Raw genomic sequence first — 57671 nt, 5'->3', positions numbered from 1 at the left:
CGCAAGTGTATGCAACAGGGGGAGCGTCATTTTGCCTTCCGCGAAATCGTTACCGGTCTTTTTGCCGGTGTTGGCCGGATCGCCCTGGAAATCGAGGAGATCGTCCACGACCTGGAAGGCGGCGCCGATCAGGTCGCCATAGGCCGACAGAGCCCGCAGCCGCACCTCGTCCGCACCGGCGAAGAGCGCCCCCAGCGCACAGGTGGAAGCGATGAGGTTGCCGGTCTTCTGGCGGATCACATCGAAATACTGCTGCTCCTTGGTGACGGCGTCGCCGATCAGGCGGAGCTGTACGAATTCGCCGTTGACCATCGAAAGGGTGGCGGCGCAGAAAATCTCCAGCCCCTGCGGACCGGCAAGCCGGCCGATCAGGTGCATGCTGCGGGCATGCAGCCAATCGCCCGCCAGGATGGCAGCGGTCAGCCCGAAACGGGCAACTACCGTGGCATTGCCCCGGCGTTGACTGGCCCGATCGATGACGTCGTCGTGCACCAGGGTGGCCACGTGGAGATATTCGAAGGCCGCGGCCAACAGGTAGAGATCGTTGTCGTCCCGGCCGCAGCAGCGCGAGCAGAGGACGGTCAGTAGGGGGCGGATTCGCTTGCCGCCGGAGAACAGGGAGTACTGGACGACCTCGACCAGCAGGGGATCGCACCCGGCCAGGGCCGTTTCCAGGTCGGCGCGCATCGCGCTTTCGACCCGGCCGGCGACGGCGGCGGCCGCGGCGCGCAAATCCATGGTCGGGTCGGTGGTTGGCGAACTCATGCCGGTTGTCCGTGGGGCGCGGGCTGCTGGCCGAAAAAAACGGCCACATCATCCATGTCCCGTGAGACGGGGCTGGGCGGAAGGCTGCGGAGAAACTGCCGCCCGTAGCCCTTGCCGAACAGCCGGGTGTCGAGGATGGCGATGACGCCGCGGTCGTCCGCGGTGCGCATCAGCCTGCCCACCCCCTGGCGCAGGGTCAGGATGGCGCGCGGAACCTGATAGTCGTTGAAGGGATTGCCGCCCAAGGCCTTGATTCGATTCATGCGGGCCATAATAACAGGGTCGCTCGGGACTTCAAACGGTAATTTGTCGATGACCACCAGGCTGAGCGACTCGCCGGGCACGTCGACCCCTTCCCAGAAGCTGGATACGGCCAGAAGCACCGAATCGGTTTCCCGGCAGAATCGCTGCAGCAGCACGCGGCGGGGTGCCTCGCCCTGGACGAGCAAGGGGTAGGGCAGTTGCTCGCGGAGCGCGGCATAGGCCTTGTCCATGGCGGCCAGCGAGGTGAAGAGGGCCAGGGTCCGTCCGCCCGCCAGCTTGATCAGACTGGCCATGCAGTGGTGCAGGGCCTGCGGATACCCCGGCGCGGTCGGTTCGGGAAAGGGGGCGTTTGGAACGTAGAGCATCGTCCTGCCCTGGTAGTCGAAAGGCGAGGCCAGGGACATGGTGGGGGTATCGGCCGGCAGGCCGAGGCGTTCGAGGGCGTAGCGGAAGTTGCCGCCGGTTGTCAGGGTCGCCGAGGTAAAAACGCAGTGGCACACCTGGGCGTACAGGGCCTCGTGCAATTCCGCGGCCACGTCCACCGGCGTGGCGTACAAGGCCAGGTTGCGCTCGGTTCGCTCGTACCAGTAGGTATGGCTGACCTCCTCGTCGGCCAGATCGTCGAATTGCTCGCAGGCGATTTTTTCGAGGCGCCCGGACAGCTCCCAGGCCCGGCTTGCGTATTGGGGCCAGGGGGAGGCCTCGCCCGGCTTGCCGTCCAGGCACTGGGCAAATCCTTGCAGGGCAGCGGCCAATTCGGCCCTCAGTGCCGACGGACCGGGGTGGTTGGCGAGCACTTCCTGGAGCGGGAAACGGCCCTTTTGCTCGGGGAAGGCGGCCGCGAACCGTTCGATGTTGCCCTTGAGGCGGCTGACGGCGGCAAGGATTTCCTCGCGTTGGGATTCCTGGCAGTCGACGGCGACGCGCTCCACATCCCCGCACAGATCGAGCACCTGAAAACGGGAAAAGGTAAAGCCGAAAAAGGTGGTGGCCACGTTCTCGACATGGTGTGCTTCGTCGAACAGCACGGTTTCGTAGCGGGGCAGCACCTCGCCGTACCCGGTTTTGCGCACGGCCAGGTCGGAAAAAAGCAGGTGGTGGTTGACGATCAACAGTTGGCTGGCAGCGGCATCGCGGCGCAGCCGGTTGAGGAAACAGCCCGTGGCCTCCGGACACTGGCTGCCCAGACAAAAATGGGACTGGCAGCAGATCTTCTGCCACAACGACGAACCGGACCCGAGCCAATGGAGTTCGGAGCGGTCGCCATGCACGGTTTCGTCGATCCAGGACTCGATGGCCCGCTCCTCGCCTCCGGCCTGAATGTCGGCCTGGCCCGCGGCCTGTAGCTGCCGCCAACGGTAGAGACAGAGGTAGTTCTGGCGGCCCTTGACGCACAGCGCCTTGAGGTCCGGCGCTATCCATTCGCGGATGAACGGGATCTCGCGTTGGAGGATCTGGTCCTGCAGATTGCGGGTGTTGGTGGACACCACCACCCGTTGGCCGCTGAGCACGGCGGGGATCAGGTAGGCCAGCGTTTTGCCCAGGCCGGTTTCCGCCTCGATCATCAGGCAAGAGGCCTGGTCGGCGCAGTATTCCTCCGGCGTTTCGAGCAATCGGGCCACTGCCCGAGCCATTTCCAACTGGCCGGGCCGGTATTGGTAGGGCGACAGGTGCGTGGCCAGCAGGCCGTCGGGGCCGAAAATGTCATCCATTTTCGGACAACCCCAGGATATCCCGTACGATTTCGACCACCTGGGGCGAGGGATCGTCCAACAGCCGGGGCAGGGCGGCCAGGGCCTCGTCGGTGGCGATGGTGCCGAGCACGCTTGCCGCTTCGCCCCGCACCCAGGCGAGCGGGTTGGCCAGCTGCTCGACCAGGCCGGGCACGGCCAGGGACAGCGACTCGGGACAACTGGCGACCAGCTCTTCGAAAAGCACTGCCACCCCGAGCCGAACCGCGTAACGACCGTCCTCGATCAACTGGCCGGTCCAGGCCAGATAGCGCGGCTCCTGGCGGACCATGGCCTCGATGTTGTCCACATGGCCCAGGGCAAGAAAATCGGCAATGACCTGTCGCAAGGTCTCGTCGCTGACTTCGGGTGCAGGGCGGGATGGTGTCGGGGAGGGCGGATCGATCATGCGGGAGCGTTCTTGTTGGATATGACGATTCCTGTCCATACCACGGCCAACCTGGAGGGGCAATCCGAGAGTGGCCACAAGCCTACTTGACACGTTTTTTTTTCATGGGTAGAAAAGGCGAAAGAAACGAGCAAATACCGATGAATTCAATACGGCCAGTCCATGATTGAACCGCAGCTTCCCCCGCCTCCTTCGGCCGTAGCCGAGGACGAATTGCTCGATGGCGACGAATGCATCGTCATTGTCGACGATTTTCCGGATCTCGTCATTCTGGTGCAGGATTTTTTGGGGCAACGGGGGTTGACCACCGTCATCGCCGACTCAGCCGATTCGTTGCGCCGCAGGCTGGCCGAGCACAAGGTCGCCCTGGTTCTGCTGGATATCGGCCTGCCCGATGCCGACGGCACCACGCTTCTGCCGGAATTGAAACGCGACGATCCGGACCTGGCGGTGATCATGCTGACGGCGGTCACCGACCTGCAGACCGCGCTGGCTTGCCTCCGCTACGGTGCCGACGATTATCTGACCAAGCCGGTCGGCTTTACCGACCTATTGGCCACCGTGCACCGCGTTCTCGAAAAACGGCGGTTGACCATCCGCAACCGCTGGTACCAGCGCCAGATCGAGCAGGCCACCTTCCGCATCCAACTGGCGCACGCGCTGGCCATGAAGATGAATACCGCCTACCTGAGCACCATGGAGCTCGACGAGATTCTCCATGCCATTCTGGTCGGCATCACCGCGGAAGAAGGGTTGCAATTCGACCGGGCATTTCTTGCTCTGTTCGACGAATCCGGGGTCATTCTCGAAGGCCGTCTGGCGATCGGGCCCGGTAGCCGCGAAGAGGGCTTGCCAGCCTGGTCCGGCCTGGAACGGCCAGCGGGCCGGCCGCTCAATTTCGATTTCCATGCCAGGCGCGAGGCCCAATCCGCCCATGTCGAAATCAACCGCATTGTCCGTGCCCTGCGAATCGAGGCCCGGGACAGCGAGCATATCTTGATCCGCGCGGTGCGGAACCGCAAATCGATCAACGTGGCGAGAGGGCAATGCGCCCACGCGGTGCCCCTGGAATTACTGGGATTGCTGCAGGAAGACAGTTTCGTGATCGTGCCGCTCTTTTCTCCCAGCAGGGCGCTGGGCGTGCTCATCGCCGATCATTTTGTCAGTCGCGCGCCGATCGGCGAAGAACAGATCCAGGCCTTGGAAAGCTTTGCCAGCCAGGCTAGCCTGGCCATCGAGCATTGCCGGCTGTATGTGACCATGGAGCGCAAGATCAAAGAGTTGGAAGAGGTGACCACCGAACTGCAGAAGAACAAGGACCTGCTGGTGGAAACCGAGCGCTACTCGGCCCTGGGACACATGGCGGCCCAGTTGGCCCACTCCATCCGCAACCCGATCACGGCCATCGGCGGTACCGCTCGCCTGCTGGCCCGGAAAATCGAAAACCCCGAGTGGCTGCAGTTTCTGTCTATGATGGCGGCGGAAGCGGGCAAAATCGAAAAGATCTTGGAAGATCTGTTTAATTTTGTCGAGCAGAGTAAGCCGGTGCTGGAACGGACCCATTTGCTGCCCCTGGTCCGCAAGGCGCTTCTTCTGCACTTCAATGCGCTCAATAACCGGAATATAACGAAAACCTTCGTCTTTCCCGAGCGCGATCCCCTGGTCAAGGTCGATCCCCGCCAGATACAGCAGGCGCTGGTTCACCTGATCCGCAACAGCATCGAAGCCATGCCCCAGGGCGGCGAACTTACGGTGAGCGTTGCCGAGGAAAACGAGCGGGTGGTCATCGCCCTGAGCGACACCGGTCAGGGCATGAGCCGGGAAGACCTGGGACATGCGACCGATCCCTTCTATACCACCAAGATGGTCGGGGCTGGCATGGGCTTGGCGCTGGTGCGCCGGATCATCCAGGACCACGAGGGCGAGTTGATTCTGGCGAGCGACGCCCACCTGGGCATGCGGGCAACGATCATATTGCCCGCGGCTCCGCGCTAGCGCTCAGAGCCCGCCGCGACCAGCCGGCAAAGCAACATCCGATTGCCGCTGCCGGCCGGTATTGAATTGAAATTTCTTGATATTTTTTCCGTTGCGTTCGTCGAAATGACTACGACTCGCTTCTCCCCACCCAAGTTTACCTGACCGTCTACCTGGCTCTTTTATAAGATAAGCAAAGAACGTTCTGTGCACCATGACAAGGCAAAACTATTGACAGCGCGGGGCAAATGGTCATTTCCCACGCGGTGAGAAATCACGTACTCTCAACCGGCTTCCACGCGTAAGAACCAGCCAATTTCCGGGAAAGGCAGCCTGGCTGAGACGCGAGGGGCCATCGGAAAGAAAAAAGGGGTGGAAGGTAGCAACCTTCCACCCCTCTCTTGCTGGGGTTCGAGAACCTAGGCTGACGCGAAGGCCTTAGAACTTGAGCTCGAGTCTGGAGGCGGCGGCGAAGATACCGTCGTCATCGAGACCGGCTATGTTGTACGCATTGTCGAACTCAGGCTTCAGATAACCGGCCGACAAGAAGAGATTCAGGTTCTTCTGGATGGTGTACTGCATGATGCCGGAAATGGTCCATGCACTCTCAAGGCCCAGATCAAGATTGTAACCGTTACGATTTGTTGGATTCAGAGAACGAAAAGTGGTGTAGGGCCCGTCGCCATCCGGTCCTTTCGTACCCCAGGAATCAATGTCGGCATAAAAGAAGTTACCGGTCAACTTGAGGTCTTCCTTGACTTGATAGGAAACCACCAAGCCGCCCCACAGCCAGTCGCCATAGTCGCCGATGCGGATGGCGGAGATGACGCTGTTGTCGATGGTGCCGAGCATGACCCCGTCGCCGAAGGCGCCGTCAGGCTGGAAGCCGTTGGCGGTGAAACCGAGGTTCAAACCGATGTTCAACTTGTTGATCTGATAGTTGGGGAAAATATAGCCGCCGTAGCCGGTGTCTTTCGATCCAATGGTATCCACGCCACCAGCAAGCGTCGTCGCCCCAGGAGCTGAACTATATCCTTGGGCATCTTCTTCCCACGAGTTGAAGTTGTTCAAACTGTTGTCGGTCACGGCGATTTCGCCGATCAGACCGAAGTTGCCGCTCTTGCCGTTGACGTACAGGGAGCCGAAGAAGCCTTCGTTCTCCTGCCAACCGAGATCTTGGTAACCTTTTTGGGTAGCCGTAGGAAGAGTTGTAAGTACACCTGCACGGCGTTCATTACGGTTATCCATCTGGTAGCCGATCATACCGCCGATCAGCCAGTCCTTGTTCAACTGGGCCTTGGCATGGACACCGAAACGGATCTCGTCGTTGTCTTGCAGCTTATCAAGGGAGGAACTGGTCACATCGTCGCCGTTCTGGGCTTCTTCCATCCACTCGATAAAGGGGTTGATCTCCACTTTATCCAGCTTGATGATACCTTTCGCACCGGTCAGGTTGACATCGTCGTAGAAGAAGTTGTAGCTGGACGGCTGCGGCCCGTAAGTGGAACGATAGCGGCCGAGTTCCAAGGTGAACTGGTCGTTGAACGGAATGCCGACATAGGCCAGGTCGGCCACGACGTTGCTTCTACCGTTACTACGAAATGTATTGCCATTGGAATATTCCGTGTCGAAGTCGCCCATGTTCGACTCGGCGATGCGCAGGCGAACCTTGGCATAGGCGCCGCCGGCAGCGGTGCCGGTCAGGTTGACTCGGACCCGGGAATCCATGTTGGTTTGGGAATCCTGCGCAGAAGCCGTGCCATAGGTTCTGAATTGGTCGTCAGCATAGTACAAACGAACCCGGGCATCACCGGTAATCTTGACCCCAGGCTCGACGGCCGCAGCCGACGCGGTGGAGGCTACGCCGCTTGCCAGCATCAGGGCTGCGCCTGTAAGAAGTACTTTTTTCATGTTCCTCTCCTTTGTCTGTTGTTCATTGCATGTTCCCCGAAAAACGAGAAACCTTCCCCGCAATTCTATATGACTGCAACGTATAGTAAGTCCAAGTGACCGTCAAGTTTTTTTTACCAAAAGTTAAAAAAATTTTACCGGCATTTCTGATTGAAATGTCGAATATCTTTGCATGGATACTACAAATTCCAGGGTCACGGTATGTCCGTGCACTGCGCTCCGCAAAACGGTCGCCGCAAGATCATTCCACCGGTTCGCCGAGCAGCGAGGGCTGATCCTTGAGATACACCCGATCATGCGGCTTGACCTTGATGGTGTAGCAATTGAGATAAGAGGACGATGTGTGCCAGAAAACAAAGGGATAGCTGGTTTCCGCCTCGACAAAGTACACGCGGTACTCGGTGCTGCCCTTCTCGGCCCCTGCCACCTGGTAGTTGGTGATATAACCGGTAATTTTTCTACTCTCCCAGAGGCGGACCAGACTGTTGCTCTCCCAGGTCAGGGCCGAGAGCGAACCGCCGTCGAAGTAGCGGAGGTTGGGCATGAAGGGTACGGTTTCCAGGCGGTTGCGGCCGACCATGATATCGTTGATGCCGTCGCCGTCGAAATCGGCCACCACAATGCGGGTTCTCAGCCAGGTGGTCTCCTTATCCGACATGACCGCATTGTTGGGACTGGTCAGGGTACCGAAAAAGTTGTCGCTGGCGCCAAAGGTGTCGGGGCTGCTCCAGCGCAGGGTGCCGGCGACATCGTAGAGTTGCAGGCGATTGCGATTGTTGATGGCAATGGTGACCTTGGATTTGCCGCCTTCGATGTCGGCCTGGACGAAATCGAAGATGTTCAGGCCCTTGGGCAGGTTCAGCCTTTGGCCTTCGGTCAGGGTGTTGTTGGGGTTGAGCGTCATGTAATGCACATTGCTGTCGCCCAGCTCGCCGGTCAGGCTGCTTTGGCCGAGCAGGACGGGCTCTTCGCCCGGGGCGCCCATGGTGCGGAGATACCAGGGCACATGGTCGAACAGAAACGACACCTTTTTGCCGTTCCATTCCAAGGCGGAAGAGTCGGGCCGGTCCTGGTTGCTGCCGCTGATGTAGATTTCCTTCAGGCCGTTTTTGTTCAGGTCGCCCAGGGTCACCGAGTGGTAGCGGAGATAGTTGGGCAGATTGACGGTCGCCAGCATGCGGAATTGGCCGTCGTCGTTGCGGTAGAGGATCAGGCTCGATTTGGTCAGCAGCACGATCTCTTCCTTGCCATCCCCGTCCAGGTCGCCCACGTTCATGTCCATGGTCTCGACCGGGATGCTCTTGCTGCGGGAAGTGTTGATCAATTCGAACGGACCGCCGACCTCGAGCCCGGTGGTCATGCCCGCATACCGGCCCTCGCGGTAGGCCCGGTCGGGGTGGGCACTGTGCAGGGCGTCCATTCCCCCCGGGTGTGCGGGGCCGGATTTCATTTCCGGGCGGGGCTTGCCGAACACGGCGCCGCTGATATCCCAGGCCAACTCGTCGATGGCCGTCATGGCGTCATCGACCGCGTTGAAATGTTGCATGAACCGCTTCGGTGTCTGGCCCGAGGTCTGGGTGAAGACATAGGCGGTAAGTTCGAATTGGCTGCTCTTTGGCGCCAGCGAACCGATGATGAGATAGTCGGCGCCGGATTGGCGGAGTTGTTGGGCAAAGGCGGTGTGATCGCCGGCCTTGAGCGATTGGGCCATGCGTTCGGATGCCGCTCCCTGGGCGACGGCCGCCACCTGAGCCCGGGTGGCCAGCCTGCTGGCCAGGGTGCTGGCCAATCCGTTGCGCAGGTAGGCGTAGGAGCCGGGGATTTCGACGTCAAAGGGTAAAACGACCACCTGCGACTTGGACGAAGCCGAGGGCTTGGCGGAGGCGGCCGGTTTGGCCGGTGCCGCATGCGCCGCCGAGGCGAGGAGCATGAAGCCGCACAGCAGGAAAATGGGCAGAAAGAGATGGCGGTTGGCGGCGACCAGAGGGACGCGCAAAGAAAAAACATTCACGATAACGGCTCCTTTTTTCAATGAAAAGAAGAGGATGGCGACAGGCGCATACGGCGCGCGAACGCGCCGATGATAGCACAGATTTTTCAAACTTTCTGTTTTTTAGGCAAAAAGGGAAGGAAAAATTGAGCGCGCGGCGGAAAAATACCGCGATCGAGCCGATCCGCAACCTGCCGGGGAAAGGCGGTTTGCTCCCGGTGCGCGCCAATCAATACAGTCGATCGGCGATCAGGCCGTAAAACAGGCCGTCGCCGGTGAACAGCCAGCCGAGATGGGTGTGGCAGGTCGCGCAGAGCACCACGCGCCAGCGATATCCGGCAAACCAGGTGAACTCGGCGGAGGCGGCGCCGCGGAACGTGGTCCCATGGGCCGCGTGAAAACAGCGGATTTCAAAGGCGATGCCGGCGGGATTGAAAAAGGCGTGTTCGTGGCGGCCATTGACCGCCATGGCGTGCCGCTGGTGGGTGATTTCGGAGTCGCACACGGCGCACAGGATGGCTCCTCCGGCCAGGTCCTCCGACGCATCGCCCGGCTTGGCGGCCGGGGGCCGGTCCACACCGGAACGCGGTCGGCGGACGCGACAATGGCGCGGCTCAGCCGGCTTGCGGGGCCAGGTTGCGGTAATGGGCCACAATCGCTTGCACCATATCGCCGATGGTGTACCGTTCGGGCTGGATGTCGACCGGCAGCCCGTGTTCGCGGATGGTTTCGGCGGTGATCGGACCGATGGCGGCGATGGCCGCCCGGTCGAGCAGGCGGTGCAACTCGCCGTCATCCGCGGCGTCGATCAGGGCGAGGAAATTGGTCACGGTCGAGGAACTGGTGAATGTGACCAAGTCGATCGAGCCTTCCAGCAGTTGGTCGCGCAATTCTTCCTTGGGGCCCGGAGGGGGCACGTTGCGGTAGACCGGCGCGATGGTTACCTGGGCACCCGCGTCGGTGAGCATTTCCGGCAACAGTTCGCTGGCCCGCAGGGCTCGGGGCAAAAGGATGCGGCTGCCCTGCACTCCGGTTTGGAGCAACGCTTCGGCCAAGCCCTCGCCGGTGAATTTCTCCGGCAAAAGGTCCGGTTTGACGCCGTATTTGCCCACTTCGTCGGCCGTGGCCCGGCCGACCACGGCGATTTTGATTCCGGCCAGCAGGCGGCTGTCGTGGCCAAGGGCGAAAAGCCGCCGGAAGAAATGGGTGACCGCGTTGATGCTGGTGAACAGCAGCCATTGATAGCTGCCGATTTCCGCGATGGCGGCGTCGACGACGCGGCAATCGTCCATGGGTTCGATGTGGATGGTGGAGTATTCGAGCACCTCGGCCCCTTGCTCCTCCAATTGCGCCACCAGGTCGCTCGCCTGCTCGCGGGTCCGGGTGACCACGATCCGCCGGCCGAACAGCGGCCGTTTCTCGAACCAGTCGATGGTGGAGCGGAGCTTGACCACCTCGCCGACAATGATCAGGGCCGGCGGCTTGATGTCGGCCTGCTGCACCACCTCGCAAATGGTTGCCAGGGTTCCGACCACCGAGCGCTGCTGCGGGGTCGAGGCCCAACGGACCACCGCCACCGGCGTGTCCGGCGAGCGGCCGTGGTCGATCAGCTTGCGGGTGATGCTGGGCAGGGTCTTGATTCCCATGTAGACGACAATGGTGCCGGCGGCGGTCGCCAGTTTATCCCAGGAAATGTTGGAAAATTTCTTGGTCGGATCCTCGTGGCCGGTGACAAAGGCCACCGAGGCGGTGTATTCGCGGTGGGTGATGGGAATGCCGGCATAGGTGGCGGCGGCGGTGGCGGACGTCACGCCCGGAACCACCTCGAAATCGATGCCCTCGGCCACCAGTTCCTCAATTTCCTCGGCACCCCGGCCGAAAATGAAGGGATCGCCCCCCTTGAGCCGCACCACCATCTGGCCCCGCTTGGCATGGTCGACCAGCAGCCGGTTGATCCCTTCCTGGGTAAAGGCGTGCAGGCCGCCGCCCTTCTTGCCGGCATAGATCAGCTGGGCGTCTTTCGGGACATAACCGAGCAATTTGGGGTTGGCGAGGTAGTCGTAGACCACCACTTCGGCGTGTTCGAGCAGGTATTTGCCGCGCAGGGTGATCAGGCCGGGGTCGCCGGGGCCGGCGCCCACAAGATAGACTTTGCCGGTTTTGGCGGGAAGGGAAGAGGCGTTTGTCGTCACGGGATTGTCGTCTGCTAAGGGATTCAGCCGCCGGAGGATCCGGCGCAATAGACTGCATCGAGGATGGCCTTGCCCCCCCTGTTCAGCAGGGTTTCCGCCAGGTCGCCGCCGAGCTTGGCGGCTTGCCCGGCCAAAGCGGTGGCCGTATCCTTGATCAGTTCGCGGCCGTCGACGCTGGCGATCAGGCCGGTCAGGCTCAGGATGTCGCCCGCCAAGGTGGCGTGGGCTCCGATCGGCACCTGGCAGCCCCCCTCGAGACGGAGCAAAAAGGCCCGTTCCGCGGCCACGGCCACGGCGGTGGCCGGGTGGTGCAGGAACTGCATCCCAGCCAGCAACTCGGCGTCGTCGCGGCGCAGTTCGATGCCCAAGGCGCCCTGGCCAATGGCCGGGAGCATCAGGGGCGGTTCCAGCAGGGTGGTGATGCGGGCTTCCAGGCCCAGGCGGTGGAGACCGGCGCCGGCCAGGATGATGGCATCAAAGACACCTTCGTCGAGCTTGCGCAGCCGGGTGTCGATGTTGCCGCGCAGGTCGACGATGCTCAGATCGGGCCGCATCGCCGCCAACTGCGACCTGCGGCGCAGGCTGGAAGTACCCACGGTGGCGCCGGTGGGCAGGGCGGCGATCGAGCCGTATTTGACCGACAAAAAGGCGTCGTAAGGGGTTTCGCGCTGGGGAACGATGCCGACATGCAGGCCTGCCGGCAGTTCGGTGGGCACGTCCTTCATCGAATGGACCGCCAGGTCGACCTCGCCCGCCAGGAGCGCGTCCTCGATTTCCTTGACGAAAAGGCCCTTGCCGCCGACCTTGGCCAGCGGCACGTCCAGGATTCGGTCGCCCTTGGTGGTGATCTTGACCAGCTCCACCCGGACGCCCGGATGGGCCTGTTCGATCCGGTCCTTGACCCAGGTGGATTGGGTCACGGCCAGGAGACTGGCGCGGGTCCCTATGCGCAACGATGTTCTCATGCCCCGGTCCTGTTGCGGAAAAAACGATCCTTGAAAAGCAGTAGCGGCGATATACCGCCTGCACGGTTATTTGTCAATTTCGTCGACAAGGGCAGCGGCCAACAGCGGCAGCATCAGCTCGTGATGGCCGGTGAAATGAAACCCCTTGCCGCCTTCCAGAGTGGGACGGTGGACCACGTTGGTCGCCGGCCGGTAATGGCGGATGAAGTCGAAGTTGGCGGTGGTGAAGCGCTTGACCTGGTGCCCGAGGTTGCGGACCACGGTGAGCGCCTTGAGAAAGACCTCGGGCAGCAGGACCGCCGAGCCGACATTGAGATAGACGCCGCCTTCCAAGTCGCTGACCAGGCGGCAGAACACCCGGAAATCGTGGTGCCCGGCCCGGCCGATGGCCGCCCCGTCCGCCGAGGGGTGGATGTGGATGATGTCGGTGCCCATGGCCACATGCACGGTCACCGGTACCCCCAATTGGGCGGCCATGGCCAGCAGGCTCCGGTCGTTGTGGGGGAACCGGCCCTTCAGCAGGGCCTCGCCCACGGCCCGACCGATGCCGATGCCGCGATCCGCCCCGTCGACGATGGCGCCGTTGAGCACCTCGCCGGTTTCCCTGGCGGCGCCGAAGGCTCCGGCCCCGAGCACGTCGGCCACCTCTTCCGAGGTCTGGCCGGCCATGGCGATCTCGGCATCGTGGATGATGCCCGCGCCGTTAAGGGCGATCGCGGTGAGCAGGCCGCGCCGCATCAGATCGATCAGGATCGGATTGAGCCCCACCTTGATGACATGGGCGCCCATGCCGAGAATCACCGGCCGGCCTTGGCGGCGGGCCGTGGCGATCCGCCGGACCAGTTCGGGAAAATCGGCGCCGGCCAATTGGGCGGGCAGGGTGTCCAGCAGCTGGCGCACGGTCATGCCCGGTTGAACCGGAGTCGCGAAATCGTCGATGCTGACCTTGGAGTGGCGGCCGTGGACGGAATAGGTGTGCAGACCGCTGAAGTCGAGGGGGGCGGGATAGGAATCGGCCATGGTTGGATCGGGTGTGTCGGGGAAAAACGGAAAAAACGATCAGGAGGCGCCGAACATCCGGCGCTCGACGATCTCGCAGACCACATGCTCCAGCCACAGATGCGCTTCCTGGATATGGGGGGTCGCATCCGAGGGCACGTTGAGCACCAGGTCGCAGATGGCGGCGAGATCGCCGCCCGGACGGGCCGTACCGCCGGTCAGGGCCACGGTTTTCATGCCGATGTCCCGCGCCGCCTGCATGGCCTTGACCACATTGGCCGAGGTGCCGGAGGTGGAGATGCCCAGAGCCAGATCTTCCGGTTTACCCAAGGCCTGGATCTGCTTGACGAAAATCAGCTCGTAGGAAAAGTCGTTGGCGATCGAGGTGAGCACCGAGGTGTCGGTGGTCAGGGCCAGGGCCGGCAGGGGGCGGCGATTGATCAGGAAACGGTTGACGAATTCGGCGGCCAGATGCTGGGCGTCGGCCGCGCTGCCGCCGTTGCCGAAGATGAGCAGTTTGCCGCCGTCCTCGAAGACCTCGCAGATCCATTCGGTCAGGCGGATGATGTCTGCCGCGGCCTCTTTGACAAAGGCTTCCTTGGCCATGATGGATTGGACCAGATTGGTCGAAAGCAGTGTATTCATGTTTCCCACCATAAAGGAAAACCCGGTGCTGTCAAACAAAAAACGTTTCCGCGCCACCAGGGCACGGAAACGTTTTGAGGGGCGATTTGAGGCAGGTTCGCTTACGGCAGTTGCTGCATGATCAGGGCGGAGACATCCTTGATGGACTTGGAGCCGTCCACGGAGATCATTTTGGTGTCCGCCTGTTTTTTGAAATAGTTGACCGCTGCCATGGTGCCGGTCTTGTCGTCGTAGTAAATGTCGTGGCGCTTGTTGATGGCGCCCTCGTCCTGGTCGTCGGCGCGGGCGGACAGGTCGCCGCCGCACACGCGGCAGACCAGCTTGCCATCCTTCTCCACCGGCTTGATGGCGTCGAAGGCGATATGGTTGGGATGGTTGTTGTCGTTGGCGCAGAGGCGGCGTCCCATGATGCGGTCCTTGGCGATCTGGCGGTCCAGCATGATCTCGACCACGAAATCCAGCTTCATGCCCGCTTCCTTCAGAGCCTTGTCCAATGCCTCGGCCTGGGCCAGCGAACGGGGGAAGCCGTCGAGCAGCCAGCCTTTCTCCTTCGATTTGGCAAGGGTCTCCAGCACCATCGGGATGGTGATCTCGTCGGGCACCAGGTCGCCGCGATCGATGTATGCCTTGGCCTTCTTGCCCAATTCGGTCCCACCCTTGATGTGCTCGCGGAAAATGGCGCCGGACTCGATGTGGTCGATGCCGTATTTTTCCTTGATGATGGCGCCCTGGGTGCCTTTGCCGCTGCCGTTCGGACCGAAAGTCAGGATGTTCATGCCGGATTCCTCCATGTCTTGTTCGAAAAATTGTTGGGTAACACCTTTATTTTGCGCGAAAAAGGCAGGGTGAAAAAATGAATGCCTTCTCATCGGCCCACGAATATACCGCACCTCGGGTGAATGCGCCATGAAAAATGATGAGACCGATCAGGCGAAGTGATGAGCACGGCAAAGCGCGGGACTGCGCCGCGATAGCACGCGGCATGTGGCCGGGTTCCGGCGGCCGGCGACCAATGGCGGCCGGTCCGTTTCCGTCCGGCGGCGACGGGAGCCGGAGCATACTTTTTGACAAGGCGTCGCAAAGAGGGTAGAAAACGGCCCAGATTCGTCTCTTCTTTCAATTTTTCCAGGTGATGACAGCTATGAGGGAAATCAAGGTCGGGTTGATCGGGTTTGGCACCGTGGGCAAGGGATTGGCGGAAGTGCTGCTGTCGCAGCGGGAGCGGCTGGCCAGGCGGACCGGGATGTCCATTCGCTTGGCGGGCATTGCCGATCACAGCGCGACCGCGCTGCCGGAGCGGTTTGCCGGCATCCCGCTGAGCAAGGACGGGATGGACCTGATCAACAATCCGGAACTCGATATCATCGTCGAACTGATCGGCGGCATCGAGCCGGCCAAAACCTTTGTCATGCGCGCCATCGAGGCGGGCAAGCACGTGGTCACCGCCAACAAGGCCCTGCTGTCGCAGGAGGGCGCCGACATCTTCGCCGCCGCGACCAGGAAGGGGGTCGAGGTGGGATTCGAGGCCAGCGTCGGCGGCGGCATCCCGGTGATCAAGGCGCTGAAGGAAGGGCTGGTGGCCAACAAGATTCTCTCGATCATGGGGATCATGAACGGCACCGCCAACTATATCCTCACCCGGATGACCGACGAGGGCATCCCCTTTGCCGAGGTGCTCAAGGAGGCGCAGAAGCTGGGGTTCGCCGAGGCCGACCCGACCTACGACGTCGAGGGCATCGACACCGCCCACAAACTGGCGATCCTGATGACCATCGCCTACGGCACCCCAATCACCCACAAGCAGATCGCCACCGAGGGCATTTCCCAGATCGAGCCGATCGACATCGAACTGGCGCGTGAATTCGGCTGCCGGATCAAGCTGCTGGCCATCAGCCGCAACCACGGCGACCATGTCGAGGCCCGGGTGCATGCCACCATGGTGCCGCAGCAGCACCTGCTGGCCTCGATCAACGGCGCCTACAACGCCATCCATTTTCAGGGCGACACCGTGGGCAACATCCTGCTGTACGGGCTCGGCGCGGGCATGGTCCCCACCGGCAGCGCCGTGGCCGCCGACGTGGTCGACATCGCCCGCAACATCGCCAGCGGCTCGGTCGGCCGGGTGCCGGCGCTGTCCTACCTGCCCGAGCAGATGCGGCCGCGGCGCATCACCCCCATGGACGAGCTGTGCGGCCCTTACTACTTCCGCTGCACCGTGCTCGACCAGCCCGGCGTGCTGGCGCTGGTGGCCGGCATCCTCGCCAAGCACGAGATCAGCATCGAATCGGTGATCCAGAAGGGGCGCAAGGAAATCGGCGCCGTGCCGCTGGTGGTCGTCACCCACAGCGCCAAGGAGTCGGCGATCCGCGCTGCCCTGGACGAAATCGGCAAGCTCGACTGCGTCACCGGCCCGGTGGTCAAGATCCGCATTCTGGAGGAGGAGTGAACCGCTGGGGTTTGCTCGCATGAAGCGATGAAATACATTCTTCTGATTGGCGACGGCATGGGCGACGTGCCGGTTCCGTCTCTGGATGGCCGCACGCCCCTGGAAGCGGCCGAGACTCCGGCCATGGACCGCCTGGCGCGGCAGGCCGAGATGCTGCTGGTGCGGACCGTGCCCGATGGCTATCCGCCGGGGAGCGACGTTGCCAACCTGTCGCTGATGGGCTATGAGCCGGAGCGCTATTACACCGGCCGGGCGCCGCTGGAGGCGGCCAGCCTGGGGGTGGAGCTGGGCCCGGAGGAAATCGCCTTCCGCTGCAATCTGGTCCATGTCGAGCGGCCGGGCGACGGCCGCTTAATTATGGTCGACTACAGCAGCGGCCACATCACCACCGACGAGAGCCGGCAGTTGATCGAGGCGTTGCAGGCCGCCTGCGGCAACGATCGTCTGCGCCTCTATCCCGGAGTGAGCTACCGCCATCTCCTGGTGTATCGCGGCGAGTTGCCGGCCGGCTTCGTCACCGTGCCGCCCCACGACCATTCCGACCGGGACGTGGCGGGCTTTTTCCAGGCCTATCGGCAGATCGAGGCCTTTCCTCCCTTGCTGGCCAAGGCCGAAAACATCCTGGCCGACCATCCGGTCAACCGGGAGCGACAGCGGCAGGGCAAGCGGACCGCCAATGCCATCTGGCTTTGGGGCGAGGGCAAGCGCCCGGCCATGTCGACCCTGGAGGCTCGGTTCGGCATCCGCGGCGGCTTGATTTCCGCGGTTGACCTGCTCAAGGGGCTTGGCGTGCTCGGCGGCCTGAGCGTGGTCGACGTGCCCGGCGCCACCGGCTACCTCGACACCAATTACGAGGGCAAGGCCCGGGCGGCGCTGGATGTGCTGGCCAAGGACGATTTCGTACTGGTGCATGTCGAGGCCCCGGACGAGACCGGTCATCAGGGGTTGGCGCAGGAGAAGGTGCGGGCCGTGGCCGATTTCGACCGCCGCATCGTCGCCCCGATTGTCGAGGCCATGGAACGACGGGGCGAGCCTTTCCGCCTGGTGGTGACCATGGACCATTACACCCCGGTTCACCGCCGCACCCACGAGGATTGGCCGGTGCCGATGTTTCTCTACGATTCCAGGGGGATCGCCGCACCCTCCGGTCGAACCTACACCGAGGCCAACGTGCAGGCGGCGGTGCGGGCAAGCGGCCAGGCCACGCTGTCCGGCGCCGCCTTTTTCCAGCGCTTTGTCGAGCGGGAGGCGCGCGGATGAGCAAGTTGACGGTCAATTTGGTGGAACCGGTGTTCACCACCACCTACCGGGTGATCTATGGCGACACCGATGCGGCGGGCGTGGTCTACAACGCCAACTACCTGCGCTATTTCGAGATCGGCCGCACCGAGATGATGCGCGCCTGGGCCATGCCCTACAGCGCCATCGAGGAATTGGGCTGCGTTTTGCCGGTGGCCGAGAGCTATCTTCGGTTCAAGGCCCCGGCCGCCTACGACGACCTGCTCACCATCGCCACCTCGCTGGTCGAGGTGAGCAGGGTCAGCTGCCGCTTCCATTACGCCATCTCCCGGAGCGGGGAGGGCGAGCGCTCGATTTTGCTGGCCAAGGGCTTCACCGTGCACGCCTGTGTCAACCGCCAGGGAAAATTAACGCCTTTTCCCGAGGTTGTGTTGGCGAAGATCGAGGCGATCCTAGAAAAGGGGGCGGCAAGCCAACAGAACGGTTGACTTTGCCGCCCAATCGGGTATTATCGCCCGATCGTGACGCGGGGTGGAGCAGTCTGGTAGCTCGTCGGGCTCATAACCCGAAGGTCATAGGTTCAAATCCTATCCCCGCTACCAAAAAATAATTCAAGGGGTTGAGTCGAATAGGCTTAACCCCTTTTTTTCTTTGCGTGCTCTTTTCTAAGCATTTTGCCTGATCTTGAACATTTCACACAAGGAGGCCACACATGATCCACGGTGTCAGTCCGGCCGAGGCGAAACGCCTGGTTGAGGAAGAAAATGCCCTGCTGGTGGATATCCGCGAGTCAGAGGAATTCGGGCGCGAACATATAGAAGGGGCGCGTCTGGAGCCGCTGTCGGTGTTGCCCCTCTTGGCCCCTGATCCGGACAGAGAGCGGCCGGCGGTTTTTTATTGCCGTTCCGGCAGTCGCACCAAGGACAACACCGCATCCCTGGAAGGGCGAGGCTTTGCCGCGACATACCTCGTTGAAGGCGGCTTGGAAGAGTGGAAAAAAGCCGGATTGCCTGTCGTCCGGCGGGTCGTGCCGATACCCGTGCCGCGTCAGATACAGATGATCGCTGGAAGCTTGGTGTTCGTGTTCTCCCTGTTCAGCTTCTTCATTCCAGCCTTCACCTGGTTGACGCTTTTTGTAGGGGTGGGCCTTGTGTTCGCGGGTTACACCGGCATCTGTCTCATGGCCAAATTGCTGACGCGTGTCTCCAGAAACAGGCACAAGTCCTGCGGATGCCCGGACGAGGGAAGTTGAAAAAAACGATGTCTTTCATCCCCGGCCATTCCTTCTGAAAGGCAGCGTCTTCATGCCCTGCATTGGGCCGAACTTTCCACCTTTCACCGCCTTCTTGGCCGCTTCGGCCTGATCTTCTTTCTCTCACCGGCTTGCCCCGAGGCCTGCCCTCGCCTGATGGGGGAGCAGAGCTTCTTTTTTGGCCGCTCGGCTCGGTATCCGCTTCTGCACTGTTCGCCAGCTTGCCCGGATCGCCCGCGCGGCCCTGGTCTCATCCTTTCGGGTCTTGGCACGGGACAAGGTGCGGTCCTTCCGCTTCACGAACGCAAAACAGGTCCTCGAGCCGTTCGGGAAAAAACCGCTTTCGCTCATGTCCACCCCGCAACAGACGCCTGTTTTCTGGTCCATCTTCCCCTTACCCGCTCTATCAGTCATGGGGTGAAAAATGAAATGTTTCCCACGCGTGGGGAGTGCGGCGGCCTCTGCCGGGAAAAAGCCGCGGGGATTTACCTTACCTTTCCTCGGTGATTTTAGAGTCGGCAATGCAATTGTGATAACAGCGTAACAACTGCATTACGAGATTTCGTTATATATAAAAATGCTGATATCCATATCCGCGCCTTACATCATCGTGACTGCGATGCGCATAAAATGTCGGAGACCTCTTTTTTTCTGCTTCTGACCATTGGAAAAGGATTACCTCCCCTGTACAATGTTGGCATGCCTGCTCTCGTTGCAGTCACTGTTCGTTTTTTTTTGTTTTATGAGTAATATATATTACGAAAGGGCAATGCATGCCCCTTGCAGCATCCGGAAAAAACAATGTCAAATCAACAGATAGGGATTCCCGATTCGGTACTGGTCAATCAAGACTCAAAATATCGCGTGGCGTACGACCTGATGCTCACAATCGATCGGTTCAGCACCACTGCCAACGACAAGAAGGACAAAAAATATTGGCTCAATCTTTATGGTGATTGTCTGATGCTGATCGGACGAGGCATTCTGCCAAAATAATTTCAAAACAGCCGCCCTTGCTCAAGTCCGCCTGGGGCCAAACCACTGCGTTCATCTCGTTCTCTCCGCTATTGCTTGTTTTGGGCCCCAATACCTGCCGCCCCTTTATGCCAACGCCTCTTATCCTGCCGTAATCTCGAGTTCCAGGCGAAGCCGCTGCACAGTGTTCTTGTCGGTGCCGCTGGGACTGTCGTGCCCGGTTGCGGCTGGACGGTGCTCTCTGAATGCGCCATCCGTACATCGGTGGCAGACGCTCTCGCCAAACGACAAAGTTCTGCCAGCCACCGACAGGGTCTGCCTGCCTGATGCTCATCCAGGCCATCTGCCACAAATTTCCGCATAACTCCAAAACATCGGGACAAAGATAACGCTGGCCACATGGTCATCTCGAACGCAGTGAGAGGTCTCGTTTGATCGACCGGCTTTCCGGAGCGCCAAGAACGCCGCCGATTGCCGGCGAACGAGCCTGGATGAAGTTCGATGGCAATCAAAACTCCAAAAGACGTCGCTCTTACAGAGAGTGGCGCGGATTGCCATCCCTTTCCTCAAAAGACCCCGAGCCTCTTGCTCGCCGCTATATCCGGTTCTCCCGCGCGCCCCCGCACTTGGCGGGTAACAGGAAAAATACCAATGCGTCCGCCGGTGCCGCCTTCACCCGGTACGCACCGTTTCCTGCCTTGCTGTGGTATGTGCGGATTCTTCCCGCACGCATCCAAACAACATCCCTTCAGAACATAGGATCTGCGTAAGACGCGGATAGCCCTCTCTGCTCGACGCCTCAGTTCCGCAAAACCCCATCCTTTGCTTGGTTATTCTGCTGTTATTACAGGATTTATTGAATTTCCATCTTGCGTACAACTCCTGAATAGGAAGTGGAAGTTGAAAAAAATAATACACAATCCCGATTCTACTTGAATGGGATCGGCGAGCCGCTATCATGGATATAAGTGAATATATGTATAAGCAAATTTGCAGAGTAAAATGGTGATAATGTCAATAATTTCAAGTTGATGAAAATTTGAATGGTGAAGGTGCGCAGTGGTTGGGAAGTGTGTTCGGGAAAAGGATGGGATGCCATTCAGGACACCTGGACGCACTCCACCCACCACGGTGTCCTTATCCACTCCGTTCGTTCTCTTTCTCCCCATCGCCTTGCAGGATACTGGGGTGGTGATGCGGCGGCCTGCCGGTTTTGAGGCCTAAACCCGCCGGTGGCAACGAAGGGACGTTTTTTCTGATTACCATCAAATTCCAGTCAAGTTTTTCCTCCCCCGGAAATCGGCTTTTTCTTCACGCTGCGGAATTCGGTCGATCAAACGAGATCTCCCACTGCGCTCGAGATGGATGACAATTTGCCTGGGGTGTCATTGCGGCACATTCCCTGTCTGTCGATTCAACGGATGCCGAGATGGGAAATATAACGAAATTTCAGCACGATGTTGCCAGGGCTGAAGTTGGCTGCATTGCAACGGAAATCGGTTTTTTGGCTTGGCCGTGCCAGTCGCGCGGCCTTCATCGACCGCCCGCCCCGTTACTGTTCGGGAAAGATCGATCAGCGGTCTGGGGCTGGGTCTGGTGGCGTCTATGGCCGGCGGTCATGGCTGGGTGGCTGAAGGTTTGTAATTCCAGGAGGTTGTCGTGACAGGTGGTCGAATCGTCTTTTGGGAATCGGTGCAAAAAATGTATGCCAGACCGCCCCCGGCGGCGCCATGGTTGAACCCGAAAGATGTAACTGTGCGAATAATAAACATTTTGCAATTGTGGAGAAGCTATCTATGAAAAAGCGAATCATCCCCAAAAAAAAGACCGGAGTCCTGGCCTTGGCCCTGTTGATGAGCCCCTTAATGGAGGCCCCGGTATCCCAGGCGGAAAACATCTATATCCGCGGCGGCGGAGGCGGCGGAGGCGGCGGGAACAGCAGTGGTACTCCGGCCGCCGGCGGCGGCGGCAACGGCGGTTACATCGGTACCACCGACAGAATCGACATTGCCGGGACGGGGGCTGCTTCCGACAGTGCCACTGGCGGAGGCGGTGGAGCAGGCGGTGTCGGCGATGCCAATAAAGACGGCGATGCCGGCGGGACCGGAGGGAGTGGCACTCATACACTAGCGGGAGGAACCGGTACGGTCGGTGATGGCGAAGACAGCGCCAACAGCGGGGTTGTCGGCAAAGGCGGGGCCGGCGGCAGCGTCAACGCCAATGCCGTCGACATGGCCGCGGCCGGCGTGGAAGATGCTCCCGGCCACAACGTATACATTTACGGCGGCAACGGCGGCAGCGGCGGCACCACCTCCGCTGGCAGTCCTGGCGGCGCTGGCAGTCCTGGCGGGGCCGGCGGCAATGCCAGGCTGGACTGGGGCACCGGCAACCGTTCCATTGCCAAGTTGGATCTCAGGTCGGGTGCCGACGGGACCGGCGTGGATGGCAGCACCGGCGGCCAGGGTGGCTTTGCCGAGTTTGTCCTCGACGGTAATCTAGCCACCGGTGCCTTGGATATCTCTACCGACGGTTCGAACCATGCCAGTTTTTTGGCCAATGGTACCGTCAACAACACCGGTACGCTAAGATTTCATGTATCGACCGGCAGTACGGGTAATGTCAGCTACGAATCCGGCAGTCTGATTTCCGGGGGAGCTCCTACCATCCGAACCGAAGGTGTCGGCGACGCTGTCGTCCTTGTCCATGGCAACGCCGACCTGGCCAGCCTGAATGTGGGCAACAATGCCGGGAGCTCAGGCAATGCCCGCTTCACGGCCGATGGGGCCGTCACCACCGGTTCTCTGACCGTCGTTGTTGGGGGAAATGGCGATGCCAGCTTCGAAGCCGCGCAGCTCGATTCCGGTGGCAATACATCGATCTGGACTTGGAGCAACACCTCCGGCGATGTCAGTATACTTGTCAACGGCCCCGGGGCGGTGAAGAGCCAGGGGCTCATCAGTGTCAAGACCGAGGGTGCCGGCAATGCCAGCTTCGACGCCCCCAATGCCGACACCGTGCAAGTCACCGGCCCAGACAAGCAACTGAGAGTGATCGCCAACGATTCCGGCCAGGCCCGTTTCAGCGCCCCCAACGCCTTGGTGTCCGTGGCCGCAGGCGACTGGAACGTCGAATCTTCCACCGCCGATGCGCAAGGCACCGCCACCTTCCTTGCCCGTGGCCTGGATATTGCCGGCACCGCCACCGTCAAGTCCGGCGCGGCCGCGGCCACTGCCACCATCACCGGCAGCCTGGTGACGACCGGCGACCTGACGGTCAGCGCCACTGGTGCCGGCGCCGCCCGCTTTATTGCCAACGCCACCGACCTGATCAACACCAAGAAAATCAAGGTTGATGGTCTTGGTGCCGGCAATGCCGGCATCTTTGCCGAAAACGCCACAATCAACACCAACGGCAACGCTGCCATCGTCTCCATCTACCAGGCCACCGGCGGCACCAAGGGCCTTTACGCCAAGAGCCTGATAACCGGTAACGACCAGGTGAACGGGAGCAACAACGGCAGGGTGGGCGTGGGCGACAGTGCCCAGAGTCTCGATGCCTCGGCCCAACTGGTTCTGACCGATTCCCTGCAAACCGGGTCGCTCGGCCTGATCGGTAAGCATACCCCCGGCTCCGTGGTCGTCAATATCAACAATGTCGATGTCACCTTCATCGACACCGCCTTCAATTTCCACCAAACCGTGGCCAGCAGCGATTCCGGCGCCAGCGGCGTGTACTTCAAGACCATTTCCCTGGGCGCCGCCGACGGGATCCGGACCCTGACCGCCAAACGAACCAGTCTGGGCAGCTACTGGGCCGATACCCTGAAGGTCAACGTTCACAACGACCCGGCTCAGAGCCAGAACTGGGTGGGCAATATCTGGCTGGGCGGCCATCCCGGCACCCCGTCCACTCCCCTCATCCCCGGCACTGCCACCGGCACCGTGGGCACGGTGGACATGATCCTGCCGGCGAATGCCAGCCTGATCTCGTACCTGGGCGACGGCAGCGGCGCCAACCCCAACTACATGTTGAAGGTTGACGGCAAGGTGACCCTGGAAGACGGCGCGGCCTTCAACCTGCGGGCCACCCAGGGCAATCCCTTTGTCGGCCTCAAGGTCAACGACCGGATCCAACTGGTGGATTCCACCAAGCCGGTCATCGACAACACCACCCGAAAGGTACCGGTGCACGGCTACAGTTCCTTCGGTGCCAAGGATTACTACTTCGATCTGCTCGTGGCCGAAAACGGCCAAGACCTGTTGGCGACCTACCTCCGGTTCGATTCGACCTTTGCCAAGGCCTATCTGGAAGGCAACATCGCCGCCCTGGGCAACCTGTACCAGGGCCTGGAGCTGGAAAGCCGGGTGGTCCGCAACACCTTCGATCCCTACGTGCAGGGCGGCCTGTTCAAGGAAGGTTCCAATCTGGGGATGATGTTCGGGGCGGAATACGCCAACATGCGGCTGGATTCGGGCAGCCATGTCGACGCCGACTACTACAACATGATCATCGGACCGGCAATGCGGACCGAAACCGGCCTGGGCCGCCTGGGTATGGCCGTCTTCTTCGAGACCGGCCACGGCAACTACTCCAGCTACAACTCGTTCCCCGGCCTCAATGTGGACGGCGACGGCAACACCGACTATTACGGTGCCGGCATCGCCCTGCGCAACGATTTCACCGGCGGCCTCTATGCCGATCTGTCCCTGCGGGCCGGCACGGTCAGTGTCGACCAGAATCTCAGGAACCGGTTCAAGGCCCGCTACGACGACGACACCAGCTATGTGGGCGGCCGGGTGGGCCTGGGCAAGATCTTCACTGTCGCCGACCAGGGCCGGCTGGACCTCTACGGCGGCCTGCTGTGGACCCGCCTGAACGGCTACGACACCACCACCGACGCGGCCGAGCGCCTAGAGTTCGATGCCGCCACTTCCCTGCGCGGCCAGTTGGGCGGCCGTTACCACCACAATTTCAGCAAGACGGTCAGCGGCTATGCCGGCGCGGCCTGGGAGTATGAGTTCGACGGCGATGTGGGCGGCACCCTGGACGACGTGGCCATCGCCGAGCCCAGCCTCCAAGGGTCGACCGGCAAGGGCGAGTTGGGGGTCTCCTTCAAACCGGTCGAACGGCTCTCCATCGATCTGGGGGTGCAGGGATACACCGGCGAGCGCGAAGGTGTGGGCGCAACCGCCATCCTGAGCTTCGCCTTCTGATCGGCTCACCTTGCGGACAGGGTGCGTGCAGGTGCCCTGTCCGCCCCACCCGAACACCAGCGGGGACAATACGGCGCGTATTGTCCCCGTTTTTTTTTGTTGCCGCTGGCCCGCAAACTTCCGCCAGGTCTTCTTTCAGGCAATCGGCTGTGTCCTTAATGGCTGCCGCCGCCGGCTGATAGACGGAGATCGGAGATCTCTCCCTGCGTTCGAGATGACATCTGACCAGCGTCATCCTTGTCCCTGGCCTTGTCATGGTGTCGAATGTTCCCTGGCGGGCATGGCGACGAGCGCAGTGAGGTGAAATCTAGAGGAAGGTCAGCGAAATTCTGGGGCAATTCCACTGCCTTCAAAACCGGGGCGTTTTGGTTGTCCTGCCTGAAGTGGAGGCAAACGGCCCGCTGGCCCGGCCGCAAGGCTCGATTCGGCCGAGTCGCCTGTTTCTGTTGGGAAAAGGTGGAATAATGGGCTGTTGCTTGGCCCAGGGGAATGCCGGGGATCGAGTCTGGGTATACAAATTTTTGTATTTTGCGGGAGGTGATTGATAACGTATTGAATGATCGTTTTTCGTTCTGTATGGTTAAAAAAATTGTACTTAGGGGCCGCTCGCGGGCGGCGCACGGGTTGGATGCGACGGGCCTTGGCCTGTTGTTTGTTTGAAATCATACAGTTGTGGAGAAAGTGCCAATGAAGAAGAGAGTTTTCCTCAAGAAAAAGATCGGGGCCCTGACCCTGGCCCTGTTGGTGACCCCCCTGGCGGGTGTGCCCACGGCGCAAGCAGGCAATATTGCTATCGTCGGCGGTGGCGGTGGTGGTGGTGGTGGTAACGCCGGCGGGAGTGATAGTGTTGGCACCGGCGGCGGCGGCGGCGGCGGTGTTATTAACGCCACCAATCCGGGCGCCAATGGCAGTACCGGCGGCGGCACCAGTGGCGGCACCGGCGGCACTGGCGGCACCGTCGGCGGCGGCGTGGGCACTGGCGGCACGGCATCCAACATTGGTGGCGGCAGTGGCGGCGCGGCTGGCGGCGGCCCTACTTCGAGCAGTACTGGCGGCAACGGCGGCGCCGCCGCGGCCAACACTAGCGACATGACCGCAGCTGCGGTGGGTACCGGCGACACCGTGAATATTCTCGGCGGCAACGGCGGCAACGGCGGTGCGGGAAATGCAAACGGATCTCATGATGATCAGTGGCTAGGCTGGAACGGCGGTAACGGAGGCGACGGCGGCGATGCCAGTCTGAACTGGACGGTCAGCGGCACCGCTCGGGACATCGCCAGCCTGAATGTCAAGGCCGGGGCCCGCGGCAGTGATGTCACCGACTGGACTAGCACCACTAATACTCCTTATGGCAGTGACGGCGGCCGGGGCGGTTCCGCCACTTTTTTCTTGGATGTCGCGCTGACCACCAGCGGCCCGGTGAACGTCGAGGCCGATGATAACTACGCCACCTATGAATCGGGTAGCCTGACCGCCAACGGCGCCACCACGGTCACGGCCACCAACTATCTGGCCAGTATGCTGGTCCACGGCGACGCCGACCTGACCACCCTGAGCGTGGTCAGCAACGGTACGGGCAACGCCAGCTTCAAGGCCGATGGCACCGGTGTGGTCACCACCACCGGCGCGGTTCTGGTGCAGAGCAACTCCAGCGGCAACGCCACCTATGAATCGAACAATCTGACTGTTGACGGTGCCACTACTGTCGAAACAAAGCATAATGGCAGTGCCACTATGACCGCTGGCAATGCCACCATGGCCGTCCACGGCAACGCCGACCTGCAAGCCTTGACCGTCCAAACCACGGGCACTATCGACGGTGGCAATGCCAGTTTCACCGCCGACGGCAGCGGCATCGTCACCACCCATGGTAACGTCTTGGTGCAAAGCACCGGCAGCGGCGACGCCACCTTCAATTCCGTTGAATACCATGGCGGCGGTACCACCACCATTAGCACCACGGGTGCTGGTGACGCCAGCATGACCGTTAGCGTTCTGGGCAGCGGATTTGTCAAAAGCACGAACACCATGACCATCAACTCCAGCGGTTCCGGTAACGCCAGCTTCAACGCTCCTTTGGCCGGCACGGTGGAAATTATCGGACCAAACCAACATTTGGAAGTGAAAACGAGCGGCAGCGGTGGCGGACACGCCAGCTTTTTCGCTCCTGCGGCCACTGTGGCCGTTGCCTCGGGCAACCTGAACGTCGATTCCTCCCTCACCACCAATACTGCCGGCACGTCCACTTTCCTTTCCCGAGGCTTGAATATCGCCGGGGCTACCAACGTCATTTCCGGCGATGCTGCAGCCAGCGCCATGGTGACCGGCAACACCCAGGTGACGGTCCACAATTTGACGGTCACCGCCGGTGATGGCGACGCTAGCTTCATTGCCAGCGCCACTGATCGACTGACCGCCAACGCCATTAAAGTCGACGGCGCTAACGGCAAAGCGGGAGATGCCAGCATCGTCGCCGAGAACGCCAAGATCGACACCAGCAACTTCAACGTTACCATCTCCACTGCCGGCACCAACGGCGGCACCAAGGGCATTTACGCCCAGAGCCTGGAAACCGGCAACGATCAGCAATCTCAGGCCAACATCGGCATCGTCACCATGAATGGCACCGGCGGCGGCACGGCCCAGTTGGTCCTGAGCGACTCCCTGCAGACCCGGCAGCTCAACCTGACCGGCGCCGGCACCCCCGGTTCGGTGAATACCAATATCAACCGGGTCGACGTCACCTTCATCGACACGGCCTTCAACTTCGTGAACACCACCGGCAGCACCGATTCCGGCGCCAGCGGCGTGTACTTCAAGACCATCTCCCTGGGTGCCGTCGACGGCACGGCCGTCCGGACCCTGACCGCCAATGCCGGTCTGGGCACCTACTGGGCCGACACCCTGGCGGTCAACGTCCACAACGATCCGAGCATGAGCCAGAACTGGGTGGGCAACATCTGGCTGGGCGGCCATCCCGGCAACCCGACCACAGCCACCGGCACCGTGGGCACGGTGGACATGATCCTGCCGGCGGGTGCCAACCTGACCTCGTACCTGGGCAACGGCAGCGGCCCCAATTACATGCTGAAGGTCGACGGCCAAGTGACCCTGGCAGACGGCGCCACCGTCAACTTGCGGGCCACCCAGGGCAACCCCTTTGCCGGCCTCAAGCTCAACGACCAGATCCAACTGGTGGATTCCAACCAACCGGTCATCGACAACACCACCCAGGGCGTGCCGGTGAACGGCTACAGCGTTTCGGGCGTCAAAGAATACCTCTTCAACCTGCAGGTGGCTGATAACGGCCAAGACTTGCTGGCCAACTTCGTCTGGTCCCAGCCGACCTTTGCCAAGGCCTACCTGGAAGGCAACATCGCCGCCCTGGGCAACCTGTATCAGGGCTCCGAGTTGGAAAGCCGGGTGGTCCGCAACACCTTCGATCCCTACGTCCAGGGCGGCCTGTTCGAGAAAGGCGCCAAACTGGGGATGATGTTCGGAGCGGAATACGCCGACATGCGGCTGGATTCGGGCAGCCATGTCGACGCCGACTACTACAACATGGTCATCGGACCGGCGATGCGCGCCGAAACCGGCATCGGCCGTCTGGGCGTGGCCATCTTCTTTGAAACCGGCCACGGCGACTACTCCAGCTATAACTCCTTCCCCGGCCTCAATGTGGAGGGCGACGGCAACACCGACTATTACGGTGGCGGCATCGCCCTGCGCAACGATTTCTCCGGCGGCATCTATGCCGACCTGTCCATGCGGGCCGGCACGGTCAGCACCGACCAAAATCTCAGAAATCTGCCCGATGCCCGCTACGACGACGACACCACCTACGTGGGCGGCCATGTCGGTCTGGGCAAGATTTTCGATTTTGCCGATCGAGGCAGATTGGACATCTACGGCGGCATGTTGTGGACCCGCCTGAGCGGCTACAGCACCACCACCGACGCGGCCGAGCATCTGGATTTCGACGATGCCAATTCCCTGCGCAGCCAGTTGGGCGGCCGGTACCATTACACCTTCTGCAAGATGGCCACCGGTTATGTCGGCGCGGCCTGGGAGTATGAGTTCGACGGCGATGTGGGCGGCACCCTGGACGGCGTGGCCATCGACGAGCCCAGCCTTCAGGGTTCGACCGGCAAGGGCGAGTTGGGTATCTCCATCACCCCGGCCGATCGTCTCTCCATTGATTTCGGTGTCCAGGGATACACCGGCGAGCGCGAAGGTGTGGGCGCGACCGCTGCCCTGACCTTCACCTTCTGATCGTTTCTCTCTTTACGGACAGGGCACTTGCGGGTGCCCTGTCCGCCCCATGTAAGCATGTGAGCAACAGGCGGGAACAATACGGCGCGTATTGTTCCCGTTTTTTTTTGTTGCCGATGCTGCCGTGTTTCAGCCAGGTTCGCTCGATTGGCAATCGGTGGTGTTCGTGACCCTGCGGAAACCGGTCGATCAAACGAGATCTCTCACCGCGTTCGAGATGACAACTTGCCCGGCCTTGTCAATGCGCCTGGAGGTGCCATTGTACCGAACGTTCGTTGCCGTCATTTCGGCGGGAGAAGCGAGCTTGCGCCATTTCGACGGGCACCGCGAGGAGAAATCGTACAAGTTTCCGCAGATACCGGCTGGGGTGAGATGGGCCGAATGGGAGTGGCCACCAGATAAAAAAAGGCAGGACCGTATGGCCCTGCCTTGCGATGTGCGATTTCGCCGAAGGGAGATCAGCCCCGCATCCGCCGCATCCAACTGGAAAGCCCCACCAGGCCCGTGCCGAACAGCAGCAGGGCCGCCGGTTCGGGCACCGGGGCGGGGGTAGAGGCGGCGGCGGTGAGGCTGACGCCGTCGACAAAGCCGCCGACCGCGTCGCTCTTGCCCAGGGCCGCGAAGGTAAGGGTGTCGTTGCCGGTGCCGACCACATTGAAATTCAGGAGGGACCAAAGGGTGGTGGCGGCGCCGTTGGCGGTAATGCCGGCGTTGTCGGTCAGCGATATCCCGTTCCAGAACACGTCGATCAGGTTGGAGTAACTGTCGACTCCTGGGCGCGGAGAATAGGCGAATTCCAGCAGGTAGGTCTGGCCCGCGGCGGTGCCGATCGTCTGCGCCATGGCGCTGTTGGCATGGCTGTCCAGCTCGACGAACTGCACGCCGTCATAAGCCGGCCCGGTGACGTTGTTTTGGATTTCGATCCCCGGCCCCGACACCGTCGACCAACCGTCGATGGCGTTGAAGACGCTCCAGCTCCCGCGTGCCAGGGCGTTTTCCTCAAAGCTGCCATTGACGATCAGATTGGCCTGGGCGACGCCGGCCAAACCGAGCAAGAACCCGCTTGCCACCGCTCCTTTTAACAGACTGTTCATGATGTTTCCCTGCTTGGATGAATGAGTTTGTCTGGTGTGTGTTCCATGTTTTCCGGATGGATGCACAATGCGGTCCCGTTGCGGGATGATGGTATTTTTTTGTGCTAACACGCTGAATCGGTGCGATATTTTTTCGCGATTGCGAATCGGCGGGCTGTTCTCGATCCTGGGCGCGGCCCGGTTTGCAATTACAAGAACGAAATTTAATTACCGATGGGTGATACAACCCGCACCATGACCGATGCCGCACCTCCGAACGCAAGACACTGTCCGGCCGGATCGCGGCGATGCAGGTTGGAGGTGCGAAAGAAGAAAAATATCAATACAATGCATCGCAAGATTTCCATCTCGTCCGGACGCGGTCCCGCATGGGTGCGGTCATCGTCCGAACGGCGGCTTCGATCGCAACGCCATGCACCGCAAACATCCCGGCACGGATATCCCGGTTGAGCGCTTTTCCGGTTCGGTCGAGCGGGTCACCTTCCACAGCGAGGAGTCGGGGTTTTGTGTGCTGCGGGTCAAGGCCAGGGGCCAGCGCGATCTGGTGACGGTTATCGGCAACGCCGCCGCCATCACCCCGGGCGAATTCGTCGAATGTGTCGGCAGCTGGCACAACGACCGGACCCACGGCCTGCAATTCAAGGCCCTGCGCCTGGCCACCATTCCCCCCGACACCCTGGAGGGCATCGAAAAATATCTGGGTTCCGGCATGGTCAAGGGCATTGGCCCCCATTTCGCCAAGATCCTGGTCCGGGAGTTCGGCGTCGAGGTGTTCGCGGTGATCGAGGCCACGCCGGAGAGGCTGCTGGCGCTTCCCGGCATCGGCGCGAAACGGGCGGGCAGGATCACCGCCGCCTGGGCCGAGCAGAAGGCGATTCGGGAGATCATGGTTTTCCTCCACTCCCACGGCGTGGGCACCGGGCGGGCGGTGCGGATCTACAAGGTCTATGGCGACGAGGCGGTCGCCAAGGTTGCGGAAAACCCCTATCGCCTGGCGCTCGATATCCACGGCATCGGCTTCAAGACCGCCGACCAGATCGCCGGCCGGCTCGGCATTGCCCCGGATTCCCTGATCCGCGCCCAGGCCGGCGTGCGCCATGTGCTGCAGGAATTGTCCGGCGACGGCCACTGCGCCGCGAGCCGCGACACGCTGTTTGCCCAAGCCGAAAAGCTGCTGCAAATTCCCGGGGAGATTCTGGCGGAGGCGGTCCGGCGGGAAATCGACGAGGGCAACCTGGTGGCGGAAGAGATCGATACGGTTCCCAGCGTGTTTCTGGCCCCATTGCACCGGGCGGAGCTGGGCGTGGCCAACCACCTGCTGCGGATCGCGAGCGGGCCGCCGCCGTGGGGCGCGATCGATGCCGACCGGGCCCTGCCCTGGGTGGAGGAGCGGACCGGCCTGCAGCTTTCGCCCTCGCAACGGGATGCGGTGCGGCTTGCCCTGGCCAGCAAGGTCCTCATCGTCACCGGCGGTCCGGGAACCGGCAAGACCACGCTGGTCAACGGCATCCTGCGGATTCTTGCCGCCAAGCGGCTTGACATCCTGCTCGCGGCCCCGACCGGCCGCGCGGCCAAGCGCATGGCCGAGGCCACCGGCCAGGAGGCCAAAACCATCCATCGCCTGCTGGAATTCGATCCCCAGAATTTCGGCTTCAAGCGCGACCGGCAACACCCGCTCGACGCTGACCTGGTGGTGGTGGACGAGTCGTCGATGGTGGATGTGGTGCTGATGAACAAGCTGCTGGCGGCGGTGCCGGATGCGGCCGCGCTCCTGCTGGTGGGCGACGTCGACCAACTGCCGTCGGTGGGGCCGGGGGCGGTGCTGGCCGACCTGATTGCCTCCGGCGCGGTGGCGACCGTCCGCCTGACCGAGATCTTTCGCCAGGCCGCGGCCTCGCGGATCATCGTCAACGCCCATCGGATCAACCGCGGCGAGATGCCGCTCAAGCACGACACCAAGGAGCTGGCCGATTTTTACTTCGTGGCCGCGGCCACGCCGGAGGAAATCCGGGCCAAACTGCTGCAGATGGTGGTCGAGCGCATCCCGAAGCGGTTCGGCCTGCATCCGGTGCGGGACATCCAGGTGCTGACGCCCATGAACCGGGGCGGATTGGGGGCGCAGGCCCTGAACACCGAACTGCAGCAGGCGCTGAACAGCGGCGCCGAACCACGGGTGGTCCGATTCGGGACCGCCTACGCGCCGGGCGACAAGATCATCCAGACCGTGAACAATTACGACAAGGAAGTTTTCAACGGAGATATCGGGCGGATTCTGGAGATCGACCCGGACGAGGGCCTGCTGTGGGTCGACTACGACGGCAGGAGGGTCGAGTACGGCTTCGGGGAGTTGGACGAGGTGGCGCTGGCCTATGCCACCAGCATCCACAAGAGCCAGGGCTCGGAATATCCCGCCGTGGTCATTCCCCTGGCCATGCAGCATTACCTGTTGCTGGCGCGCAACCTGCTCTATACCGCCGTGACCCGGGGGAAAAAGCTGGTGGTCGTCATCGGCCAGTCCAAGGCGCTGGCCATGGCGGTCAAGAATTTCAACGCCAACCGGCGGTTGACCAACCTGCGGGCCCGCCTGGCCGCCGGGGGGGATGGCGGTGGCCAATATCGATTATGATCGATTATGACCGGCCATGACCGAGGCGACTGCCCGGGACGAAACCTCGAGCCGTCGTGCCCCAGCCGCCGCGTCCCGGCAGGCATCGGCAGGGTGCCACAAAACCTACCGCCGGCAGCTCGACGAGCACGATTGCTTGGCCGGATAACAGGGGTTTACGCATTTGCCCTTGCCTCAATAGCGCGGAAGAGGTAATGGAATACTTCGTATTTTGGGACCAATCCGGCAAGCGTGCGTCAGGGGGGCCGGTGGCGGGATATGGCAAGGTGGCGTGACCTGGGCGAGGCTCTCTGGCGGCGAACCCGGCAACACCGGAAGCGCAGCCATGACGCACCCATTTGAACTGCAAGGTGCGGGCGATTGGCATCGGCTGCAATGCGCTCGACGCCGGTACCCGCGATGGCCGCCTCCGCCGTTTGCCCACGGAATACTCCCGAAACGCCAAGCCCGTGGTTGCCGATATCCGGAGTACCTCGGGCCTGGCCGCTACAACCTCCGCAGCTTCTGGCGCGCTTTTGGCCAAAGAACCTCTTTTGGGGAATAGAGTAGTGTTATCCAAACCGTAACGGTGACATATGGCCCCAAAAAACGCGTCTTCCGCCGCTGTCGGAATCCCTTCCATCGGTCTTAAGACGAAACTGCTGGCCCCTATTCTCGGCATCGTGCTCGCCACCTCATGCTTTTCCCTGTTGGCCGTGGTGCGCAAAGCCGAGGATTCGCTTCTTGAAGCCAGCCAGGAGAAGATTCTCAATGCCGCCGTGGTCGTGGGCAACACCATTTTGGGGCAGATCACCCGCGCCAAGGCGGATGTGACCTTTGCCACCAACGTGCCCGGCATCGCGGCCGCCCTTGATCCCGTGGGCACGGACCAGTATCCGGACCGGAACACCTACGTGCTGGCCGCCAATACCTTGCTTGCCCGCCTTGGGCAAGCCTGCGGCTACTACGAGACCTTTTACGTCACCAACGACAAGGGCATGACGCTCATCTGTTCCCTGCCCGCCGCGGTGGGTACCCTGGACATTTCCATCCGCCCCTGGTTCCATGAGGCCATGGCCGGCAAGGGCGTGGTGCTTTCCGAACCTTTCCGCAGCCGCATCACCGGCGATGCCCTGATGGCGGCGGCCACCCGATTCACCCATAACGGACACAGCGGGGCCATGGTCGGCTCCTTGCAAATCCGGAAAATAACCCAGGCCGCGTTGGAGCTGGAAGACAAACCGTGGCTGAAAACGGTCATCGTCACCCAAAGCGGGATGACGGCCGCTTCCCTGGACGATGCGGCCATTGCCTCCCATTCGTACAGCGACCAACCCTGGTTCCGGGAAGTGCTGCAAAAGCCCTCGGGGTTCATCGAGATTACCGATCCGGCCGGGCCGAGAATTCTGGCCTTTTACCATTTGCCGGGAACCAACCTGTACGCGCTTGCCAGTGCGGACAAGGAATATCTGCTTTCCCCCGTGCGCGACGTGGAGCGTATCGGCCTCGTGGCCGCCGTCCTGGCCGTGCTGTTTGCCTACGTGGTTATTTACCTGGCCGTCACTCCGGTCACTCGCGATATTTACCGTCTGGCCGCAAGGGCCGAGAAAGTGGGGCGGGGCAACCTGGAACAGCCCATCGACGTGACCCGCAACGACGAATTGGGCGTTCTCTCCCGCTCTTTGCGGATCATGGTCGAGAACCTGAAGCAGATGATACTCCGGGCGGAAGACGCGACCAGGGCCAAAAGCGAATTCCTGGCGCGGATGAGCCATGAGATACGTACCCCGATGAATGCCGTGATCGGCATGGCCTATCTTGCCCTGCAGGCAGACCCGGACGAAAGGCAAAAGAATTATCTGACCAAAATTCAGGGGGCCGCCGAAAACCTGCTGGGCATCATCAACGACATCCTGGATTTCTCAAAGGTCGAAGCCGGGAAAATGACCTTGGAAAACAAGGCATTCCGTCTTTCGGACATGATGCAGTCCCTGGCGGACCTGCTTGAGCACAAGGCGAACGAACAGGGGCTTGCGCTCAGCCTCGACATTGCGCCGGACGTTCCCCAGGTATTGATCGGCGACTCCCTCCGTCTTTCCCAGATTTGCCTCAACCTGTGCAACAACGCGTTGAAGTTCACCGAAAAAGGCTCCATTTCCCTCTACATCGACGTCGCGGAAGACCGGGGCGAGGAGGTGCTGCTGCACTGCAGCGTGCGGGATACCGGCATCGGCATGACAGCGCAGGAGCTGGCCCTGGTGTTCGACGCCTTCTCCCAGGCCGACGGGTCGACCACTCGCAAGTACGGGGGCACGGGCCTTGGCCTTACCATCTGCAGACTGCTGGCCCAGCTTATGCACGGGAATATCTGGGTGGAAAGCGAACCCGGACGTGGCAGCACCTTCCACGTTACCGCTTTGCTGCGCCGGGGCGGCAGTGACGACCTGCCCATCCCGCCGCGGACCGCCCTGTCCTCCGGCGAAGTCGTGGGCAACATGAAAGTGCTTTTGGTGGAGGACAACGAGTTAAACCGGGAAATCGCGCAGGAACTTCTGCGGAGCATGCTGGGCATCACCCCGGTCATGGCCGTCAACGGGGCTGAAGCGGTGGCGGCTTGTTCCGCCCAGAAATTCGATCTGGTGCTGATGGATATTCTCATGCCCGTCATGGACGGGCTGGAGGCCACCCGCCGTATCCGGGCCCTGGACGGCCCCTGCAAACCCACCATGCCCATTATTGCCATGACCGCCAACGCCATGAGCGGCGACAGGGAAAAAAGCCTGGCCGCAGGCATGAACGACCACATCACCAAGCCGATCGACCACGAAAAACTGCTTGAAACCCTGCGATACTGGACACGCTACATATAGCCCATATAGCCCATATAGCCCATATAGCCTGCGGCGGCCCGCCTACGATCCGATAACGGACCGCGCTTGATGCGGCAAGGAACTCAGCAAGCGCCCGCGGCCTGGTCGAGCAAGCTCCTGAGCAGCAGGGCGACGTCCTTCTGGGCCAGCGGTTTCATCGCGAAACCCCGGATGCCCAGCAAGCGCGCCTTTTCCTCCGAGATCAGGTTGCTGTAGCCGGTACAGAGGATGATGGGCATGTCGGGCCGTATCTGCAGAATCCGCAGGGCCAGGTCGCTGCCGGTGATGCCCGGCATGGTGTGGTCGGTGATCACCGCGTCGAACGCATCCGGCTGATTCTGGAAAGTCACCAGCGCCTCCAGGCTGTTGGTGCGGGCCGTCACCTTGTATCCCAGCCGCTCGAGCATGAGCGTGCCCAACTCCACCAGCATCTCCTCGTCGTCGACGAACAAAATCCGTTCCGTGCCCACGGGCGCGGCCTCGCTCTTGGCCGCGGTGCAGGTTATATGCTCGGCGACCGGAAAATGAACCCGGAAGACGGTTCCCTTGCCGACCTCGCTGTCGCAGGTGATGAGGCCGTTGTGGCTGGTGACGATGCCGTGGACAATGGCAAGCCCCATGCCGGTCCCTTTGCCGACTTCCTTGGTGGTGAAATAGGGGTCGAAAATTTTTTCCCGTATTTCCGGGGGAATGCCGATGCCGGTGTCGCCGACGGCAAGTTCAACGAACCTGCCCGGGGCAATTTCCGGTCGATGCTGCAGGTCGCTTGCGGACAACTCGCGGTTCTTGAGAACGAGCTTGAGGATGCCGCCGCTGTGTTCCATGGCGTGGAAGGCGTTGGTGCAGAGGTTGATCAGGATCTGGTGCACCTGGGTCGGATTGGCGAAGATGGGCCTGATGGCATCCTCCAACTCCAATTCGATTGAAATGGTTGCCGGCAGGGACGGACGCAGCAGCTTGACCGCTTCCCGTACCACCTGGGAAGGGAGCACGGGGATGCGCTTGGCGTCCGCCTGCCGGCTGAAGGCCAGGATCTGCTTCACCAGGGCCCCGGCCCTTTCGCCGGCCTCCTGAATCCGCTCCAGATGCTTGAACGCGAGCGAATCGGAGGGCACATGATCCCGCGCCATCTCCGTATAGCCGAGGATCGCCCCCAGGATATTGTTGAAATCGTGGGCAATGCCGCCGGCCAGGGTGCCGATGGCTTCCATTTTCTGGGACTGGGTCAACTGGGTCTGGAGTTTGTCCTTTTCCTCCTCCGCCTTCTTGCTCTCGGTAATATCCCGGGAGAAACCGGCAACCTGGATAACCCGGCCCAGGTTATCCATGATGGGATACAGCCGGACGAGATAGTGTTTGCCTTCGCGGTATTCCTCGTATTCGACCAGCCTGCGCTCGTGCAGGACCCGATCGATGGTCTGCCGTCGCATTGCGGCCGCGGCCGACGGCAGGTGCTCGAACAGATTCTTGCCCCGGAGCGCATCGGCGTCCAGGGAACGCCGTCGGGCCGCGTTTTCGTTCAGGTCGAGGATGGTGCCATCGGAGTTGATCAGGATCACCGAATCGGAAGTGGCGTTGAACAGGGCCTTGAACCAAGCCACGCTCTTCTTGAGTTTTTCCTCGGTGAATTTTCGGTCGGTGATATCCCGAATGCTGGCAATGGCGCCAACGATCCGGCCCGATTGATCGTGCAGGGGGGACGCCTTGACAAAAACCCAGGCCCCCCCGTCGTCTTCGTGCAAGCCGTTGCAGAACACCTCGGTGGTCAGCGTTTGTCCTTCCCGGATGATGTTCGGATAGAGGGTGTCGATATTCTCGTGGTTTTCCAGAATCATGTCAATCAACTGCGGACGGGCCTTGCCGTAAAAGGGAATGGTGTAGGCGTAGTTCCCCTTGCCCACCATGTCTGCCGCCGACAGGCCGGTCATCTTTTCGATGGCCCTGTTCCAGATGATGACTTGTCCCTGGTGGTCGATGGCAAAGGTGGCATCGGGAAGAAATTCGATGAGATCGGTCAGCCGGCTTCTTTCCTCCTCGAGCTGCGATTCCGCTTGCTTGCGCAGCAGCGCCTCGCCGATGTGCGAGGCGATCTCTTCGAGCTGGCCGACGGAATTGGGGGAGAAAGAGCTTTTCCGCGCGTTGCCGAAATGGAGCAGGCCGACGATTTTTTCCCTGACCCTGATGGGGACCAGGGCAAAGGAGGCATAGCCGCCGTGCACACATTGGTTCCTGGGGTGAAACCCGGCATCCTGCAAGAAGGAAAGATCGAGAAGAATCCGGGAGTCGTTGACCCAGAAACTGCCGCGCAAGGTGCAAAAGGGATGCGCCGGGTCGGTGCGTCCGGCCAGGACCAGCCCGCAGGCACAGGCCAATCGGCTCCCGCCGTCTTTGCCTCGACACAAGGGCTCCTGCCGCTGGTGTTCGAGCAGGGAATTTTCCATGGCAAGAAAGGCATCGGAAAAACCCTTGTGGGCATAGAACGGGAAATCGTCCCCATCCTGAAGCCGTATGCCGACCGCGTCAAACCCTGTTCCCTGCCGCAGCACGTCGAGAATGCGGTGAATGGATTCGGGCAACGTTTCCAGGCCGCTTAAGATTTGGAGAATCTCGCGGCCCATTTCCCGGTAGCTCTCCAGTTTTTTCTGATCGGTTATCTCCCGGAAAAAACAGTGGGTTTGCTGAAAGTTCCCCCGTGCGTCCCTGGCGATTTTGCCGTCGAAGGAAACGGACACGGTCGAGCCGTCCCTGCGGAGCATTTCGAATTCAGCGGACTTGACTTCACCCTTGTTTTTGTATTTGGGAAAATTGTTGCGGAAAGGGATTCGCCAGTCAGGATGGAGGAAGTCCGCAAAATCGCGACCGATGATCTCGTTTCTGCTGTAGCCGAGGATCTCGAGCCAGGTCTGGTTGACGTGGATAAAGTGCCCGTTTTCGTCAAGAGATTGATAGCCCAGCGGCGCCAGTTCAAGCAGCTGCTTCAGGCTTTCGTAATCCGTGCGGAAGCCGCCGGCTTTTTTCGTCGGCTGGTCGGGAGGAGGGGGCTGGGGAATCGTCTCGACCGGGACCGCAGGCGAAAGGGGAGGAGGCCCCGCACCTTCGGCAAGGCTGGAACATGCATGTCCGTTCGGCGTTTTCCTGTGTTCACATGACATTGGGTGGCCCGTGGTTGTGAGATTGAGGGAAGATGCACCGTGCACGATGCGTTGATCCCGGACGAAACGGAGGATAATTTAATGTACATGAAATTGCTTACAGAGGCCAGCGGGTAATTGGGTGTCGGCCGGGTATCGGAAGGGTGTTGTCATTCTTGGCGAACGATGCGGCCAGGATGTCAAACGCCATCCTGGCGGGCTGGGGAAACGCGCGCGAAGCGCCGCGAAGGGCGGGCTGGTTTCAGCAGGGAGATTGAAAGAACGGGAAAGTCGGCGGCTTGAGGAGACAGGGCGGGCGGCCGTCGGAGATGGCGGCCATCGGTTCGGGCATGCGCATCGGACGCCAGGGGCCGGTGTGGGGCAATATCAACGGCGCACGTTGGGGGTGGGCGACGGCAACAGCCGAGCCGGCAAGATCAGGTGAAGTCGCTGTACAGGGCCTTGACGCATTCGGGGCAAAGCCCGTGGGAAAACATGGTCTGGGTTTTGGCGGTGATGTAGCTTTCGATGGCCTCCCAGCTATTCTGCTGCCCCGGATCGGTTCCTTCCCGTCTGATCCGCTTGCACTTCGAGCAGATGGGCAGGATGCCTTCGAGCTGGGAAATGCGGGACAGGGCGGTTTCCAACTCCGCTATCTTGATTTTGAGTTCTCTTTCGTTTCGATCGAGCGAGGCGATCATCTTGTTGAATGCCTCGGAAAAATCACCCATGAAATCAATCTGCTGGCTGTAATCTCCCTCGGCGACCCGGCTGGTCTGCCAAGTCAAGTGCATGAGCCGGGAGTGCAGTTCCTTGAAAGGCGAACTGAGAAAATTGCGCGGTGGTGGCAGGGCGATGCCGCTGATATTTCCCTGCGACAGGGGAACGATGAATTCGTGCACCTCCTGCATGCAGGCAAACAGTTCGTTCAAGAGATTGGCAAGTTGGCGTTCGTCTTCGGATGCGCAATGCTCGGTCCCGATAGCATCCGGAACCTTGCCTTGCAGGAGAACACCCAATTTGTCGCGCGCTTCTTTAATCATGAGGTGCATCTCCACTCAACTTGGCGGAAAAGCGGCAGACTCTGGCACCGCTCGCCCAGCAGTCGGTCTCGGTGACGTCAAAGACCTTGCCGGTGTATTCTTCGAGAATGCCGGCAATGAACCCTTCGTCGTACTGGCAGACGATTTCATCCGTGCAGGGCAGGCCGGAGCAGTCGAGATCTTCGGCGACGGTCAGGGTGAATTGCATGGTTTCAAGATTCACTCTCTCCATGCGCATGAGTCCGATCAGCTGCTGCTTGAGCACCTTTTGCAGTTGCGCGACGAATGCGCTGAAGGGCAGACTTTTGTCGAGCAGGTTGCGGCAGAACTCTTTTCCGGCCAAATTCCCTGCCCGCCGGAACAGATCGTTGGCCTTATCCGGTCCGAATTCGCCAATCAGCACATCCCACAGGGTGAATTGCATGAGGCGATAGGCCAGGACCGGCGCCATCGGCCCGAGGTTCGGCCGTCCAAGTTGCAGATCTCCCAGGTTTTCCCAGGAAAAGGTTCTTGGCGGTTGCGAAGTGTTCATCCGTTTCCTCCAGGCTGGATTTGCAGCCTAAAAAAACATACAGCCAGCGGACAGTCGTTTTGCCCTTGTCCCGATGGATCGGGGGCTGCTTTTATTGATAATATCAGCACAAACGACGAAACGATAATGGTTCTTGTCCTGCCGTATTGGTTTTTTGCGGCGCGGCCGGATCGACAGCGTTGGCCGGACGATGCCGCATGTGGTCTCAAACGATCAGGAATCCCGCATGGATGCTGGCGTGAGGAGCACGGCAGCGTTGCGATGCATTGGTCTGCGGAACAACAGGGGAAGCGATCAAAGCAAGGAACGACATTCCGAACTGCCAGCCGGGATCTTTGACGTCAATGACGCATCGATCCTCCGGAACCGGGTCGACCGTACCGGTGGGGACATCTCGACACTTTCTCAAAAAACAAGCTGGACTTATTTTACCACAAAATATGTTAGTAGGGGGGCAATCCAACGCCTTGTTGGATATTTTTTTTGAAAATATCGGTAAAACAGGTGGTTGGGTTGAGTTTGGCAAGGCTCGAACCCGGAGACCGGCTGTTTGGCGTAGTTGATCGGAAAAAACGGCGGCCAGGCCGAAGGCCGTCCCACGGTGAAACGCACTCACTGCCCCAAACCCGAGGGGCCGAGCTTGGGGATGAAGTATCACGCCTCGCTCATTTAATATCGAGTTTTTCCATGGCCACCGGATCGCCGTTGTAAATGCCGCAGCCGATCACCACGTCGACGCCGTTGGGCATGGTGCATTTCTTGATGTAGGAAACCTTGCGGACAATGTCCTTGGTGCCGGGAACCGGCCAATAGTACGCGACCCAGCCCTGGCCGGGTTCGTTGGCCACATCGTTCATGGCCACGAAAAAGCGTTTGCCCCGTTCGTCTTTCAGCCCGATCAACTCGTTGCCTTCCATTTTGTACTTGATCGGATGCATAAGCATCCTGGTTTCCTTCAGGCTGTGAATCCAAATGTAGGTCCCGTCAAAAAGAAAAGGGCTGCCCTTGCCCTTGAACCGGGGAAAGGCGGCCGGTCCTTCCTTGGCCAGCAGGGCGCAGGCCTCGTCGACCTTGGTCACAATGGCCGCCGGCGCGGTAGGGGTGTCCTTGGCGGTCGACCTGACATAGGCCTCGGACTCGGCGGCCAGTCGCTCGGGGGATGTTTCGGCGAGGGCGGAGGTGGCGAACAAGGTCAGCAGAAGGGAGCAAATTAGGGCGTTGACGATTTTCTTCATGACGACCTCCTCTGGGCGATGGGGAGCGGGGCAGTTCCGCGATGGACCAAAAGGCAACGGCAGGCACGGCCTTCCAATGGCTGCCCGGTTGCTGTCGCGCAGGCGGAAAAGCGGATTGAAGTTATCGCAAAATGTATAGCAACATAAAAGGATCGGCGTCAAGCGGCTTGGCCTCATTCATGGGCGCAAAGACAAGAACGACGACACCGAACCCGCGGCCGCCGTAACGGGGGCAACGCGATCATGCGGCTTATGACCGTGGCGGGGTGCGTCCATCCGTGGCCGGCAGCTCGATGTGCAGTTTTTTCAACTTGCGGAACAGGGTGCTCTTGTGCATGCCCAGTTCACGGGCCGCAGCCAGACGGTTGTAGTGGTTGCGGACCAGGGCGTCGTGGATGGCCTCGGCTTCGGCGTTTTGCTGCCGGGTGCGGAGCGAGGAGGCCGCAAGGGGCTGGGGATGGTGCGGCTGTTTGGTTTCGAGAAACGGCGGTAGGTGATGGAGCCCGATCCACCCCTGGGCGCAGAGCACGAAGGCATGTTCGATGATGTTTTCCAATTCCCGGATGTTGCCCGGATAATCGTGGGCCATCAGCCGTTGCAGTGCGGCCGGTTCCATACCGCTCACCGCCTTGCTCCGCAACCGGTTGATTTTGTCAATGAAGTGATCCACCAACAGCGGAATGTCTTCCTTGCGCTGGCGCAGGGGCGGCAGCACCACCCGGACGATGTTGATCCGATAGAACAGGTCGCGGCGGAACGCCTCCTGGTCGACCATGGCGGCGAGATCGCGGTTGGTGGCGGCGAGGATGCGAACGTTGACCCGTTCGCGGGCCACCCCGCCCAGGGGCTGGAATTCTCTTTCTTCCAGGACGCGCAGCAGCTTGACCTGAAAGGCCGGGGTGGTTTCGCCGATTTCGTCGAGCAGGATAGTGCCGCCGTCGGCCAGGGAAAAATAGCCCGGTTTATCGCGCACCGCGCCGGTAAACGCGCCGGCCTTATAGCCGAACAGTTCCGATTCGAGCAAGGTATCGGGCAGGGCGCCGCAGTTGATGGCGACAAAGGGTTGGTCCCGCCGGGAGGAGAGATCGTGCAGGCATTTGGCCATCAGCTCCTTGCCGGTGCCGGTCTCGCCCTCGATCAGGACGCTGGAATCGCTCTCGGCGATTTGGGGCAGAACGGAAAAGATCCGCTGCATCAGGCTGCTGCGGCTGACCATGTCGCCCTGGCGAAAGGTGCCGTGCAGTTCGCGGCGCAGCTCCTCCACCAGGGTGTTGTCGCGGAAGGTTTCGACTCCGCCGAGAATGTCGCCGGCCTCGTTGCGCAGCGGCGCCGTCGAGACGTTGATCGGTATGCGTTTGCGGTCGCTGTTGATGATGTAGGTCGAGCTGCTGACAAAGGAACGGCCCTCTTTCATGGTGCGGCGCAGGGCGCAATCGCCCTCGCACATATTGGAGCGAAACACTTCCCAGCAATAGCGGCCGATGGCCTCCTGGCGCGGAATGCCGGTGATTTCTTCGGCGGCCCGGTTGAAGGAGGTGATCCGCCATTCGTGATCGACGGTGAACACTCCATCCGAAATGCTCTCCAGGATGATGTCGGTCGCCCCTTCCGGCGACGGTGCCTTGGTTCTGCCCATGTTGTGGTGTTTCCTCGCGCGAGGTCGAATCCCGTCGGGGTGCCGGCGGGCGCGCTATTCGTTTGCTGTAATGAAAACACCATAGACCGCATCGATTGCAATCGAAATCCCGTTGGCTGTTTCTTTTTCGTCAGTGCTTCGCCATCCGGCGGCAGGACGGAGCCCCAACAAGGGCAAGGCAAGAGGATGGGAATCGGTAGTTTTTTGAATCCGTTGACGCCGCGCAAGGCTTCCGGCCTGGCAAGGAAGGGGGGAGGAAGTGGGGACGCGGGCGGTTGCCGGGCTGCCGGCACGATCCGCCCGCCGCACGTGATTACTGGGTGATGGAGAAATCCTCGAACACGGCCTGGATGGGAATGGCAAAGCCTATGCCTTGGGTATTCCTGTAAATCATGTAATTGACCCCGTGGACCCGGCCTTGTTCGTCGATCAGGGGGCCGCCCGAATTGCCGGGATTGATGGGGGCGTCGGTCTGGAGCACAACCTCGCCGGTGTCCCGGTTTTGGCGGTATCCTGAAAAAATACCAGCGGTCACGGTGTGGCGGAGGCCCGAAGGGTTGCCGACGGTGTAGACCTTGTCGCCTTCCTTGAGCGCCATGCTTCTCGTGGCGGCCTTGAGCGGCCTTGGCGATCCGCCGTAAACGGTGAGGAGGGCCAGGTCCCGCTTGGAGCTGACCTGGATCGATTGCGGATTGTGCTCGCTGCCGTCGGCGAGAAAGATTTTGATGTCCGTTGCCCTGCCGGGTTCCTCGCTTTGCTGAAGGCGTCTTTCCGCCTCTTCCTGCATGGGGATCGCCTTGGCCACGGCTCGCTCCTTTTCCTGAAGGGAGAGGATCAGCTGACGGCGCGCCGGCCCCTCGGGCATGGTCTTGAGCCATCCGCGGATCTGGGCGATTTGTTCCTGCTCCAGGGTGATCATTTGTCGAGCGGTTTGCACCTTGTGGCGCAACTCGTCGAGGTTGCTGTTGTCCTGTTCGACCACATGCCGGTTGGTGACCACGAGATTGGGGGTGAGAAAGAATCCGGAACCCACGGTACCCCAAGGAGTTTCGATGGCCACGGTGCCCAGTTTGGCCTGTTCGATGGTATTGCCGACCGGCTTTTGCTCACTTCGCGGTCCGGGAGGCGGTGCGGTCCGGGACTGTGGTTCGATTGGCAGCATGTCCGTTGCCGGCGATGCCTGCTGCATCGCCAGGGGAGCGTCGGCGGGCTGCTTGTTGCCGGCGGCGAACCAGTAGGTGGTGGCTGCCGTCGCCGCCACCAACACCAGGATGGTGCTGAGTTTCAGAAAAGAACCGGACGAGCGTTCAACGGCGGGTTCGGCGGATTCCACGGGGCCGTCCGGTGCGGCCGGCGGGTTTTTCGTCTGTCGTTCCCGCTCGCGTACCTGTTCGAATCTGCGGAAGAGCAGGCCGCAGGCCTCGCATTCGACCTGGTTGGTCTGTTGATGGGAACACTTGGGGCAGCTGATTGTTTCCTGGCTCATGTCAATACGCTCGCTGTGCTGTGCGGCAGGGTAGTTGAAACCCAGCCCCTGTCGACCCGCAACCATGGATCGGCCTGCATGCCGAAGGACGGACAATTGAAGATATGAAAAAAGTATAGGGGAAAGAAAAAAACTTGTCCAAGAAATGGCGACGGTTTTGCGCGGTAGACGGGTGATCGGACCTGGAAAGCTGCCCGCAGGGGGGCAAAAGACCGATCTCGGCCGGTATGGACCGGCTGGCGCAGGTATGGACCGGCAGGTTGTTCCGGTTAGAGGGAAAAGTGGGCGGTTTGGGGTAATCCGGCTACGGTCAGTCCCGGTAGCGGCGGATGAGATCGCCGTAGGCGTCGATCCGTCGGTCGCGGAGATAGGGCCAGAGGCGGCGGACCTGCTCGCTCCGTCGCCGGTCGAGATCGACCACCAGGACCTGCTCGCAATCGGTTGGGGCCATGGCCAGCATCTCTCCTTGGCAGCCGGCGACAAAGCTGGACCCCCAGAATTGCGCGCCGGCGCCAACACCTGTGGGATCGGCCTCGAACCCGACCCGGTTGACGCTGACCACCGGGATGCCGTTGGCAATGGCGTGGCCGCGCTGGATGGTCACCCAGGCCTCGCGTTGGCGAGCTTGCTCTTCGGCATCGTCGTTGGGGTCGTGGCCGATGGCGGTGGGGTAGACGAGGAGCTCCGCCCCGGCCATGGTCATCAGCCGGGCCGCCTCCGGATACCACTGGTCCCAACAGACGAGGATGCCCAAGCGACCGAGGGAGGTGTCGATCGGGGTGAAGCCGAGGTCTCCGGGGGTGAAATAGAATTTTTCGTAATAGCCGGGGTCGTCGGGGATGTGCATCTTGCGGTAGCGGCCGGCGATGGAGCCGTCCGTTTCCAGGACCACGGCGGTGTTGTGGTAGAGGCCTGTCGCCCGTCGCTCGAACAACGAGGTCACGATCACCAGGCCCAGTTCCCTGGCCAGGGCGCCGAACGTTTCGGTGGCCGGGCCGGGGATCGGCTCCGCCAGATCGAAGCCGGCGGTGGTTTCGGTCTGGCAGAAATAAAGGCCGCAGTGCAGTTCCTGCAGAACTACCAGGCGGGCGCCTTGCGCGGCGGCGGCGCGGATGCCCTGGATGCTGGCGGCGATGTTTTCCTGGCGATTGCCGGTGCAGCGTTGCTGGACCAGGCCGACGCGGAGCGTGTTCATGGCAGGACTCCTCGGGGAAGCTGCATGGTGACGCAATGGAGCGAGCCATGCTGGGCGATGAGGGCGCGGCAGTCGATGCCGATGATTTCCCGGCCCGGAAATGCCGGGGCCAGGGCGGCCAGGGCCGCGGCATCTTGGGGGACGCCGTAGGTCGGTACCAGCACCGCACCGTTGACGATCAGGAAATTGGCATAGGTGGCCGGCAGGCGGTGGCCGTCGCGGTGGTGACAGGCATCGGGCCAGGGCAGGGGAATTAGCCGGTAGGGCTCGCCGTCTCGGGTGCGGAAGGCCCGCAGTTCGGCCTCCATGGCGGTCAGGGCGGCACAATGCTCGTCGGCGGGATCGTCGCAGCGGACATAGGCGATGACGCTCTCGGAGCAGAACCGGGCCAGGGTGTCGATATGGGCGTCGGTATCGTCTCCGGCCAGGTATCCGTTCTCCAGCCAGAGCAGGCGAAAGACGCCGAGCTGGGAGCACAGGGCCTGTTCGATGCCCTGGCGGTCCAGGTGGGGATTGCGGTTGGGGCTGAGCAGGCAGGCGGCGGTGGTCAGAATGGTGCCGTTGCCGTCGCTTTCGATGCTGCCTCCTTCCAGGATCAGGCCGGGAAGGCGCCGCGCGCACCGGCCGAAGGCCTCGAGCCGTGCCAGGTTGGCGGTGATTTGATTGTCGAGATCGGCGGCGAATTTCAGGCCCCAGGCGTTGAAACCGAAGTCGAGCAGCGTCGGTCCCTGCGGCTCAAGCACCGTGATCGGCCCGAAATCGCGGGTCCAGGTGTCGTTGGTGGCCATCGGGAACAAGGCGGTCCGGGCCAGGTCGACGCCGGCCGCGTGCAGCCGTTCCCGGACCGGGGCAATGTCGGGGGCAACGATCATCAGCCGTTCGAATCGGCTGATCGCCGCGGCGATCCGGACAAAGACCGGGACGACTTCCGTCAGGTTGTCGCGCCAATCGCTGTCCGCATGCGGCCAGGCGAGCAGCACCCCGTCCTGAGGTTCCCATTCTGCGGGCAAACGTCTGTTCATGGCGGTTGGTCGTGAAAAATTGGCATCAAAGGACGGCGCATCCTAGCCGATCGCTTGCCGGTTGTAAACAGGCGCGCCAGGGCTGCGGCCGTGGGGAAATGGGCAAACAAATATTTAGCTGTTGACGCCATCGAGGTTGATAGTTATTTTCATCTAGATTTTTTTTGTAAAATTAATAGCCGGTTATCTGGGTGATGCTTATTCGATGCTCTCACGAAGTGGTATCAGCGATTTTCGGCGCTACGGATGAAACATGAAAACACACCTTCTTGAACTGCTGATCTGCCCTCGCTGCCTGCCCGCGGAAGAATCCTTGGCCGTCGACATCCTTGACGAACGAAACGGCGATATCGCAACCGGGTCGTTGCGTTGCCCCCAATGCGGCGCGCTCTACCCGATCGTCGACGGGGTCGCCCTGCTCGACCCGCAGGCCACCGAGGTGCAGCGAGCCGCCAACAAGTATGAAACCGACGAGGTGGTTTCCTCGTACCTATGGAGCCATTTCAGCGACCTGATCGGCGACGAGCAGGCCTCGCAGGCCTATGCCACCTGGGCGGGGATGATGGCGCCGCAGCCCGGCGTGGCCCTGGATGCCGGCGGCGCGGTGGGACGGTTCACCTTTGAGATGAGCGCGCGGTGCGATTTCGCCATCGGCATCGATACCTCGCAGGCGTTCATCCGGGCGGCACGACAGCTGATGCGGGAGCGGTCGATGGTGGTGGCGCTCAAGGACGAGGGCTTGCTCCGGCGGGAGGCGACCATCCGCCTGCCCGATACGTGGCGCAGCGACCGGGTGGAATTCGTGGTGGCCAACGCCCTGGCCCTGCCGTTCAGGCAAAAGACCATCGCCCTCTTTTCCTCGCTCAACCTGGTCGACAAGGTGCCCTCGCCGTTGAACCATCTGCGCGAAATGAACCGGGTCACTCGGAACCAACACGCCCAGTTTCTGCTCTCCGACCCTTTTTCCTGGTCCACCGAAGCGGCCCCGATCGCGGCATGGTTGGGCGGCAAGGCCGATGGCCGGTTCGCCGGCAAGGGGTTGGCCAACGTGGCGGCGCTGCTGGCCGATGCCGGCGGCGAACTGGCACCTGCCTGGCGGGTGGGTGAGTCTGGCAGCGTTTGGTGGACCATTCGCACCCACAGCAATCATTACGAGTTGATCCGCAGCTGTTATGTCCATGCCAACCGATAGGAGGAAGCGATGATCATCGATACTGTCTGCCGTTTCTGTTCTTCCTGCTGCCCCATCGAAGCCGAGGTGGAGGAAGGGCGCCTGCTCGGTGCCAGGCGCAAGTCGTTCCTCGATCCGGACAAGCGGCTGAGTTGCGCCAAGCTGGCCGCTGCCCCGGAGATCGTCTATTCGCCTGCCCGGCTGACCAAACCGTTGGTGAAAAAGGACGATGGCTCCGGCTTTCGCGAGACCGGCTGGGACGAAGCGCTTGACCGGGTGGTGGCCGCGTTTCGGCATCATCGGCAGGCATCGGGGCCGCAATCCGTGGCCTGGCTGCGGGGCATGGCCGCCGATTGGGGGGCGCCTTGGGACTATCCCAACCGGCTGATGCACGCCTTCGGCAGCCCCAATACCATCGGCAACGGCTCCATCTGTTTCGTTGCCCGTGATTTCGCCCATACCTACACCTACGGTTCCATGGCCTTTCCCGAGGCGAAGAGCGCCAAGTGCATCATCGTCTGGGGCAAGAACGACGGCAACACCGCCCTGGGCGCCGCCGAAGGCATTCACTGGGCCAAGGAACACGGCGCCACTCTGATCGTCATTGATCCGGTTCGGACCGCCCTGGCTCGCAAGGCCGATATCTGGCTGCAGATCAAGCCGGGACACGACGGCCTGCTGGCCATGGCCATGATCAACGAGATCATCCAAAACAATTGGCACGACACCGAATTCATTGCCAAATACACCGTCGGTTTCGAGCGGCTCCGGGAAGTGGCGGCCCGCTATCCGGCCGAGCGGGTGGCGGAAAACCTTTGGCTGAGCGCAGACCAGATCAGGGAAGTGGCCCGGCTGTACGCCACGGTCAAACCGGCGGCCATCATCGATGGCAACGGCCTGGACATGCACCGCGAAGTGTTCGACACCACCCGCGCCGTGGCCATGCTCCGCGCCCTCACCGGCAACCTCGACAAGCCGGGAGGCGACGTGCTGCCCCAGCCGGTGCCGGCCCGCAACATCCAGTTGCGGGAGCGGCTGGCGGCGGACGCGGTCCCCATCACCTGCGATTATTCCCTGTTCAATACCTTCAGCGAGACTTGGGGCAATCAGGTGCAGGGGTGCGTGGTCGACGCCATCCTCGAGGAAAAACCCTATCCGCTCAAGATGGTGGTGGTCCAGTCCGGCAATCCGCTGGTGACCATGGCCGACGCCACCCGTACCCGCGCGGCCTTCGCCAAGCTGGAGACCCTGGTGGTGATCGATATGTTCATGACCGAAACCGGCAAGCTGGCCGATGTCATTTTTCCGGCCTCCAGTTGTTTCGAGAAGACCCAGCTCAACCGCTCCTCGATCCGGAACAATCCGATCATCCTGCAGAATGCGGTGATCGACCCGGTGGGCGATTCCTGGCCGGATTGGAAGATCGTGTTCGAATTGGGGCGTCGGCTGGGGTATGGCGAGGAGTTTGCCTGGCAGACCGCCGAGGAGGCGATCGATTTTCAATTGGAGCCCGCCGGGGTCACGGTGGCGGATCTGCGTGCCAGCGGCAAGACCGGGCTGCGGCTCGAGGCGGCCAGATACGAAAAATACCGCGAACAGCCGTTGAAGACGCCATCGGGCAAGGTGGAATTTTTTTCCAGCCGGCTGGCCGAGGCCGGTTTTGCCGGAGTTCCCTTCGAATACGGTTTGGAGGATGATCCGATCAGCTTTGCCGACCAAAGGGACGATTATCCGGTTCTGGGAGTCAGCGGTAGCCGCGACATCCGCTTCACCAATTCCCAGTTCCGTACCATTCCGGCTCTGCTGCATGGCGGGGCAGGGTGCGTGGTCGATATCCACCCCGACGATGCGGCCCGGCAGGGGTTGAGCGAAGGCGACCTGATCGGCATCTCCACCCCCAAGGGGTCGATCGAGATGACGGCGCGCCTTTCGACCACGGTTCGGCCAGGGATGGTTCGCCTGGCCTGGGGATGGGGCGATTTCGACCCGCGGGCCAGTCTCAACGTCTTGACTGAAGACGACAAGCGCGGGCCGGTTTCAGGGACCTCCACCAGCAGGAGTTTCATGTGCCGCTTGCAGAAGCTGGAGCTTGGCGCAACAGGCAAGAGCCGCTGAAGGCTGGGCCGGCGGGCAGCCGAACCGCCTGGGGAGAATGTCACAGCCCGCAGGCCGGACGGTGGAAACGATCCGCGTGTTGCCGGTGTATAAAACAACAAGGCGCCCTCCGAAGGGGCGCCTTGTTGTTTGCAGCGTGTTTTGTGCGGAATCGGGATCGTGGCCGCGAGTTTTTTTCTGTTATACTGGCAATGTCGCCATCCTCTGCGACCCACGTGCCGAGGTTTCGGCTAGATCTTGAAGGTGTTGACAATCCCCTGCAGTTCGTTGGTCAGATCCTGCAAGCGGCCCGCGCTGATGGCAATCTGTTGACTGCTCAGGGAAATTTCGCCGGACGCCGTATTCACGCCGGTAATATCCCGGGTGATGGTGCCCGCCACCGCCGAACTTTGACTGACATTTTCGTTCACTTCGTCCAGTCCCTGCGAAGCCTGGGCGATATTGTTGGCAATTTCCCCGGTGGCTGAAGACTGTTCGCCGACCGCGGTGGAGATGGTTGCTACGATCTCGTTGACATTGTTGATGATTTTCGTGATCTGATTGATTTCCTCGATCGTTGCCTTGGTTGTTCCCTGAACCCCGGAAATCTGGTTTTTGATATCCAGGGTGGCGGTGGCCGTCTGTTTGGCCAGTTCCTTGATCTCATTGGCCACCACCGCAAAGCCCTTGCCCGCTTCACCGGCCCTGGCTGCCTCGATGGTGGCGTTGAGGGCCAGCAGGTTGGTTTGTTCCGAAATCTCGGTGATCGCCTCGGTGACCTTGCCGATGGCTTGGGCCGCCTGTCCGAGTTCCGCCATTTTTTCGGAGGTGTTGGATGCCTGGATGACCGCTTTGCCCGAAATGGAATGGGCCTCCTCCGCGTTCTGGGCAATCTGGGAGATGGTGGCGTTCATTTGCTCGGCGGCGCTGGCAACCATAGCGGCATTGGTGGTGGATTGCTCCATAGCCGCCGCCACACCGGTGAGATTGGCGCTCATTTCCTCGGTGGCGGTGGCGACGTTGCCGGCCCGACCGGAAGTCTCCTCGGCATTATTGGACAAGGCCACGGCGATGTCCGACAGTTCCTTGATCGCCTGGTTGACCTCCTTGGTGTTGTCACTGATCTGACCGATAATCGATTGCAGCTTATCGATGAAGGTGTTGAACCATTTGGCCAGTTCGCCGACCTCGTCGCGCGAAGTCACGGCGAGGCGCATGGTGAGATCGCCCTCACCCTGGGCAATATCCTGCAAGCCGGCGACCGCCTTGTTGATTGGTCGGACGATGGCATTGGTGGCGAAGAAAATGAGCAATGCCGCCACACCGACCGAGAGGAGGGTGATGAAAGCAATGGTATTGCCAAGCGTGACGACACTGGCCAAAAATTCACTGGCATCCTGGGTGGCGGCGACACTCCAGCCTTTCAATTTGACCGGCGCGTATCCGGCGACTTTGTCGATTTCTTTGAATACATAGGATTCCGCTCCGGTTTTCCCCGCCATCATCGCGGTATTGATCTGCTCCATGCCCGTGAGTGTCTTGAGATCCAATTGCAAGACATTATTGGTATCGGGATGGGCGATGATGAGCCCATCCTTGTTGGCCATGAAGCAATATCCGGTTGTTCCTATCTTTTTGGCCGTGATCAACTCGATCAGTACCGACCCCTTGAGGAACGTGCCGAATGTGCCGAGAAAGGTGCCCTTATCGGAAAGAACCGGACCGCACAGAAAGAGAACCGGTTCGCTGTTCGCTTTAGAGCGCATCATTTCACCGCTCAAGGTCTTTCTGCTGTTTTTGACTTCCTGGAACAAGGAGGAATTGCCGATATCGAATCCCCTGACTTCCTCAGCCGATCCTGCCGCGGAGGCATAGATTTTACCATCGGCATCGGTGAGGAAAATGGCGGTGTGTGTTTTGCTCAGCCGTTCGAACCGGTTGCTCAAATCGTTGTTCATCGTCTCCACTGTCCCAGACTCGGTGGCGCCCGCAATCCCCTTGGAGAACACGGTTTCAGCGGCATTCTTGACCATGGTTCGGCCGGCAAAGGCCTCGGTGAATCGAATTTCACCCTCCAGGGTTGCCGCCACCTGCATGGCCAAACCTTCGGCAATGGACTGGCCGTTGGCCTTGCTGTAGGTGGTCACCGCCGCGGCGGAATTATTCTTGGCTACAATGCCGCTCACCGTAAGCGGAACGAGCACGATGAGGATACCGCCGACGATAAGTTTGAAACGAATGGACGAAAAATTCATGCAAATCCTCCCCGGAAAGAATGCCTGTTGCTGGATAATTCCGGATCGGCCGAATCCACCCCCATGGAGGCCGACCAGGAATTTTGGAGCCTATGGAGAAGATTGTATGGGATTACCAAGGGAAGTCAAAGCAGAATAGGCAAAATTGCCTAAGCGTTTTTTCGGAGGGGATGGCTGGCCGGATTTCAGCAGTGCCAACCGGAAGGAATCAAGCGGATAATTGTGTGCGCCACATCTTCCTGATCCAGGCCGTCGCAGGCGATGGTCAGTTCGGCATGCCGCCTGTACAACACCTGTCGCTCATCGTACAGTTCCCGAAAGGTTTGGTGCCTGGCCTTGGCGATGCCGCGGGTGGCAAAATTGCGGATACGTCGCTCGATTTCCGCAAACGAGACCTCCAGGAAAACGATGAGGGAGATGCCTTGCAGGTGCGTCATGGCCTTGGGGCTATAGGCGGCGCTGCCGCCGGTGGCGATGACGTGGCGGCTGAGGTTGAGCTTGCAGATTTCGGCCTCTTCAATGGCACGCAGGGCAAGGTGGCCGGAGGTGTCGATGATCTGTTGCAGCGATTTCTGCTGGTTGATCTGGATGAGCACGTCGGTGTCGATGAATCCCAGCGACAGGTTTTTGGCCAGGATGATGCCGACGGTGCTCTTGCCCGCGCCTGGCATGCCGATCAGGGTCAGGTTGGTCTTCATGGTGACGTGCCGGGAACAGGAAACAGGGCGGACAGCCAAGGGAAAACTTTGCCAGACTAGCGCAGGGACTCCTGAAAGGCAAGGCGCGAATGAAGGGCAGGGGGCTGGGCAGCGGAAAACGACGAGCCGGCCCCGGAGCGCCGCCAAGTGGTAAATGGCAAACGATCTGGGCAAACGTTCCGGAACCGGATGAAAAAGGGTGGAAAAATGTTACCAGGTGCTCTCTTCCTTGATCTCGCCGCGGACGGACACCACCACCTGGCGGACCGGACAAACCGGCTTGGCCTGGAGCCATGCTTTTCTGACGATCTGGAGCATGGTATGGCAACAGGGCACTTCCATGATCAGGACGGTCAGGGAACGTAATTCCCGGGTGCGGAAAATTTCAGTGAATCGATCGACATACAGCTGCTGATCGTCGAACTTGGGACACCCCATCATCACTACCCGGCCGGCAAGGAAATCCTTGTGGAAGCCCGCATGGGCCACGGTTGTGCAATCGGCCGCCACCAGCAGATCGCAATTGTCAAGGAAGGCTGCGGTCGGGGGAATCAGCCGAATCTGCACCGGCCAGTGGGAGAGGGCGGAATCTGGCTGTAGAGCAGGTCTGTTGGCGATTTGGCAGGGAGAAGCCGTTTGAAAAGTCTGCAACCGGGTTGAAGGGCAGCCGTATCCATGTGCGGGGGCCGTGGCAGGCGACTTTTCCTGGCTGCCAAGAAAGGCATGCACCGCCGCTTCGTCGAACTCTTCAGCCTCGCGCTCAACGATGGTCAGCGCTCCGGTTGGGCAAGAACCCAGACAAGCGCCAAGGCCGTCGCAGAGTTTATCGGCCACCAGCCGGGCCTTGCCCTCGACGATTTGGAGCGATCCTTCGGCGCAGTCCGGCACGCAAAGGCCGCAGCCGTTACACAGTTCTTCGTCTATCTTTATGATTTTTCTCGATACTTTCATGATATTCCTGGCGCAATGCCTGGTGCAATACTTGTTTCGTCAGTCGAGCACCGCCTTTTTCAGGGCGTCGATACCAAACCGTTCCATGAAGCGGGCGGAGCGGGTCTTGAACTTGGCCTCCCGGAGGTAGTAATTCAGGGTTTTCGTTACCAGGGACACGGCTTCGTCGTCGCTCAGCCCCTCGGCCACCAAATCGCCGATGCGGGGCCGGCCGGCTCCATTGCCGCCAAAGGAAAACCGCCAGCCTTTCTTTTCGGCAGTGAGCCCCACATCGCGAATCCATGATTCGCAACAGCAGAAACGGCATCCGGAAATCCCCACCTTTACCTTGTACGGCAAAGGGCCGTCGAGTTCGATCGCCTTGATCCGCTCTCCCAAGTCCAAGGCGTCTTTCTGCCCGAACGGGCACCAGGCGCTGCCCGGACAGGCCTGGACATAGTGGACCCGGTTTCGAGCATGAGGTGGGGTATCGATGATGTGCAATTCCTCCTTCATGGCGGCCAGTGCCTCGGGTTCCATGCCGAGAAAGGCCACCCGTTGAGCTCCGGTGATTTTCGTCTTCGGAATGCGGTATTTTCTGGCCAAGGCCGCCAGGTGTTCCAATTCCTCGGGGGAAAGCAAGCCAGCGTTTAAATGGGGCAGGACAAGATAGGTCTTTTGATTGTCATTCATAGTCTGATTCCGGGCAGACCTCGGCCGGACCGGATAATCCGGCCGAGGTTTTCTGGTTGAGTTTTGGAGGTGTTGGAAGAGATGCGAGGTCAGCCGAGGATGGCTTTCAGGTCGGCTTCCGGGGTATCCACCGGCTTGATGTCAAAGGTCTTGACCAGAAATTCAAGTACCGCAGGGCTGATGAAGGCCGGCAGCGACGGCCCGAGGCGGATATCCTTGATGCCCAGGTACAACAGGGTCAAAAGGATGGCCACGGCCTTCTGCTCGTACCAGGACAGCACCAGGGAGAGCGGCAGGTCGTTGACGCTACAGTCAAAGGCCTTGGCCAGGGCGACCGCGATCTGGATGGCCGAGTAGGCGTCGTTGCACTGGCCGACGTCAAGCAGGCGCGGAATGCCGCCGATATCGCCCATCTGTTTGTCGAAGAAGCGGAATTTGCCGCAAGCAAGGGTCAGCACCATGCAGTCGTTCGGTATCTGCTCGACAAAACGGGTGAAGTAATCGCGGCCCGGCTTGGCGCCGTCGCAGCCGCCGACCAGGAAAAAGTGGCGGATAGCCTTGGCCTTGATGGCATCGATTACCTTGTCGGCCACGCCGAGCACGGTGTTGCGGGCAAAGCCGACCAGTACCTGGCCGTTGTCGAGCTCATCGGTGAAACCGGGCATGGCCAAGGCCATGTCGACCACGGCCGAATAGTCTTTGTTGTCGATATGCTTGACGCCGGGCCATCCGACCAGACCGTTGGTGAAGACCCGGTCTTTGTAGTCGTCGCGCGGCTTCTGGATACAGTTGGTGGTGAACAGAATCGGGCCAGGGAAGTTGGGAAACTCCTTTTGCTGGTTCTGCCAGGCAGTTCCGAAATGACCGTAAAAGTGCGGGTATTTTTTCAATTTAGGATAGCCGTGGCAGGGAAGCATCTCGCCGTGGGTGTAGATGTCGATACCCTTGCCTTCGGTCTGCATGAGCAGCATTTCCAGATCGTGCAAATCGTGGCCGGAAATGAGGATGCACTTGTTCTTGCGATGGCCGAGAGGTACGGGCGTGGGTGCCGGGTGGCCGTAAGTGCCGGTATTGCCCGCGTCGAGCAACTCCATTGCTCTCAGGTTGGTTTCACCAGCCTTCATGACCAGGGCGACCCCTTGATCCAAGGTTAAGTCGGACGAAAGCAACGCGGTCAGGGCTTCGTAGCAAAATGCGGCAATTGCCGGATCCTTTTGGCCGAGGATGGCGGCATGGTCGGCATAGGCGGCGATGCCTTTCAATCCGAATAGAACGGTTTGCTTCAGCGAGCGGATGTTAATATCAGTGTCAAGGTTTTCAAGCAGTCTGAGCGCCTTGCCCTGTGCCGCCAGTTCGACTGCGGAATCGGTCGTTGCAATAAAGGTTGCTTGCGGCTGATTGAAACTCGTTGCACCACCCTTGGCCCCCACCTTGGCTTTCATGGCCTCACGCAGTTCAACCGCACGCTTGATCAGGGCCACGAAACGGTCCGGATCAAAGTCAACGTTGGTCAGCGTGGAAAAGATGGCTTCCAAAACAAAAAGATCGGTGGCATCGTCAATGATGGCCAGCTTGCGGCCTTCCAGGGCATACAGCGAAAGCCCTTGCAAGGCATGGGTCAAAAGATCCTGAAGATCGGCAACCTCCTCATTCTTGCCGCATACCCCGACAATGGTACACCCGGTTCCCTTGGCAGTCTGTTCGCACTGATTACAAAACATGGCATTTCTCCTTTTCTGTTTTTAGTCGCGTTTGACAACGTCACTCAGTAGTATGCCTGTACTGTACATCAAATCCGTGTCCTTTCTTTGACCTAGATCAAAAACAGAATATTTTTTTCAGACTAATGCAAAAAAAAAATGAACTGCTTGCCACAAGTCTCCTGTTTAGCGGATTACCCGCGGAACAACTGCAAAAGATTGCCGCCATCGTCGTTGGCAAGCAATATCCCAAGGGTGCTACGATTTTTCACGAGGGCGATCCCGGTATCGGCTTTTACCTGGTAGCCAGCGGCAAGGTAAAAATTTTTAAGACATCGTTTGACGGCAAAGAGCAAATTCTTCACATTTTTAGCGCAGGGGAGCCTTTTGGCGAGGTACCGGTTTTTTACGGCAGCCCCTTTCCGGCCAATGCTACTACCTTGAGTGATACGGAATTGTATTTTTTTCCTCGTCGTGAATTTGTCGATCTGGTAACCGCCACCCCATCGTTGGCCCTCAACATGTTGGCCGTGCTGGCTTTGCGCTTGCGACGGTTTGCCGCTCAGATTGAAAATCTTTCCCTGAAGGAGGTCCCGGGACGGCTTGCCGCACACCTCCGCTACTTGATGGAGGAGCAAAACCGGCGCGATAAGGTCGTCCTCGATATTCCCAAGGGACAACTGGCCAGCCTGCTCGGTACCAGTGCGGAAACCTTGTCGCGGATTTTTAGCAAGATGAGCGATGATGGATTAATTCGGGTAGAGGGCAAGACAATTGTTATCCTGGATCCGAACGGATTGCAGGAGCTCTAACTGCAAGCAAAGGGCAGGGGATAGCGGATAAGTGGGGCCTCACCGGGCTGACACCTTTTTATGGATGGGATTTTAGCAAGATAGAACCAAAAAAGAAAAGCCTCTGAGCCATTTTGAATGGTTCAGAGGCTTTAAAAGAAGGATCGGCGGCGACCTACTCTCCCACATAGTCTCCCATGCAGTACCATCGGCGCTGAAGAGCTTAACTTCCGTGTTCGGAATGGGAAC

General features: G+C 60.7%; 38 protein-coding genes, 1 tRNA gene and 1 rRNA gene (1 of these 40 running past the window's edge). 14 read left to right on the top strand and 26 right to left on the bottom strand.

Annotated elements, in window-relative coordinates; genetic code table 11:
- The 3 genes in view from RMR13_RS09185 to RMR13_RS09175 are tightly spaced (each overlapping or abutting the next) and all read right to left on the bottom strand, a layout consistent with a single transcriptional unit that may run on beyond the window.
- Positions 1-765 carry the 5' portion of a polyprenyl synthetase family protein gene (locus RMR13_RS09185; protein ID WP_310600344.1) on the bottom strand. It extends 252 nt beyond the left edge of the window, so only the first 765 of its 1017 coding nucleotides appear in the window; the start codon lies at positions 763-765; its stop codon lies beyond the left edge, outside the window.
- Positions 762-2741, bottom strand: coding sequence for an ATP-dependent DNA helicase (locus tag RMR13_RS09180; protein ID WP_310600343.1), 1980 nt, complete (start codon positions 2739-2741; stop codon positions 762-764). The genes RMR13_RS09185 and RMR13_RS09180 overlap by 4 nt, the downstream gene beginning before the upstream one ends.
- Positions 2734-3207 carry a HEAT repeat domain-containing protein gene (locus RMR13_RS09175; protein ID WP_310600342.1) on the bottom strand — a complete coding sequence of 158 codons (474 nt, stop codon included), beginning with the start codon at positions 3205-3207 and terminating at the stop codon, positions 2734-2736. The genes RMR13_RS09180 and RMR13_RS09175 overlap by 8 nt, the downstream gene beginning before the upstream one ends.
- A 123-nt stretch (positions 3208-3330) precedes the next feature.
- On the opposite strand from RMR13_RS09175, the gene RMR13_RS09170 reads away from it, so the two are divergent.
- Positions 3331-5163, top strand: a complete 1833-nt coding sequence (locus RMR13_RS09170) for a response regulator (RefSeq protein ID WP_310600341.1) — start codon at positions 3331-3333, stop codon at positions 5161-5163.
- Between the two features lie 417 nt (positions 5164-5580).
- Here the strand turns inward: RMR13_RS09170 and RMR13_RS09165 are convergent, their stop codons facing one another.
- The 8 genes from RMR13_RS09165 to RMR13_RS09130 all read right to left on the bottom strand — a co-directional run bounded on the left by RMR13_RS09165 (position 5581) and on the right by RMR13_RS09130 (position 14620).
- Positions 5581-7053 carry a hypothetical protein gene (locus tag RMR13_RS09165; RefSeq protein WP_310600340.1) on the bottom strand — a complete coding sequence of 491 codons (1473 nt, stop codon included), beginning with the start codon at positions 7051-7053 and terminating at the stop codon, positions 5581-5583.
- Positions 7054-7294: 241 nt separating this feature from the next.
- The gene (locus RMR13_RS09160) at positions 7295-9064 is read right to left on the bottom strand and encodes a VCBS repeat-containing protein (RefSeq protein WP_310600339.1); all 1770 of its coding nucleotides are present in this window, start codon (positions 9062-9064) and stop codon (positions 7295-7297) included.
- 208 nt (positions 9065-9272) lie between these two features.
- The gene (locus tag RMR13_RS09155; RefSeq protein ID WP_310600338.1) at positions 9273-9620 is read right to left on the bottom strand and encodes a cereblon family protein; all 348 of its coding nucleotides are present in this window, start codon (positions 9618-9620) and stop codon (positions 9273-9275) included.
- A gap of 37 nt (positions 9621-9657) precedes the next feature.
- Positions 9658-11235 (bottom strand): uroporphyrinogen-III C-methyltransferase, encoded by a 1578-nt coding sequence (cobA, locus tag RMR13_RS09150; protein WP_310600337.1) that lies wholly within the window; start codon positions 11233-11235, stop codon positions 9658-9660.
- 23 nt (positions 11236-11258) lie between these two features.
- Positions 11259-12200, bottom strand: coding sequence for a hydroxymethylbilane synthase (gene hemC / locus RMR13_RS09145; RefSeq protein WP_310600336.1), 942 nt, complete (start codon positions 12198-12200; stop codon positions 11259-11261).
- A 66-nt stretch (positions 12201-12266) separates the two neighbouring features.
- A complete protein-coding gene (locus tag RMR13_RS09140) occupies positions 12267-13220 on the bottom strand; it encodes a hypothetical protein (RefSeq protein WP_310600335.1) in 954 nt (317 codons plus the stop codon).
- Between the two features lie 39 nt (positions 13221-13259).
- Positions 13260-13844, bottom strand: a complete 585-nt coding sequence (locus RMR13_RS09135) for a D-sedoheptulose 7-phosphate isomerase (RefSeq protein WP_310600334.1) — start codon at positions 13842-13844, stop codon at positions 13260-13262.
- Between the two features lie 101 nt (positions 13845-13945).
- Positions 13946-14620, bottom strand: coding sequence for an adenylate kinase (locus RMR13_RS09130; RefSeq protein ID WP_309411826.1), 675 nt, complete (start codon positions 14618-14620; stop codon positions 13946-13948).
- 365 nt (positions 14621-14985) lie between these two features.
- On the opposite strand from RMR13_RS09130, the gene RMR13_RS09125 reads away from it, so the two are divergent.
- From RMR13_RS09125 to RMR13_RS09090, 8 genes are all read left to right on the top strand, one after another.
- A complete protein-coding gene (locus RMR13_RS09125; protein WP_310600333.1) occupies positions 14986-16290 on the top strand; it encodes a homoserine dehydrogenase in 1305 nt (434 codons plus the stop codon).
- A gap of 27 nt (positions 16291-16317) precedes the next feature.
- Positions 16318-17550, top strand: a complete 1233-nt coding sequence (locus tag RMR13_RS09120) for a cofactor-independent phosphoglycerate mutase (RefSeq protein ID WP_310600332.1) — start codon at positions 16318-16320, stop codon at positions 17548-17550.
- Complete coding sequence (locus RMR13_RS09115) at positions 17547-18017, top strand: thioesterase family protein (protein ID WP_310600331.1); 471 nt, start codon at positions 17547-17549, stop codon at positions 18015-18017. The genes RMR13_RS09120 and RMR13_RS09115 overlap by 4 nt, the downstream gene beginning before the upstream one ends.
- 37 nt (positions 18018-18054) lie before the next feature.
- A tRNA-Met gene (locus RMR13_RS09110) sits at positions 18055-18131 on the top strand.
- Between the two features lie 110 nt (positions 18132-18241).
- A complete protein-coding gene (locus tag RMR13_RS09105) occupies positions 18242-18781 on the top strand; it encodes a rhodanese family protein (RefSeq protein ID WP_310600330.1) in 540 nt (179 codons plus the stop codon).
- An 801-nt stretch (positions 18782-19582) separates the two neighbouring features.
- On the top strand, positions 19583-19777 hold the full coding sequence (locus RMR13_RS09100) for a hypothetical protein (protein WP_310600329.1): 195 nt from the start codon (positions 19583-19585) through the stop codon (positions 19775-19777).
- Between the two features lie 1775 nt (positions 19778-21552).
- A complete protein-coding gene (locus tag RMR13_RS09095; RefSeq protein ID WP_310600328.1) occupies positions 21553-24969 on the top strand; it encodes an autotransporter outer membrane beta-barrel domain-containing protein in 3417 nt (1138 codons plus the stop codon).
- A 687-nt stretch (positions 24970-25656) separates the two neighbouring features.
- Entirely contained in the window at positions 25657-29241 is a 3585-nt protein-coding gene (locus RMR13_RS09090) for a hypothetical protein (protein WP_310600327.1), read from the top strand.
- Between the two features lie 458 nt (positions 29242-29699).
- On the opposite strand, the gene RMR13_RS09085 is transcribed toward RMR13_RS09090, so the two are convergent.
- The gene (locus tag RMR13_RS09085; protein ID WP_310600326.1) at positions 29700-30335 is read right to left on the bottom strand and encodes a PEP-CTERM sorting domain-containing protein; all 636 of its coding nucleotides are present in this window, start codon (positions 30333-30335) and stop codon (positions 29700-29702) included.
- A gap of 412 nt (positions 30336-30747) precedes the next feature.
- Here RMR13_RS09085 and RMR13_RS09080 point away from each other — a divergent pair, with 412 nt between their 5' ends.
- Together RMR13_RS09080 and RMR13_RS09075 are read left to right on the top strand one after the other, a co-directional pair.
- Positions 30748-32961, top strand: coding sequence for an ATP-dependent RecD-like DNA helicase (locus RMR13_RS09080; RefSeq protein WP_310600325.1), 2214 nt, complete (start codon positions 30748-30750; stop codon positions 32959-32961).
- Positions 32962-33536: 575 nt separating this feature from the next.
- Positions 33537-35810: an ATP-binding protein gene (locus tag RMR13_RS09075; RefSeq protein WP_310600324.1), complete on the top strand. Its 2274-nt coding sequence runs from the start codon at positions 33537-33539 to the stop codon at positions 35808-35810.
- 83 nt (positions 35811-35893) lie between these two features.
- On the opposite strand, the gene RMR13_RS09070 is transcribed toward RMR13_RS09075, so the two are convergent.
- The 8 genes from RMR13_RS09070 to RMR13_RS09035 form a co-directional block, all read right to left on the bottom strand.
- Positions 35894-38962: a PAS domain S-box protein gene (locus RMR13_RS09070; RefSeq protein ID WP_310600323.1), complete on the bottom strand. Its 3069-nt coding sequence runs from the start codon at positions 38960-38962 to the stop codon at positions 35894-35896.
- 416 nt (positions 38963-39378) lie between these two features.
- Positions 39379-39984, bottom strand: a complete 606-nt coding sequence (locus RMR13_RS09065; protein ID WP_310600322.1) for a hypothetical protein — start codon at positions 39982-39984, stop codon at positions 39379-39381.
- Positions 39977-40516 (bottom strand): V4R domain-containing protein, encoded by a 540-nt coding sequence (locus RMR13_RS09060; protein WP_310600321.1) that lies wholly within the window; start codon positions 40514-40516, stop codon positions 39977-39979. Before RMR13_RS09060 ends, RMR13_RS09065 begins: the two co-directional genes overlap by 8 nt.
- Before the next feature lie 665 nt (positions 40517-41181).
- Complete coding sequence (locus tag RMR13_RS09055; protein WP_310600320.1) at positions 41182-41751, bottom strand: cache domain-containing protein; 570 nt, start codon at positions 41749-41751, stop codon at positions 41182-41184.
- 250 nt (positions 41752-42001) lie between these two features.
- Entirely contained in the window at positions 42002-43387 is a 1386-nt protein-coding gene (locus RMR13_RS09050; protein WP_310600319.1) for a sigma 54-interacting transcriptional regulator, read from the bottom strand.
- Positions 43388-43700: 313 nt separating this feature from the next.
- The gene (locus RMR13_RS09045) at positions 43701-44873 is read right to left on the bottom strand and encodes a trypsin-like peptidase domain-containing protein (RefSeq protein WP_310600318.1); all 1173 of its coding nucleotides are present in this window, start codon (positions 44871-44873) and stop codon (positions 43701-43703) included.
- 310 nt (positions 44874-45183) lie between these two features.
- Complete coding sequence (locus tag RMR13_RS09040) at positions 45184-46068, bottom strand: carbon-nitrogen hydrolase (RefSeq protein ID WP_310600317.1); 885 nt, start codon at positions 46066-46068, stop codon at positions 45184-45186.
- Positions 46065-47090 (bottom strand): agmatine deiminase family protein, encoded by a 1026-nt coding sequence (locus tag RMR13_RS09035; RefSeq protein ID WP_310600316.1) that lies wholly within the window; start codon positions 47088-47090, stop codon positions 46065-46067. Before RMR13_RS09035 ends, RMR13_RS09040 begins: the two co-directional genes overlap by 4 nt.
- A 253-nt stretch (positions 47091-47343) precedes the next feature.
- Between RMR13_RS09035 and RMR13_RS09030 the strand changes: the two genes are divergently transcribed.
- Complete coding sequence (locus RMR13_RS09030; protein WP_310600315.1) at positions 47344-48282, top strand: methyltransferase domain-containing protein; 939 nt, start codon at positions 47344-47346, stop codon at positions 48280-48282.
- A 9-nt stretch (positions 48283-48291) separates the two neighbouring features.
- Entirely contained in the window at positions 48292-50376 is a 2085-nt protein-coding gene (locus RMR13_RS09025) for a molybdopterin-dependent oxidoreductase (protein WP_310600314.1), read from the top strand.
- A gap of 230 nt (positions 50377-50606) precedes the next feature.
- Here RMR13_RS09025 and RMR13_RS09020 read toward each other — a convergent pair whose 3' ends face one another.
- The 5 genes from RMR13_RS09020 to hcp form a co-directional block, all read right to left on the bottom strand.
- A complete protein-coding gene (locus tag RMR13_RS09020) occupies positions 50607-52610 on the bottom strand; it encodes a methyl-accepting chemotaxis protein (protein WP_310600313.1) in 2004 nt (667 codons plus the stop codon).
- Between the two features lie 185 nt (positions 52611-52795).
- On the bottom strand, positions 52796-53308 hold the full coding sequence (locus RMR13_RS09015; RefSeq protein WP_310600312.1) for a shikimate kinase: 513 nt from the start codon (positions 53306-53308) through the stop codon (positions 52796-52798).
- A gap of 210 nt (positions 53309-53518) precedes the next feature.
- A complete protein-coding gene (locus tag RMR13_RS09010) occupies positions 53519-54259 on the bottom strand; it encodes a 4Fe-4S dicluster domain-containing protein (protein WP_310600311.1) in 741 nt (246 codons plus the stop codon).
- 39 nt (positions 54260-54298) lie between these two features.
- A complete protein-coding gene (locus RMR13_RS09005) occupies positions 54299-54931 on the bottom strand; it encodes a nitrite reductase (protein ID WP_310600310.1) in 633 nt (210 codons plus the stop codon).
- Positions 54932-55020: 89 nt separating this feature from the next.
- The gene (hcp, locus tag RMR13_RS09000; RefSeq protein WP_310600309.1) at positions 55021-56652 is read right to left on the bottom strand and encodes a hydroxylamine reductase; all 1632 of its coding nucleotides are present in this window, start codon (positions 56650-56652) and stop codon (positions 55021-55023) included.
- Positions 56653-56777: 125 nt separating this feature from the next.
- On the opposite strand from hcp, the gene RMR13_RS08995 reads away from it, so the two are divergent.
- Positions 56778-57443, top strand: coding sequence for a Crp/Fnr family transcriptional regulator (locus RMR13_RS08995; protein ID WP_310600308.1), 666 nt, complete (start codon positions 56778-56780; stop codon positions 57441-57443).
- 141 nt (positions 57444-57584) lie between these two features.
- Here the strand turns inward: RMR13_RS08995 and rrf are convergent.
- Positions 57585-57671 (bottom strand): 5S ribosomal RNA (gene rrf, locus RMR13_RS08990); the annotation flags it as partial.

The organism is Desulfobulbus sp. (genome assembly GCF_031547805.1).
Lineage (GTDB): Bacteria > Desulfobacterota > Desulfobulbia > Desulfobulbales > Desulfobulbaceae > Desulfobulbus.
Note: the sequence above shows the minus strand (reverse complement) of the source record. Positions and strands in the feature narration are given on the sequence as shown.

Coding starts and splice junctions, on each gene's coding strand:
- RMR13_RS09180 (WP_310600343.1), bottom strand. CDS start 2,741: ATGGATGACATTTTCGGCCCCGACGGCCTGCTGGCCACGCACCTGTCG.
- RMR13_RS09075 (WP_310600324.1), top strand. CDS start 33,537: ATGGCCCCAAAAAACGCGTCTTCCGCCGCTGTCGGAATCCCTTCCATC.
- RMR13_RS09175 (WP_310600342.1), bottom strand. CDS start 3,207: ATGGACAGGAATCGTCATATCCAACAAGAACGCTCCCGCATGATCGAT.
- RMR13_RS08995 (WP_310600308.1), top strand. CDS start 56,778: ATGCAAAAAAAAAATGAACTGCTTGCCACAAGTCTCCTGTTTAGCGGA.
- RMR13_RS09070 (WP_310600323.1), bottom strand. CDS start 38,962: ATGTCATGTGAACACAGGAAAACGCCGAACGGACATGCATGTTCCAGC.
- RMR13_RS09055 (WP_310600320.1), bottom strand. CDS start 41,751: ATGAAGAAAATCGTCAACGCCCTAATTTGCTCCCTTCTGCTGACCTTG.
- RMR13_RS09030 (WP_310600315.1), top strand. CDS start 47,344: ATGAAAACACACCTTCTTGAACTGCTGATCTGCCCTCGCTGCCTGCCC.
- RMR13_RS09080 (WP_310600325.1), top strand. CDS start 30,748: ATGCACCGCAAACATCCCGGCACGGATATCCCGGTTGAGCGCTTTTCC.
- RMR13_RS09115 (WP_310600331.1), top strand. CDS start 17,547: ATGAGCAAGTTGACGGTCAATTTGGTGGAACCGGTGTTCACCACCACC.
- RMR13_RS09065 (WP_310600322.1), bottom strand. CDS start 39,984: ATGATTAAAGAAGCGCGCGACAAATTGGGTGTTCTCCTGCAAGGCAAG.
- RMR13_RS09050 (WP_310600319.1), bottom strand. CDS start 43,387: ATGGGCAGAACCAAGGCACCGTCGCCGGAAGGGGCGACCGACATCATC.
- RMR13_RS09165 (WP_310600340.1), bottom strand. CDS start 7,053: ATGAAAAAAGTACTTCTTACAGGCGCAGCCCTGATGCTGGCAAGCGGC.
- RMR13_RS09025 (WP_310600314.1), top strand. CDS start 48,292: ATGATCATCGATACTGTCTGCCGTTTCTGTTCTTCCTGCTGCCCCATC.
- RMR13_RS09135 (WP_310600334.1), bottom strand. CDS start 13,844: ATGAATACACTGCTTTCGACCAATCTGGTCCAATCCATCATGGCCAAG.
- RMR13_RS09130 (WP_309411826.1), bottom strand. CDS start 14,620: ATGAACATCCTGACTTTCGGTCCGAACGGCAGCGGCAAAGGCACCCAG.
- RMR13_RS09120 (WP_310600332.1), top strand. CDS start 16,318: ATGAAATACATTCTTCTGATTGGCGACGGCATGGGCGACGTGCCGGTT.
- RMR13_RS09100 (WP_310600329.1), top strand. CDS start 19,583: ATGTCAAATCAACAGATAGGGATTCCCGATTCGGTACTGGTCAATCAA.
- RMR13_RS09045 (WP_310600318.1), bottom strand. CDS start 44,873: ATGAGCCAGGAAACAATCAGCTGCCCCAAGTGTTCCCATCAACAGACC.
- RMR13_RS09095 (WP_310600328.1), top strand. CDS start 21,553: ATGAAAAAGCGAATCATCCCCAAAAAAAAGACCGGAGTCCTGGCCTTG.
- RMR13_RS09105 (WP_310600330.1), top strand. CDS start 18,242: ATGATCCACGGTGTCAGTCCGGCCGAGGCGAAACGCCTGGTTGAGGAA.
- RMR13_RS09035 (WP_310600316.1), bottom strand. CDS start 47,090: ATGAACAGACGTTTGCCCGCAGAATGGGAACCTCAGGACGGGGTGCTG.
- RMR13_RS09125 (WP_310600333.1), top strand. CDS start 14,986: ATGAGGGAAATCAAGGTCGGGTTGATCGGGTTTGGCACCGTGGGCAAG.
- RMR13_RS09020 (WP_310600313.1), bottom strand. CDS start 52,610: ATGAATTTTTCGTCCATTCGTTTCAAACTTATCGTCGGCGGTATCCTC.
- RMR13_RS09085 (WP_310600326.1), bottom strand. CDS start 30,335: ATGAACAGTCTGTTAAAAGGAGCGGTGGCAAGCGGGTTCTTGCTCGGT.
- RMR13_RS09060 (WP_310600321.1), bottom strand. CDS start 40,516: ATGAACACTTCGCAACCGCCAAGAACCTTTTCCTGGGAAAACCTGGGA.
- RMR13_RS09015 (WP_310600312.1), bottom strand. CDS start 53,308: ATGAAGACCAACCTGACCCTGATCGGCATGCCAGGCGCGGGCAAGAGC.
- RMR13_RS09040 (WP_310600317.1), bottom strand. CDS start 46,068: ATGAACACGCTCCGCGTCGGCCTGGTCCAGCAACGCTGCACCGGCAAT.
- RMR13_RS09140 (WP_310600335.1), bottom strand. CDS start 13,220: ATGGCCGATTCCTATCCCGCCCCCCTCGACTTCAGCGGTCTGCACACC.
- RMR13_RS09170 (WP_310600341.1), top strand. CDS start 3,331: ATGATTGAACCGCAGCTTCCCCCGCCTCCTTCGGCCGTAGCCGAGGAC.
- hemC (WP_310600336.1), bottom strand. CDS start 12,200: ATGAGAACATCGTTGCGCATAGGGACCCGCGCCAGTCTCCTGGCCGTG.
- RMR13_RS09005 (WP_310600310.1), bottom strand. CDS start 54,931: ATGAATGACAATCAAAAGACCTATCTTGTCCTGCCCCATTTAAACGCT.
- RMR13_RS09090 (WP_310600327.1), top strand. CDS start 25,657: ATGAAGAAGAGAGTTTTCCTCAAGAAAAAGATCGGGGCCCTGACCCTG.
- hcp (WP_310600309.1), bottom strand. CDS start 56,652: ATGTTTTGTAATCAGTGCGAACAGACTGCCAAGGGAACCGGGTGTACC.
- RMR13_RS09010 (WP_310600311.1), bottom strand. CDS start 54,259: ATGAAAGTATCGAGAAAAATCATAAAGATAGACGAAGAACTGTGTAAC.